Raw genomic sequence first — 57,671 nt, forward strand, 5'->3', positions numbered from 1 at the left:
TTCTACGTCCCCGAAAACAAAGTAAACCCTAGAAAAACAATTCCCCCGACGGGAATGTATGCCGAGCAATACGCGTTGCGCGAGAAACAGGAGAAAACGCCTAACGACGACGGCACCGTGACAAACGGTGCGTACGAATACGCCGACGAGAGAGCCACACACGTGAAATTCAGGGGAAATATTCACTATATAATAGGTTCCGGCAAAGAAGTTTCGGCAGACGTGACGTACACCGTTCATCTCGGGGCTGTAACCGGCGTGAATGACTATAACAGCCTCCGGAATCACTTTTACACCTACAACGTGAAGATCGTGAGCGTGGATGACATTATCGTGGAAGTGGAATCAACGACACAAGAAGAACCATCCCCCGGAAGCGAGGGTGATGTTGTGCTTGCCAAAGAAGTTCTGGAATTCGATGCGCATAACGAAGTCTTCAAGACCGTTTTCCATCAAAGTGACATTGACCAGTCGCTGACGTGGAACATTTCCACCCCTTTTTCCAAAGGAGCAGAAAATGAGAATCCAAAGGACTACGAATGGATATGTTTCCGTATTAACACAAAAACAAGAACCACGTATAATGGAGACTTCGAGAAATACCAAGGGGACGACGAGGTGTACACGGATGCCGAATTAGCAGTAACCGGCAACACGCACCCGTTGGACAAATACATGGCGGACATCAACACGGGAAACGACAAGATGCTAAATATCAAACAACTGATAAACATATTAAAGGAGTGCAAACGCAGGTATACCGATAACGGCACTAACGCGGGCACCCTATTCGACAGTGCGGATGAAATCGTGTTTACCACTTTCCTGAAAGATTTCTATTACGAGGTGAATCCTGAAAACACCACGGAAACCGAGGAAAACGGGTTATGGAAAAAATTTGTCAACACGGAGAAAAGAGTACTCAATATCCTGTCTAACCTTAAATACAGCGCGGACCACATGAGTACCAAAACCACCGCCCTGTACTCCATCAGGCAGGCATCCATTCAAACCATGTACAACAAGAAAGCCACCGAAAACTTCACGGCATGGGGTACCGAAATGATACAAGACGAAAACCGCTACCAGTTCGAAACACAAAGAATAAGAACCAATCGCACGTACGATGACAAAGATAACGGTCGTGCGAACACGATCAATATGTGGATGGCAAGTTCGGGTTCAGAAGAGTGGGATACCTATATAAATTCCGCCAAGTGGGAAATGCAAGCCGCCTATAATGCCGCCAAATACAAATGTATGCGCCTTAACCGGGATATGGACGGGAACGGACGAATCGACGAGAATGAAGTGCAATGGTATCTTGCTAGTATCAACCAACTCACGGACTTGTGGATCGGAGAAAACTCCTTTGACCCTCAAGCCAGATTGTATAAACGGAGCACATGGGAGGAAAGCCTGCAATGGTATGCGAGCAGTACGGTACTTGACAAAGATGAAGAAGGTATATGGAATAAAACTTACAGGGATAATCCGGACATATTATGGTCTTCCGAGGGGTCTTCCATCGGAAAACTAACCGGAGCAGGAGCAATAGACGGTGCGATCGTTTATTACAGGTGTGTCAGAAACCTGGGTGTACCGAAAAATGCAGTCAAAGAGGTGCGACCTGACGACTTTGCCACTTACGACGAAGCAACAGGAACCATCACGCTAACCCGCTTGGATGCCAAATCCATCCGGGGATTCAAGACCACTGAGGAGCTGGAGGATCATAACGAACGTGACGTACGCGGCTACAACAAGCCCTGGAAGGCTTTCAATATACACTCGACAACACACGGAAACAATTTGAGTTGGCAAACCGTCATGGCACGCTCGGAGCCCGGAGGAAGAAACCCCGTTTGTCCCATGGGATGGCGAGTACCCAACCAAAGAGAACTGGCTCTGATGTATTCTAGAATGCCTAGAAACAGTACTTCGTGGCCATTAACAGACCATTTCGCCAAGAGCCGTTTCAGTTTCAACCCCGCAGGCGGTGACCGTATAGGCTTCTCTGTCAAAAACAAAGGAGGGGAATTCTATTTACTACATAACAAAACCGACGAGATCGGCGGCGTACGTTGCGTGCGAGATATTGACTAACAAAAGAAACAACAAGAAATGAATAAACGAGAACTTTCATCATTAGTAGCAGACCGTACCGGGCTCTCGAAGGGCGACGCCCTGAAAGCGGTACAAGCCACGATAGATTGCATCGCCGAGGCTCTGCAAACAGGACAACGAATAACGTTAATGGGATTCGGGGCGTTCTTCTCACATGAACTTCCCCCTCGCGTTACGTACAATCTTTATACCAAAGAGCGGGAACAACTAGAATCACGCAAGGTGATCAAATTCAGGCCCACCTTTCCCGACAAATAAATGCAACCAGCGAACACCGCCCCTTACCAAGGCGGTGTTCTTCATTCCCCATGCATCGCACTCTTCATGTATTCACGAGGGAATTAATAAATATCATCGGCTTGTAACTTGTCAACAATAACTTTATCTTTGCATCACCTTAAATCAAACGATATGCAACAAGATATAGAACATCCTGAAAACGAAGCGTGCTATGAAGGATTAGCCGTCAACAAGGGAATAGAACAACCGGACCCGGTGAACCCGGCAATCGCGGAAAGATTGAAACATCTAAAGAAAAAAGTCTTATCCGTGGATGATTACCTTTCCGGTATCCAGAAAGGGGATATCAACATATTAAGCCAAGCGATCACCCTCGTGGAAAGTGCCCGCGTAGATCATCAGGCAATGGCACAAGATGTCATTAACCGCTGCCTCCCGAACACGGGCAAATCCGTGCGTATCGGTATCACGGGGGTTCCCGGCGCGGGGAAAAGTACCTTTATCGAGGCTTTCGGTAAATTCCTCACCAACGAAGGACACAAAATCGCGGTACTTGCCATCGACCCCAGCAGCGAACGTTCGAAAGGAAGTATACTAGGCGACAAAACCCGCATGGAAGAATTGGCATGCGACCCTCGTGCTTATATCCGCCCTTCCCCCTCGGCAGGGTCATTAGGCGGGGTTGCCCGCAAAACCCGAGAAGCCATGCTTCTGTGCGAGGCTGCCGGATTCGATATTATACTGATTGAAACCGTGGGAGTCGGTCAGAGCGAAACAGCCGTTCATTCCATGGTCGATTTCTTTCTTCTGGTACAAATCGCCGGGGCCGGAGATGAATTGCAAGGCATCAAAAGAGGTATCATGGAAATGGCGGACAGCATCATTATCAACAAGGCAGACGGTAACAACATCACCCGTGCCGAGTTGGCAAAAGTGCAATTACAAAACGCCCTACACTTGTTCCCTCCCCACGAATCGGGAGTGGAACCCAAGGTGATGACCTGTTCCGCTTACGAGAAAACCGGAATCAAGGAAATATGGGAAAATATACTTCAATACTGTAGCGCTACCCAGCAAAACAAGTATTTCGACACGCGACGCAGCGAACAAGCCAAATATTGGATGTACGAAACCATAGACGAGCAATTAAGAAACCGTTTCTACCAAAGCCAAAAAGAACAAATCAAACAGGCTGAAGAAAAAGTATTAAGCAATGAAGAAAGTTCTTTCGCCGCTGCCTTCCGATTACTGGACAATTATTTCAAAAACGACACGAAAGAATTAAAGTAGGATATAAAAAACATTTCCTCTTTCCACCTCCCCTCTTATGAAGAGGGGAGGTTATAATCCTACCATATATATAAGATAATCAGTTGCATCGCAGCTATATTCGAATCGTTTCTTTTATAGTTCACTGGGAGATACTTCTATCATACTCCTATCATACTTCCATGAAACTCCTATTGCAGCTGAAAAATCATGATACTTCCACGAGAATTACAAAAGATTTGATATCAACCTAAACACTTGTAGCATCATTAATAATTATTACAAAATAACTGAACACGTGGGGAACTCACTAATAATAGTGTAAGAATAGTTCAAAAATCGCTTTAAACGAACGATTAATAATTATCAATTTGTCGCTTGTTGCTAAAAGATAATAATAATGTTGTAAGTACGCGAGTATTTGATTACCAATATAAAATAATAATAGGCTGTTTTGTAGGATTCTCGCAAAAATTATCTATATTTGACTGTCATTAATCGTTGGTTTAATGACATGGGGATGGCATGCAGCCTTTCTATTGAAAAACAGTAGAGTTCGCCTCCAAGTTGGTTGCAATTTCGTACAAAAAAGGACATGTTACATACTCACGGCATTTCATTTATAATGCCGTGGGCATGTTCTGTCAAAACAATAATTGTCTACACCCCGAAATCAGGAATCTCCGGAACGATCCGAAAGCCGTTTTCCCGGGCAACCTCACCGCAGAAATGCTCACAACCGTTTGTTATAGCGACGAAACGGGCTGCAATAGATAAATTATATTGAAAAGCTTGATCGAAAACGACCTGTGATAATGCCACGGAAGGAGCTTTGCACTCCACGATAAGATAGGGATTGGCTTGACGATCGTAACACACCACGTCAAAGCGGCGCTTCATCCCGCATACTTGTATTTCCTTCTCCACGGCGATCAATTGAGCGGGGTAATGCTTACACGCTACCAGAAAATGAATAAAATGTTGTCTTACCCATTCCTCCGGGGTCAGCACAACGTAACGCTTTCGGATAATATCGAATATCCAAATCTGTCCGTTCTGCTTCTTCACCTTGTAATCGAAAGAAGGAAGGTTCAAACTTTTCATTTTATTCCACGCTTTTAGTTGTCCGTACTTTCAAAAAACTGCTGTCCCCGTAACTCAGGAAACGGAAATCACGCGCTAACGCGTAGTCGTACACTTTCCGCCAATCCTCACCGATAGCCGCCGCAACGAGCAACAACAGGGTACTTTGCGGTTGGTGGAAATTAGTAAACATCGCCGAGATCACCCGATAAGTATAACCGGGCACGATAATAATCGTGGTCTTCGCTTTCAATAATTCCGTGTCGTGCTCGTCAAACCACGTCAACAACGCTCCCATGGCTTCCCGTACACTGTAAGATGCCGGTAAAGAATAGACTTCCCATTGTTCCAAAGAATTGAAATCATCGACTCCCGTCAACCGCTTTACCCCCATCCAGTAAAGGCTTTCCAGTGTCCGCACGGAAGTTGTTCCCACCGCGACAATCTTTTCCGGGTGATGGTACAAACGCGATATGACTTCCCGACGCACGGATATATGTTCCGTGTGCATATCATGCCCACCGATAGTTTCGCTTTTCACCGGGCGGAAAGTCCCGGCCCCCACGTGCAGTGTCAACTCTTCTATCGCGACTCCTTTCTCCCGCAAAGCATCCAGCACAGGGACACTAAAATGTAACCCGGCTGTAGGGGCAGCAACCGAACCCTCGTTCTTGGAATAAACCGTCTGGTAACGGATTTTATCATCCTCCCCGGAGTCCCGGTTCAAATAAGGGGGAATAGGTATACGCCCGCAACACTCCAGCACCTCGCTAAAACTAAGCGAAGCATCCCACGTGAACTCGACAATCACGTCGTTCTCTTCCCGTGATTTTAGCGTGGCAGCCAACCGGTAATCAACCCCGTTCACTTGATAATGGCAATATATCGTCCCCTCTTTCCATTTTTTCAGATTCCCGACCATGCACTTCCACTCGCATCGCCCGTAAGAAGCGAAACTCTGCACGTAATCGGCGGGCGAATGGGGTTCGAGGCAAAAAACCTCGATGACGGCACCCGTCGTTTTTTGAAAAAGCACACGGGCATAAATCACTTTCGTGTTATTGAATACCAGCATCATGTCCGGTTCCAGCATCGCGGGCACATCATAAAAATGCCTTTCGCCAATCTCCCCGTCCTCGTATATCAACAATTTCGAAGCCTCGCGTCGCTCCAAGGGAAACTTGGCGATACGCCCCTCCGGAAGATCATAAGTATAATCTTCAATTCGAATTTCTTTCAAATCCTCTATGCCTGCCCGAGAATTTTCAGCCGGTATTTTCTTTGTCCTTCGGTAATAAAATCTTACATTTAAGGCAACAAAAGTAAAGATAAAAGGTAAAAACTAAAAGGCAAAAACTAAAAGTTTGATGAAAACAAAGAAAGATATTGTAGACGATTGGTTACCACGTTACACGGGACGTCCGTTAAAGGACTTCTCGAAGCACATTCTGCTCACGAATTTCGATTATTACCTTGAACTGTTCGCGGAAAAATACAACGCCCCGATCTTGGGTGAAGACAAAAATATGCCCAACGTATCGTGCGACGGGATTACCATGATCAATTTCGGCATGGGGAGTCCTAACGCCGCCACCGTGTTAGACCTGCTCACGGCTATCGAACCGGAAGCCGTTCTATTCCTCGGGAAATGCGGGGGATTAAAAACCAAACACCACGTGGGAGATTACGTTCTCCCCATCGCGGCGATCAAGGGCGAAGGTACCTCGGATGATTATCTGCCGCGGGAAATACCGTCACTTCCCGCCTTCAGCATCCAGAAAGCCTGCTCGAAAGCGATCACGAGGCACGGCAAGCAATATTACACGGGAGTTATTTACACCACGAACCGACGGGTATGGGAATTTGACGAGCACTTCAAAGAGTATCTCGTGGGAACCAGAGCTCTAGGGATAGACATGGAAACAGCCACGATCTTTACAGTGGGATTTGCCAATCGCATCCCGACGGGAGCATTACTGCTGATTTCGGACAGTCCCATGATTTCGGACGGCATAAAAACCACGGAGTCGGACAAGGCGGTCACGCAAAACTTTGTCCGGGAGCATCTCGATATAGGTATCGAAACGATGAAAAATATCCGGGATAAAAATTATTCGATGAAGCACCTCATTTTTTAAAATTATATCGTACTTTCGTTGGCAAAATGAAAAATATGCTGAAAAGAATATTTTATGTGTTTTCGGGCATCGCGCTCTTGCTCTGCTCCTGCGAGGGGAAAGTAAAAGACAAACAACAAAACGAGAGTCCGGCAAGCACACGAACCGCGGTAAACGACTCTACCGCCACGGCAAAATTTGAAATAAAAGATAAATCTTTCAATTTCGGGGATATGGCGGAAGGTGAGATCGTGACACACACGTTTCATTTCAAGAACACGGGTAAAAAAAGCCTCGTGATCCTGAACGTGGAAAGCAGTTGCGGTTGCACGATTCCGAAGTACGACAAAAAACCAATCCCCCCCGGCGGAGAAGGAAAAATTGAAGTTGAATTCAACTCTTCGGGCAGATATGGTAAACAATACAAAGTAATTAATATCTTTGCAAACGTTCCGGAAAAAGTAGTGGAACTAAAAATAATTGCAAATATCAAAACTCAATAAAAAAGTAGATTTATGAACACAATTTTTATGCTGACATTACAAGAGACAGCTACCCAGGGCGGTGGCGCGAGCATGCAATTCATTTTCCTTATTCTTATCGTGGTTGTTTTCTGGTTCTTCATGATCAGACCGCAGATGAAAAGACAAAAGGAATTGAAAAAATACCGGGATGAACTAAAGAAAGGCGACAAAATCATGACGACCGGGGGAATCTTCGGGAAAATCGTGGAGATCAACGATTTCACCGTGATCATCGAGGTTGAAAGTCAAGCCAGATTAAAAGTAAGCAAGGAAGCTGTCGTGAAAGACATGACAGACGTTCCCGCGGCTAAATAGTTTATAAAGTTCATAAGGTTCATAAAGTCTCTAAAGTAACGAGATTATGAACTTTATGAACTTGTCAATTTTATAAACGATATTCCAGATGAGCGGCATCATAGACAAGATTGTCAATTTCTTTAAATCCCATCACGATCTGCATATAAAACGCAACGTGATCACTTATGGGGTTTGCCTTATTATTGCCACGGTTCTATGGTTTCTCAACACGCTGAATAAAGAGTACACCACGGAACTCACTTACCCGATAAGATACACGGATCTCCCCAAGGGTAAACTACTCGTTTCGGAGCCTCCCAAGAACATGACATTAGAAATCAGGGCGCACGGTTTCACGCTGTTGCGTTACAGCATCGGTACCTCTTTTTTACCCATCGCGATCAACGTGAGTTCGCTCCTTGAGCGCAAAGATATGCTGGAATACACGATCAGCACGGTTGACATTAAAGAGCGAATCAGCGCACAACTCAATTCCGATATCAAATTAATTAATATAAAACCGGAAACCATCACGTTCCAGTTCTCGCAATTCGGAAGCAAGAAAGTCCCTGTCATCCCGCGAGTCGATTACACGCTCAAAAGACAGTACATGTTGAAAAACGACATTTCCGTGACACCCGATCACGTGGATATCAGCGGACCTGCCACGATTCTTGATACCTTGAAAGGAGTGTACACCACGCCATTAAAACTAAAGGACTTATCCAAAGAGGTGACTAAAAGTGTTTCCTTCGAAGAAATTCCCGGAACACAAATCTCGGAGAGCGGCGCAAAAGTGAAAGTAGAAGTGGAGCGTTTCACTGAAGCCAAGAAAAAGGCAACGATAAAAGTGAAAAATTTACCGGATTCGCTATTGATTCGCCTGTTTCCCCAGAATATAGATTTCACGTTTGATATCGGGCTCAGCCGTTACGAATCGGTATCGGATACCAGTTTCTCGTTCTCGGTGGATTACGACCAGATTGCAAGCAACCCGGCAGCCCTCAAAATCAGCGTGGACAAGCAACCCGCGCATATCAAATCTCTCGTGCTCATGCCCGAATCGGTTGAATATTTAATCGAAAAGAAAAAATAAAACCATGCTTAAAATCGGATTGACAGGGGGTATCGGTAGCGGCAAATCCACTATCGCGAAGATAATCGAAATCTTGGGATATCCCGTGTACATCAGCGACCGGAGAGCCTCTTCGCTCATGAACCGGAATCAAGATATCCGGCAAGCCTTGATACAACGTTTCGGGGAGAATATCTATTTGCCCGAGGGCGGATTGAATAAACAACAACTTGCTTCTATCATCTTCAACGACAAGCGTGCCATCACGGAAGTGAACCGCGTTGTTCATCCGGTTGTAACCCAAGATTTCCGCGACTGGTGCTCGGTACAAAAGAGCAAACTGGTATTTTTCGAATCGGCAATCCTCTTCGAATCCAAGCTTGAATCTCTTTTCGATTACATTATTTTGATCTCAACGGATATGGAAACCCGCATCCGGCGAGTTGTCGCGAGGGACTCTACCAGCCGGGAGAAAGTGATGGAACGTATCAACAACCAAATGTCCGACAGCGAGAAATTGCCAAAATCGGATTTTGTCATTTACAACAATGACGACGATCGGATCGTAAAACAAATACACGATATCATTCAACAACTAAACAACCCGAATAAAAAACAATAATATATTATGGCAAAATACGGAAAATGGATAGGAGCGGGATTAGGATTCGCGATGGGAGGCCCCATAGGAGCGTTGTTCGGTTTCTTCATCGGATCGACATTTGATACCGCAACCGTGATCACGAATCAACAGCAATCACAAAACCCCGCGTCCGGTCCGACGGGCAGAGGTGATTTTCTTTTCAGCCTCGTCGTGCTGGCGACAGGCCTCATGAAAGCGGACGGGAAAGTGACAAAAGGCGAACTGGAATACGTCAAACGATTCTTCCGTGATAACTTCGGCGCGGAAGGCGAACGGGAAGCCGTGGCAATCATCAAGGATTTATTAAACAAGGAGATCGCTGTAGATCAAGTCGCCATGCAAATACGCGCGAACATGAATATCTACTCGCGTACACAATTACTGTATTTCCTGTTCGGGCTGGCAAAAGCAGACGGTAATGTATGCAACCGCGAAATAGCCTTACTGGATAGGATATCCGATCTTCTGGGCATAGACACGACCACGTATCAGTCTATCAAAGCCATGTATTACGATGATTCGGATTCGGCTTATCAAGTGCTGGGCATAACACCTTCCGCCACGGATGAAGAGGTGAAAAAAGCCTATCGGCAAATGGCAAGAGAGAACCACCCGGATAAAGTCGGGTACATGGGAGAAGACATCCGCAAAGCAGCCGAGAAAAAATTTATGGCCATCAACGAGGCATACGAGAAAATCAAGAAACAACGGGGAATGTAAAACAATTGAAAATGGAGAATTGAAAGTTGAAAATGAATTTTATTCAATTCTCCTGTAATGGCACACGAGAAGCCTGCCTGCCTCGTCGTGCAGGTGCATCCCGTTTCCCTCGCAATAGCGGAACATGGAACAATCGGCACATTCTCCTTGACGAGCCCATTCCCTGTCACGGAAAGGAACAAAGCGTTCATTCCACACTTGCATGAAATCATCTCGATAAATATTACCTTGATTATAATTTGCCCGGATGCTGGGACATCCGGAAATAGAACCGTCCACTCGGACAGAAGCAACGGAGATACCCGCGTTGCAATGATAGAAATAGTCGCGGGCTTTCATTTCATATCTTCCCAGAAAACCTTCACAAGCGAAATTCAGTTGTATTTTGCCTTCTTGACGGGTAGATACAATAAAATCCAGCAACCCGGTAAATTGCTTGTCGGATAATTGTAATTCAGGAACTTCTGCGGCTCGTCCAACCGGAAATATCGTGAATATACGCCAACGCCTCACCCCTATCCCGATAAGAAAATCACGAAAAGCAGGCAACTGCTCTATATTATTTTGATTCACGCAAGTCACGACATCCCAAATAATCTCCTCCTCCCCGGTAAGCATCCGAATCGCCTCGGTCGCCCGTTGAAAACTTAGCGGGTGACAACGGAGCCAGTTGTGAGCATCTTCAAATCCATCAAGACTGACGGTGATTGAATGCATTCCGGCTTGCAATAAAGAATCCAGACGCTGACGGGAAAGATGCAAACCATTCGTCACAATTCCCCAAGGATACTCCCGCCGATACAATTCACGTCCGCAAATCTCCAGATCTTTTCGCATCAAAGGTTCCCCGCCCGTGAATATAATAAACACACGGTGCGTATCCACGTGTGGAGTAATAGAATCTATCACCCGTAAAAAATCTTCTTTCGGCATATCCGCCTGTTCGACGCATGCACGGCAATCACTCCCGCAATGCCGACAGGCAACATTACAACGCAACGTACATTCCCAAAATAAAGTACGCAGCTCGTGCGATTCCTTCTGCTGTTGCCGCTTAGCCCTAAAAGCCTCTAATCCTAAACGTTGCCGTAAACCCGGTTTATTACTCATCTGCCTTCTCTTTCAAGGTTACGGTAATCTCTTTCACTACATTTCCCCGGTTCCACTCGTTATCATTCTTATCCCGCTGTAACTCGTCACGTGTAAAAGTTACTTTTAACGTATCCGGCTCGCAGGCAGGCACTCCCGCCAGCGGGTTCACATCGTAAAATTGTAATTCATACCGCACTGTATCCGTCGGGAAATCATAAAACCTACGCCCGAAACGCCCTTCCTCGTCGGTATACAAGGTATCACGTCTTTCTTCCGTGATTATCGGGTAGTCCGGGATAAAACTCTCCGTGGCAACCTGATAGAATTCCACCTTAGGAATAACAACCCGGACACCCGGCAATGCATGCCCGGCAGAATTCTGTACTTTACCTTTAATAGAGAAGGAAGCTGTCGGGGTTCCATACATAAGAGGTATATCCTCCGGTGAATCGGCAGAACCTCCACAACCGGAAAATCCTAATACTGCCAATAAAGAAGAGAGCAGCCCACTCCAACTTTTATCTAAATAACTTTTTAAGCGTTTCATTTTCCTTACTTTTAATATTATCATTCATCCCGTTTTTCTTCCAGCACAACGGTTATATTTTTATCGGCACGTCCGAAATACCATGAATTGTCATCATCTTCACCCTTTATCAGTTCATCCCGAGAGAAACTAACCTTTAAAGTATCTGCTTGACACGCATCACAACCTTCCCGCGGGTATATATCGTAAAATCGTAATTCAAAATCCTTCCCTCCCGGGTAATCTACACGTTCCCAAAAAAATTGTCCTCTTTGGTCTGTATATAACGTATCGCCATACTCCTTTTTCACGGGCACACCTTCCACTGTATCACGAACCTCATACAAAGGTATAACAATTTGAACTCTAGGCAAGCCCTGTTTAGCACTATTTTCAACTTTTCCCTTAATAACAAAAGTGGCATGAGGAGAACCATACATAGATGCTTCATATTCTTCTTCACAAGCCGTAAATCCAAATACAACCCACAAAGAGGAAAGCAACCATTTCCAAGCACCTGTCATATAACTTTTTAATCGTTTCATATTCTCGTGTTTAAAAGTTTAACCGCAACCCCAGTTGTCCCGTAAAATTGAATGCATTCTCGGAACGAACGGTTTCAATTGTTCCCCTGTAATTAAAATAATAACACATTCCACCCTCTGCGTAGATCGAAACAAAACGGATCAGCGGATAAGCAATTCCCACGCGTGTATATGTTGTCCACAATATTCCCGGCACACGTATATCTTCATGTCCATACGAGTTTTTAAGTCGCCCTGCGACATTTACCTCTGCCAATACTCCGGCATTGAAATAACAATATGGACGTAACCAATTCGTGAGTCTATAATTTACCGAAACAGGTATCCCGATAAAATGCAGCGATTGTTTTTGAACAACCCAACTACTTGATTCATGTTTCCATTTTGAACGTAAATACGTGTATGTCAATCCGGTTTGAAAACTCCAACGTTCATTTAACGGATAAGACACAGAAAGACCTATGGATACAGGCATTAAATGTTTTACCCGAGTCGACTTTTCCGGTTCATAACGGGGTGTCGATGTTGCCCTAGACAATGGCTGTCTATCGTTATCTTCAGGAGCCGTATTGTTTCCCAAATCTTGCGACGGAGCCATATTATCTACATTATTCAAAGAAACGCCTGCCAATCCTAAATTGCCGCTTCCCACTCCAATTCGCCACTTACGTGCCTTCTTCTTTATCGAAGGAGTAACATCACAATCGGCTAATATCATCGCGGATTCGCCCTCGTGTTGCAAAGCCACCAAGTTTCTATTTATCGGACTACACGCTTGTACAAATTCCCGCGATACACTATTTTCCTTGCAAGACACCGGCTTCAATTCCCTTATTCCAGCAGCCTCCGCGACTAATACAATCTTCTTCTCGCTCGTGATTAACGGTACGGGACTCATTTTCTCGTTTTGTAACACGGTAACGGGAGAAAAATTATCTTCACCCTCGTGCCACAAATATAAAATGCTCCCGCTAACCACAAGCAATAAAACCGCCGCCACGGCAACCACCCGGTACACCCGCTTATGGACAAAACGACGACGTGGAAGACGGGCGGCAATCCCTTCCCAAGCGGCTTCCGTCGGGTTATACTTCAAATCGTATAACCGCTCCCGGAAAATATCGTCAAATCGCTCTCTTTTATCCATAATCAATACATCTTTCTGATCATTTCCTGTAAACACTGTCGGGCTCTGGCATATTGTGACCGGGAAGTACCTTCCGTGATATGAAGCATCTCCCCGATTTCCTTATGCGAGAATCCTTCGATTGCAAATAAATTAAACACCGTACGGTAGCCCTCGGACAATAACCGGATCATTTGCAACATCTCCATTTCCGTCAACGTCTCTAATACCGAAGGTATCGTATCCTCCACATCAATCTCCCCTTCTACTACTCTGGAAAAAATCCTCTCCTTACGAATCCTCTCCAATGCGCAATTGATAAATATTTTCCGCATCCACCCCTCGAAACTACCAACCGCCATATATTCATTCAATCGCGTGAAAACCTTCACGAAGCCATCCTGCAATAAATCTCCTGCCGCATCCCGATTCCCGGCATAACGGATACACACGCCCATCATTCTGGGAGCGAAATATTCATACAGAGACTTTTGTGCTTTCGGATTACCTTTCCGGCATTCCTCTATCACCCACGCTTCGTCCATTAGTCACGTTTATTATCCTTTTTCACAAGCAAGATGCACTTTTTTATCCAAACGTTGCACGAGAGTGCGAAAAAATAAACAATTCATTGTTTTTAGTTTTAAACATTGATTCGTATTTTTGTCCCTCATTTAAACACAAAAAGAAAGCAATATGTTGAAAGAAATTTTATCCATCTCAGGAAAACCGGGATTATACAAATTAATTAGCAATACATCGAATGCTTTAATCGTAGAATCATTACTTGACGGAAAACGCTTTCCTGCTTATTCTAACGCGAAAATTATTTCTCTTGAAGATATTTCCATATACACGGAAGATGAAGACATGCCTTTAAAAGAAGTATTCAAACGAATCTACAAAAAAGAAGAAGGCAAGCCGACAATCAATCACAAGGAAGCCTCCAATGTTATCACGAATTACATTGAATCCGTCGTTCCGGAATATGATGCAGACCGGGTTTACGTGTCAGACATGCGCAAAATGATTCAATGGTACAACTTACTATTGGAGAAAAACATGCTAAACCTCGAAGAAGAAGAGGAGAAGAAAGAAGAAGAAAAATAGTTTATAAAGTTTATAAGGTTCATAAAGTTTATGAACCTTATAAACTTTAAGCCTTGCAAAGGCAACTAATTATGGCAAACGATTACTTCCAATTTAAACAGTTCACGATCCGTCAAGACAGATGCGCGATGAAAGTCGGCACAGACGGTGTTCTTTTAGGAGCGTGGGCAGACTTAACCGACACACACCGTTTGCTGGACATCGGGACCGGGACAGGACTTATAGCTATCATGGCAGCTCAACGAAACCCGGAATTACAAATAGACGCCATAGAAATCGATCCTGCCGCCTGCAAGCAAGCAAAAGAAAACGTGCAAGATTGCCCGTGGAAAGAGAAAATTCAAGTTTTCCAAGGACGGGTACAAGATTTCAAACAGGATTACCTGTATGATATCATCACGTGCAACCCGCCATTCTTTATCAACTCCACCCAAAACCCAGAACGAAGCAAAACAATGGCACGCCATTGCTCGACTCTCTCGCACGAGGACATATTAAATGTTTCCGAAAAACTACTATCCCCGGAAGGAAAAATTTGTATCATCTTACCGATTCCCGAAGCGGAGCATTTTATAACACTAGCGCAATCGCACAAATGGTTTATTAACAAATTTACAACAATTTGCCCAACCCCGAACAAGCCCCCGAAGCGTAAGCTCATGGAAATTTCCAAGCGACAAAAAGATATTGTAAATGAAACAATTACACTAGAAACCGAACGTCACGTTTATCACGAGAGTTACGCTCTATTAACAAAAGATTTCTATTTGAAACTCTAAATTTGATCGTGTTTTTATTGCATTTCGTTTATCAGATTTAAATCTATATACACAAAAGATTAACGAACTATTAACTATTAAATCATAGAATACCCCCTATCTTTGTAATGTAGAAAACAGATAGAAGACACAGTTTTTTTTCATAAGTTTGTATGTTTAGGTTAGTAGTTAGTAATTAAATAAGAGATCGCCCCATCGGTCTCTTATTTTTTTATTACCTTTAACCGCATTAAAAATGCAAATCATGTTGTTGTCAAATTTATATATTATTTATGCAAACTACTGTCTCTTTAGGTATTGACATTGGCGGTACCAACATCGCTTTCGGAATCATTGATAAAAATGGGAATTGTCTGGCAGACGGATCTTTATCCACCACGGCATACAATACTCCACAAGATTTCGTTCTGGACTTACATAAAGCGGTAAAAAAAGAACTCTCCAAACTGGACGTTAAACTGGTCGGTATCGGTGTCGGTGCCCCGAATGGTAATTATTTCAACGGTACGATCGAGAATGCGGCCAATCTATCATGGAAAGGCACGATTCCCATGGTAGAATTACTTGTAAGACAATTCAACGTACCCTCCTTTATCACGAATGACGCGAAAGCCGCGGCTATCGGGGAAATGGTGTACGGCGGGGCGAAAGGCATGAAAGATTTCGTGATTATCACGCTGGGAACCGGACTGGGTAGTGGAATCGTGGTGAACGGAAAACTCGTTTACGGGCACGACGGTCTGGCCGGTGAAGTAGGACATACGCTCGTGTGCGGCGGTGACAGGTACTGTAATTGCGGTCGTCGGGGATGTTTGGAAACCTACGCGTCCGCTACCGGAATCAAACGCACGGCTTGCGAGTTGCTCGCTCTTGAAAATACCCCCAGCACACTCCGGGACATTCCTTACACGGAAATCACGGCAAAGAAAGTATACGATGCCGCTCAAAAAGGAGATCCCATCGCTCTTGAAGCTTTCAAAATCACCGGGGAACAATTGGGCAAAGCATTGGCAAATCTGGTTGCTATAATCAGCCCGGAAGCCATATTCCTGCAAGGCGGCGTGGCAAACGCCGGTGAATGGTTGTTCAAGACCACGCAGGAACAAATGGAAGCCAATATGTTGTATGTATTCAAGCAAAAAGTAAAAATACTTCGATCGTCACTACCCACGAATGCCGCCATTTACGGGGCATCTGCGCTTGTATGGAATGAATTAAACGCCTAGAAACGAATATCATGAAAACACGACTCCTTCTACTCCTGCTTTGTTTTACCGGGTTCTTTACATCCTGTCGAAAAGAAAAAGAAACACGAGTAACGGACTACGTTGATCCATTTATCGGGACTGCCGGACAAGGACATTGCTTCCCCGGTGCGGCAGTACCTTTCGGGGGGATTCAACTGAGCCCGGATAATCCGCGCAGCGGTTGGGAGTGGTGTTCCGGCTATCATTACAGTGATAGTATCATATCCTCGTTCTCACATTCACATTTAAGCGGGACCGGAATCGGCGATTTGCAGGATATCCGACTTCTACCCGTCACAAGACGCCCGCGACCGGGAGAAAAAGCCATCGACTTCATCACTTCCGGATACGCCAAATACTCTCATGCCAACGAGACAGCCGAACCCGGATATTATAGCGTAACTTTCGACAACGGTATAAAAACCGAATTATCGGTCACCAACCGTTGTGGAATGCACGCCTATCAATACCCGTCTAATGCTATCCACGGGCTGACACTGGATTTAACCACGGCAAGAAATTGGGATCGCACGGTAATGACCTCTATCAAGAAAATCAATAACCGCACGATACAAGGCTATCGAAAATCCACCGGTTGGGCACGGGAACACAATGTCTATTTTTTCATGGAATTCTCGCAGGATGTTGACGTCTGGGCGGGTGTTGACACGTTGCAATTATTGAGAAACGGACAAAAAATCGTTTCCGATAAAGGATATGCATGGATTGATTTCGGTACGGTAACCAACAAAATATTGGTCAAAGTCAGCATTTCATCTGCAAACTGCGAGGGAGCTGCGGCAAACCTTGATCAAGAACTCCCGCACTGGAGCTTTGATAAAGTGCGCAGAGAAGCCAAGCAACAATGGAAACGGGCTTTATCGCGTATCAAAGTCGAGGGCGGCACAAAAGAGGAAACACGCACATTCTACACGGCTCTCTATCACGCGTACCTTGCCCCTTATTTGTTCTCTGATGCACACGGGAATTATAAAGGACCGGACGGAGAAATTCATAGCGTGGGGAAAGAAAATCAATACACGGTATTCTCCTTGTGGGATACATTCCGGGCATCACACCCTCTCTTTACCATTACTCAAAAAGATCGGGTGAATGATATGATCAACTCTTTCATCCGGCATTACGAGATTCACGGGTTGTTACCTAACTGGGAACTAATGGGTAACGAGAGCCACTGCATGATAGGCAATCACGCCATTCCGGTTATCACGGAAGCCTATTTAAAAGGAATCCGGGGGTATGACGTGGAAAAAGCATACGAGGCGATGAAAGAAACATCCCTTTCCAAAGGACACGGACTGGGACTTTTCCGGGAATACAATTATATCCCGTGTGATCTGGAAAAAGAATCAGTATCCAAAACCCTTGAATTTGCTTATGACGACTGGTGTATCGCGCAAATGGCAAAAGCCTTGGGGAAAGAAAACGATTATCTCTTTTTCATGGAATCATCTAAAAATTACAAGAACCTCTTCGATCCTTCAACCGGATTGATGCGGGGCAAATTAGCAGACGGCAGTTGGAGAACTCCTTTCTCCCCTTTCTCGTCCACGCATCGCAACGACGATTACACGGAAGGAAATGCTTGGCAATACTCGTGGTTTGTTCCCCATGATATCGACGGCTTTATCTCTTTACACGGCGGCAAAGAAGCTTTCGCCCGAAAATTAGACAGCTTGTTCACCCTGCCTTCCGTCATCGAGGGCAGCAACGCTTCTCCCGACATCAGCGGATTAATCGGACAATACGCCCAAGGAAATGAACCTTCTCACCACGTGACTTATTTGTTCAATTACACGGACAAACCATACAAGACTCAATACTATATAGACAAAATTCGCCGGGAACTTTACACGGATCGTCCCGACGGTCTGTGCGGTAACGAGGATTGTGGTCAAATGTCCGCGTGGTATGTATTCTCTGCCCTAGGATTCTATCCGGTCAATCCTTGTGACACCAAATACCAGTTAGGGACGCCCTTATTTAAGAAAGTAATTATCAAACTCGGGCAAGATCGCCGTTTCGTGATAAAAGCCAATAGGGAAAACGATCAATACATTTACGTGAAAAGAGTTTTATTGAACGGAGACCCCTTGGATCGCACATGGATTACGCATGATGAAATCATAAACGGCGGCGAACTGGAATTCGAATTAACGGATTCTATAATTGCCGATTAAATCTACCTTTGTCAAACCTCTTAAAGATTGAGAAACTCACATTTTCAATTTTCAATTATAATGAAGAGCATTGGAGTAATTCTGGCCGGTGGTTCCGGTCGACGATTAGGCAGCGAACTCCCGAAGCAATTTATCACCATTGCAGGGAAAACAGTATTGGCTCATACACTCGGAGTATTCGAGCAAAACGAACTTATTGACGAAATCATTATTGTTGTCCATAAAGATTACTTGAATGAAACTCAAGAGATTGTTACCAAGGAAAGATTTGGCAAAGTAAGAATGATTATCCCGGGTGGCAAAGAACGTTACCATTCCACTTTAGCCGCCTTAAACGCCTATCAAGACACGAATTGCAAATTCATCATTCACGATGCCGTGCGATTATTAGTCACCCAACAAATGATCAGTGACACGATTGAGGCTCTCGACAATTGTGAAGCCTGCACGACAGCCATTCCTGCCACTGATACCATTTTGCAAAGTGATGCCACGAAACAATTCGTGAACGCCATCCCCGATCGTTCTACCCTATTTCAAGTACAAACGCCACAAGGCTTCCTAGCAAACACGTTGCGAGGAGCTTATAATAAAGCACTTACAGATCCCTGTTTTTTCAGCACGGACGATTGTGGTGTCGTAAAACGCTATTTACCGGAGATTCCTATCAAAATTATCCAAGGCTCGCCTTCTAATGTTAAATTAACCTATAAAGAAGATATTTCTTTGATCGAACGACGCCTTTTAGGCTAGAAAGAGATACATTTGTCGCTGAAGATTAATAATAGACGTGCATAAATCGGCGACATGAGGATTTTTTGGGTATGTATCCTTGTAGTCCTGTTTTCTTTTTCAGGCCAAGGACAAAAACGAGATGTAGTTTATAACGCATCTTTATCGGGATTCGCTTCCACACAGAAGACATTACCCTTTTGGGCTGTCAGCAATCGGTATGGACTTATGCCTAACGGGAACGGAACCTTATTGGAACTGGGACTCTATTCCGATTTCACGAACAAACACAAGATTCAATTCGCCTATGGCGTATCCGCGGGGGGATATCTCTCCAATCCGGGAAATAAAATTATTTTAGACCAACTTTTTGTAAGTGCCCGCTGGCGTAAACTTCGGCTCGATCTGGGCATGATTCAACCGGAAGAAAAATATAACGGTGTTTCTTCCAGCAACGGGGATTTTGTCCGTTCCGGAAATTCCCGAACTTTCCCGGGTTATAACCTTAGAAGTGATTTTATAGATATTCCCGGCACAAAAGGAATCATCGCTTTCCAATTTAATTGGGCTGATTATATGATGATTGACAATAGTTACGTGAAAGACATTCGCTTGCACAACAAATCTCTTTACGTGAAAATCACCCCTCATCACCGATGGGAAATCATTGCCGGATTGGAACACTGGGCACAATGGGCTGGCAAACATCCCACTCTAGGAAAACAACCCGGCTCTTTCAGTGATTACGGCCGCATCATTTTTGCCGATGGCGGCGGTGCGGGAGCCACAACCAGCGATTCTATCAATGCCTTGGGGAATCATTTGGGACGAGAATATCTAAGAATTAATTACTTAGCAGATAATTACATATTATCATTTTACCACGATATCCCTTTCGAAGATGGCTCGGGGACAGATTTTCGCTCCTTCCCGGACGGAACTTATTGTTTCTATTACGGTTCAAAAAATCCGCAACAATGGATATCCGATGTCATATATGAATTCTATTATACCAAATATCAATCCGGCTCTCGCCATGACAGACCTGCAACACCGGAAGAAATAGCGAAACAAGACCCGAACAGTCATTTCTACGGGAGGAAAGTACTCGGGGGATGTGATAACTATTTTAATAACAGTGAATACGCCAACGGATGGACTCTATACGGACAAGTTATCGGCAGCCCGTTCATGACACCCGGTTTAAGCGATAACCTTACTAGAATCATCAATAACCGTATCATTGGACACCACATCGGGATAAAAGGTATGGCATGGCAAACAACTCCTTACAAATTATTACTCTCGTATTCAAAAAACTACGGAACATACGGAAACAAATTCAATAAAGATCAGTTCTCCGGTGCATTGGAAGTGACTCTTCCTTTCCGCAAATTACCGTTTACAATAGAAACAGGCTTATACAGCGACTTGGGCAAACTTTTCAAAGACAATTTCGGCTTCACGATTAAACTCAGCCGCAAAGGAAAGCTAATCAAATAGAAGGCTTTTCTTCTTGGGGAATATCGTTTTCTAATTGGGAGAACATATCCCCGTAGAAATAAAACATGGCAAGAAATATCAACATCAATGCCCGTGAATTTGCCCACGATAAAGTGACACACGAATTACTGACAACAAGAAAGACCAATAATACAGACAGGATTAAGAATGAAAACCTCTTTCTTTTAATCATTCGATAAAGTGGTGCAAAAAACAAAAAGATCATGACAGCTAAACCTACCAATCCTGCCGTAATCCAATATTGAAGGAAAGTATTATTCACATTATTAAAAACCGCAATATTCAAATCCGAAGCTTCATACCATGCCTTTATTCGATGTTTTGTAGTTACACCTAACCCCCACAAGGCAAACTCATCCCAGTGCCTGAAACTCTCCTTTATAAACGCAAGCCGCGGAGCAACTGTTCCACCTACAAACTTCCCTTCACGTACATTTTGCACCTCAATTCCCACTTCATGTATCCGTTCTTCATATTTATTTAAATCCATCAATAAAGTTAAGCTCAACACGAAAACCAAAGCACCGCCAACAAACAAAAATTGTCGCTTGAAAGAAAGTTTTCGAAACAAATAAAAATTCATCACGATAAAACCTAACAAGAAACCCAATATAGCAGATTTAGTGACGGTAAAGGACAAAAACACCACAAGCACCCCAAACATACACAACAAAAGTCCTCTCTTTTTCCACGCTTTTTCTATTATTAGTAAGAAATAAACAACCAATGCAGAAACAGCTAAAAGCATCGCTTGAACTTCTAACCAATATTTACTTCCTAATACATATCTATTTTCTCCGAAACGATTGTTATACAAATATTCCAAGGCCTCACCCGGAGATGTAAATAGTTTGTTTCCAACCACAAGAAATAATATATATATATTTAGCAACAAGCACCCCGAACAGAAATACAAAAGGAATTTTTTAATCAAGCCGGGAGTAATCCATTCTCGCCACGTCGCAACCCACACCGGAATTAACACAAAATTAAGTATTAAAGCCTCAAACGTCCCATAACTAGGCTCCGCTATCAGATTTCCTTTCAATAATACAGCCACGGTGTGTACTATAAAATAAAGCAAAAATACAACATTCACCCCGATATACAATCGTTCCGCCAGTAAACTCTCCCACACTTTGCTTTTCCGCTTCCATAACATGAATATAACCAATATCAACAATAGGAAGTTGAAAACATTACCATACAAGGGTATAATACTTCCCAACAGGAAAGCAACAGAAAGAAAAAAATATTTCTGAAACTTCACCATCCAACTCATATTATACATTCGGCATACAAATATACAAGATATATTCTCTTTATAATATCAGGACGATAAAAAATTGCTTCCTAAATGAATTTACCGGGTAATAGCCTTTTCTATTTGCCGAAAAGTATCTCCATAGTAATAAAACATAGAAAGTAATAACACAATTATAAACCGTGAATTATTCAGATCCAACAGGATAGTTGAACCATTTGTTATAATAATGACAACCATCATTGAAGCAATCAAATATGAGAACCTTCTATTTCTTATCATCATGTAAAATGGAGATCCAAAAAGAAATATCATGATTGCCAAACCAAACACTCCTCCCTGTATCCAATAATGTAAAAATGTATTATGCACATTCCTAAACTCACCAAGTCCTGCATCGGAATTTTTAAACCATTCTTTCACTCTATTTTTAGCATACACACCCAATCCCCCAAAAGCGAATTCATCAACATGTATATACGCCTCTCGAATAAAACCGACCCGAGGCGCTATTGTCCCGCCCAAGTATATGCCATGTTTGATATTCCCCAGTTCTACAATAATTTCACCTGTCCTTTCTTTATACTTTTCCCTAAAGCCATCAAACACGAATACGCCGGAAACAAACAAAAAAACACAAGCTAATAGCGTCAAACGCATTCGCCATGTTCTTTTTTTTAGGATATAAATATTTACGAGTACAAAACCAGCCGCAAATGCTAACAACCCGGCTTTCGTTACAGTAAATGACAGAAAAAAAAATAATAACAACAACATCATCCCGCACAAAATTTTCATTTCCCACCGACGTTCAATAAAAATCATTATATATGAAATTAATGCAGTCAAAGCAATAGTAAACGCCTGTGGTTCCAATAATAAACTTCCTCCTAAAAGCGACATTTTATTATCACCGAAACGACTTGTATACAAAAACTCGATAGTTGATTGCATATCCGTAAACGCTTCTTTTCCCACAAGATAGAACACGATATACAAATTCAACAACACACACCCGGCACAAAATAAAAAAAGGAACTGTTTCAATAATCGAGGAGTCATTATCTCTCTCAATGTTACCACATAAACAGGTACTAAAATAAAATTGAGTGATATAGTTTCAAATATTCCGAAATAAGCCTTATCATTTACCCCGGCATTCAAAAATATGGTTTGCAAAGAGATATACAACAAGTATACAATAAATACCAAAATATAATCCTTCCCGCTCCTCACTTTTTCGATACAAGAATTCCAGTTCGAGAATGCGAAGAAGATAACTACAAAAAGAAGAAAATAATGAAATGTCATCCCATACAATATACCCACGCTCCCTAATAAGCCTCCCATTGCCAGAAAAAATATCTCCTGCACTTTCTTCATATTATATAACTTCAAAGTGGTGATTCCGATACTCGTTCTATAATCGTTGCTTCATAACCATCATTACAGATTCTCTCCCTGTAAGAAGTATTATTTTTAGCTTCATTGACATATTTCCCATTAATATGAATTTTATCTTTCGCCCCACGCAAAAACCATTCATACTCAACGTCCACATGCCCGATATCAATCGCCCAATACCCCAATTTCGCCAGATCATAGCTCAATACAGTTGCCGTTTGTCCCAATGCAACAAGAATTAATTTTTTATCTCCATGCTTGACCGTCATATTCAAAATATCATCGTATTTTTCATACGCATCTTTTGCGGGACACAAAATACGCTGTAACGAACGTACACCTTCAAAAAGATCATTATTTACACCTAAACGACTATATTCTCCCTCAACCAGAAGCACATCCTGATTCGACCAAATCTGTTTGATTTTTTCCAGATATCCTTTACACACGCTTTTGTCTTTATACGCGAAATAAAAACGTGTAAATGAAGCATCATAATACACTTTTTCAGGTTTCAGATTACGGGCAAAAACATCATGTGCCTTGATAAAATAGCCTAACCAAAAAACTTTCGTGCGTAGATTCAAATTCTCCCGTGACACCAGAGCGTAAGGCAAACAAGTAATATGATTGGGAATTTCGGTAATTAATATTTCTTGCAATCTTTCCGCCAAAGAAGAATTATAACGACAAAATCCATTCCCTTTTTCACGTATAAGATTTAATTCCCCGTCACCATACCGACTGACAGAACAATGGTCCCGCAATATTTTATCCAAGGTTTCATCCGTTGATTTTATATCAAGAATAAAACCCAATGCCTTTTGTTTCTTCCGAAAACGTAGTTGATACTTCACAAGTCGGAAACGATGTTCCAAATAATATAAAAAACTTTTCATCACGCTTCTTCTTGTGTATCTTCTTTCAAATATTGGCTTACTCCACATTCACACCAAGTTGCCTTCTCTGCCACTTTGTCAAAATAGTAATTAAAATTCTTTTCTTTATTATCCATGTATTTATCTTCATGCCACAAATGAAATCCAATAGCCGCAAATTTTAACGCTAATTTTTGACGACCAATATTCTGTAAACGTATACTCAAATCATAATCTTCACCACCCCAACCTACATAATATTCATCATACCCATTCACCTGAATTAAATCCTTCTTCCAGAAGGACATATTACACCCCAACCCGGGACGCGTCTTTCGACGAGGAGCAAGATATTTAGCTAGTGACAAGCAACGAATCGAATTCTCTCTTCTCGTCAATCCACGAGAAAAGAATCCCAAAGAAGTGTACGTTCTGTCCTTGCATAATTGCTCCGTTCTAGATTCCATAATATTCACCCGTCCACCTTTTATATAACATCCTTCCTCAGCACATGCAATATGATCTGCAACAAAATAAGGGTTCAAAATAATATCCCCATCGATCTGAATAATATATTCATATTTGGCTTTCGCGATACACTTATTACGACATTGTGCTAAACGAAATCCTTTATCCTCTTGCCATATATGTAACAACGGTACAGGAAAATCTTTCTGGAAGCTCTCGATCAAAATTCTTGTATCATCTCTCGAGCCATCATCACCAACAATAACTTCATCAGGGAGTTGTTTCTGCCTTCTAACACTTTCCAAACACAACGCAAGAGCACATGGTCTATTATAAGTGGATACAATAAGAGATGTTCGTAACATTGATAAATAAAATTAATGTTTCTATTAGTTTACAGCTGATTTTAAACAATCAATAAAGGATCGTTTAATGATATTAACAGATATATCGTTCGCTATTATTCTTGCAAAAGTGTAAACACTTAATTACTAGCGCATAAAAAATATCAACCAAAACGAGGATAGGATACAAAAATGCTGTATATTTGTATCCTATTAAACGATCGTTTATTAACAGCAAAAGTGTATGAAAACCTACGTGATTGGCTTCTATCTCGAAAAATTATACTACTCTCCGCAATTTGAACCCGTTATCAGAGAACTTATCAAACGTGAAGTTCCCTATGTCGTGATTATTCCAAAGACAAGAGATCGTGATGAGATAAACCAAAGGGAAGAATCTATCAATTATTGCAAGCAAAATAACTTCACTTATATACTTGAAGAAGAAGATTGTTTCTGTAACACGCTCGTGTTCGGGAATACTCCTCACCATATACATACACAATTCAATAAATCCGCTTTTATTAATCATGGAGTATGGGGCGGTAAGACTATGAATATCGAACCGGGACTTAATGAAGTCGATGTACGTTTCCTTGATGGCAAATTCTTGGAAGAATACTTGCTCGAACTCTATCCCGAGAAAAAATCAATCTTTTATGTTTCCGGTTATTCCAAACTGGACAACTATTTCAAGTTGACAGACGATGACCGGAAAAAATTTCTTCAAGAACGCCACTTGGATATCAACAAAAAAACAATACTTTACGCCCCGACATTCTATCCCTCTTCCGTGTTGAAAATGGGAAAGAAATTCCCCGAGGACTTTGCCGAATACAACATTATTTTAAAACCGCATTCACATCTTTTCCTGCGTAAAAAATACCGGAAAGATTTACACCTGTTACAAACATGGGCAACCTCACCCAACGTGTATCTGGCAAATTTCAACGAAACCAATATTCTTCCGTTTCTTCATGCCGCAGACTTATTGATTTCCGATATGTCAAGTGCGGTATTTGAATTTTCGGGGGTAGGTAAACCTGCTATCATCAATATGTTTCTACACTATCGCCCGATAGACAGATTATTCCCACACAAGGTGCGCAAACGACTGGATATCTCGAAATTCTACTTGTGGGAAGTCGGGGATACCCCGAAAAACTACAAGGAAATGGTACAATATGTCCGTGAAAACTTAGCAAATCCGGACAAAAATAAAACCAAGCGAGAAGAATTATCCCGTTATGTCGTCGGAGAAGTTGACGGAAAAGTTTCCGAAAGAATAGCGGACAAACTTTTAGAACTGGCTAAAATTTAGATAAAATCGTGTATCTGTCCCGGATAGTTTTTGCCCGGGCAATAATCCGAGCGATCTCATCACTCGAAAAGTGAAGGTCATGCTCCAATTCGTCTGTGATCTTCATTCGGTCAAAGAATAGCCGCAATTTCTCGAAGTCATCATCATCTTGGCGATAATCCCGTTCTAACAACAAATGCCCCCAAGCCACTTGCAACCCGTGTAAAGTCGTTCGCATCGGGTAAAGATCATCAATCGCATGACTGACCAGATGTTCCCCACCACTCGCCGGACGTGAACTATTCGCCAATACCATCGCCAATCCCGAAATCACCAGTCCATTCGCCAGATCCCCGATAAACCGATTCGTTCCGATATCGTCTATCGTGTAAGACATCACGGAATTACCACTGAGAGTTGCCAAAGTCAAAGCGAAATTATTAATATATTCGCCTTTTTCCGCATTCGCCAATCTCCAATCCTTCACGGCACTGGCATTAGACACCAAATCCCCCACCCCTGCCAATAACAATTTTCTAGGCGATCTCCTTATAATCTCAATATCCGCTATAATACCTAACGGAGCCTTTACCCCGAAACTTTGCTTTTTCCCGTTTTGAACAAGCCGAGCGATTGGTGAATAAATGGCATCGTTTGACAACGTGGAAGGTGCTGTAATATAACTTAGATTCAAGTCGTTCGAAATCATTTTCACGGCATCAATAACACTTCCGCCCCCGAAAGCAACCAAAAGTGCATCCTTATTTGTGATATTTCCCATCACCTTGCGGGCTTCTTCATAAGAACCGCCTTGAATAAGCATGATCTCATCAAACGATAATTGCTCTATCTGCTGTTTGTAAAGTTCTTTCAACTCCGGGGAGGTCACTAAAATTTTCTCCTTGAAAAAAATATGATTACGCTGCAATATCTCATCCATATGAATGAAAATATTCTCCCCGATCTCAAGAACTATGGGTACATTTATAATTTTAGAATACATTATTTCGTGCTTCTTATCTTTTCAACCAATTCCGACGTGCTTATTCCTTTCGTGTAAGGTAAATACACCATCTCCACATGATGCTCTTCCAGAAATTCCGGTGTCACCCGAATCTGTTTCAGATACCCCTCTCCATCCCAATCATCACCATGCACGATAACATTAATCCCGTATTTCTTGATATATTCTTTATTATCGTATTCCCGAATGATAAAAGCCTCGTCCACGTAACGACACGCTTTCACGACTTCCAGTCGATCATGCTCGGACAAAAAAGGCCTGCGTTTGTAAGAAGCAACCATATCATCTCCATTAATAGCCACGATCAAACGATCACCTAACGCCCTCGCGCGTCTTAGCAACTCGACATGACCGAAATGAAACAGGTCGAAAACCCCTATCACGTATACATTCTTCATATTATTCATTTTACTTACCACAATTACGGCACCAAAGATAATGAATAATACGGTATCTAAATATCCTTCATCATTTTTCTTAACATGGAATCCAACCGCCCCCACACCTGATCTTCGGTAAGACGATCGAATATCTCTTTATCCGAAAGCATACCCCTTTCCGATTCAGGCATAAAATCCAAAGGACTCACCCCTTGATAGCGTTCGTCACGGGAAGGCAGCCACTTTTGCATGTTCACCCAAGGCGGGTATATAGCCAGACCGGGAACTCCGCAAGCCTGCGCCATATGACGAGGACCGCCTTCATTCCCGAAAAAGAAATCAGATAACGAGATCATGGCTACCAACTTCCGCAATGTATCAGCTTCCACGTTCACGAAGATATGCTTGTCCTGTCCCATTTCATCAAATAAACTTAAAGCATCCGCTTTCTCTTCTTTCGAGTAATTAAAAATCAATTGAGCATCGTATTTCCAGACCAAACGGGACAACACTTCCTTCATCTTCCGGATATCCCACTTTTTATCCACCACGCGGGTAAAAGGGGTACATAATATAACCAAACGGGAAAAATCAATCCCTTGCTCGATCATGTATCTTTTAAATTCTTCCTTTTCTCCTTCCGTTACTTGCAAACGAAAATCCGCATCATACACCAAAGGTGCTTCTTTCTCCAGCGGCTTAACCAACAACAAATTACGGGATACTTCATCCAAACTTTCATCTTGATGATTCCTTATCCGGTAATTATGAAAGAAAAGATTATAATATTTCCGCGTACCGATACGATATTTTGTTCCCGGAGAGAGAATACTAAACCATAATGTTTTCAACGTGGAGCGAGTATCTACGATCACGTCATAATGTTCTTCGCGCATCAACCGGAAGACTTTCTTCACGTACGTGAAAAAATGATCGTTTTCCCGACTGGAAAACGTGATTACCCGGTCAACATCCGGGTGATCTTGAAATAAAGGTTCCAGATAATCATTCACGACATAATGGATCTCCGCCTCAGGAAAACTCTTCCTTATCGTGCTGCATATCACAACAGATAACACGGCATCGCCTATCCGCCGGAAGCGAATCACCAAAACTTTTCTTACACGCATCGTGAAATCTCTTTTCCATATAATACAGGATTCAATTCCGGATCGTTATACATTTTCATCTGCTTGTAAACTTTCATGTATTTTCTCCCGGCTTCAATATCCTCCAGTAACAGATCGATTGCAACAATCAAATCACGTTTCTGTTCCAATAATATATGCATTTTATTCTCACATCTACGCACGTGCCCTTGACTCACGTCTACCCGTTGCGTTTCCTGTTCCATGTGATATATCTTCAAACACAAAATAGATAAACGGTCTAAAGCCCAAGCCGGACTTTCCGTGTTTATCGTGGCATGAGGCAACAAGATCACATTTTCATACTTCTTCCAAAAATATTCATCCAGCAACTCCACCAAATCCGTACGTTTTTGATTCGACTCGTCAATTCGACGCTTGATTTGCAATGCAAATTCAGGCTCAATATCCGGATCGCGTATGATATCCTCCAAGTGCCATTGAATAGCATCAACCCAATTCTTTTGGAACAGATAATACTCTATAGATTCTAACTTGTATGGATTCTTGATGTCGGCATCCGTGCTATCAGCCACATGATAACACAAGGTTGCCCTCTCAAAAATTTGATAACTTAATTCTGCAAATACCATGTCCCGCTCTTTATGGTTTGTTACATTTACAAATATAGCAAAAAGTATTCCAATTTTGAACAATAAAACACACGATTAGATATTTAACAAATCGAATCTTCGGATTTTACTATTCCAAAATTTGTCCGGACATGTTTTAAACACACGGTATCCTTCCGAATCTTTTTATTTTTTCGCAAGGCACTCTCATTCACATAGCCCCGTGCATGATCCAGATGCAAGCAAATAGCCGAATAACGTATTTGCAATCCCCGGATTCCGGCATTTACCAATCTTTCCCCGAACTCCCGATCCTCTCCGCCATACTCCATTCTCTCGTCAAAACCATTCACCCGGATAATATCCTCCCGCCAGCCGGAAGCGTTGCCCCCGTTCCATGTAGCCTTCGTTGTTGTCAAGAAATTCAAGAGAAAGGCTTTAAAAGAAGAACGAGTCAATTTATTATTACGGAAAGAATTTCTCATCCCATGCTGTTTTAGCCAGCGGATATTAAAACAAGCCTGTGACTCGATATCCCGCAAATGTATCTCACGGGAAGTATCCATCGACAACCTGCGACACCCACCTGAAAGGAAGTACCCTTTCTTCCTGAATTTCATGTGCTTCTCGATAAAATCATTCCTCGGGATACAATCTCCATCAGTAAAAACCAAATAATCCGTACTCGCCGCCAAAATCGCTTTATTCAATATTTCACATTTTCGGAATCCTCTATCCTCATGCCACACGTGCTTTAGCGGGTAAGATAGCCGGGGAGTCAACCGTTCCAATACTTCCCGCGTAGCTTTACCGGATCCATCATCCGCGACAATCAACTCAAATTCTTTAAAACTTTGTATATTATATCCCCATAATACTTTTTCTAACCATTCCGGCTGATTATAAGTAGAAACAATAACAGAAACCTGCATTTTCAACACCATATTTTAGTTTAAAAAAATGATCGTTATTTAATTTTCCTCCAAGGCATACGACCACAATTCCATGATATTATGATAGTAACTGATTACTAGCACAAAAAAATAAAAATGGTTTGTAGGAGATACTCCAAAAATTAGTTACTTTTGGCTATCATTAAAGGATCGTTTATTGATATCTATTTATAAACAAACCGGACGAATAAAAAAGTCTAAGATATATTTATTGTATTGATGAAGAAAGAAATAACTTACCTCGACCGTAATGAATACAATTACGGACCGGCACCCGAAATCGGCGAAGTGCTGAAAAACTTTGATCCGAATAAATTATGCTTCTACACCCGCATTTACGACGAGGGTAAAAAAAGCATTCTATCCGATTACATCTCTGAATTGTACGGGATTCCGGAAAAACAAGTAATCCTAGGATACGGGGGTGAAGACATTCTGAAACAAGTGGTACACTGTTTCTTGGCTGGCGGTACGAAACAAAAAACGCTGCTTATTCCTAAGTTCTCGTGGTGGTACTACAAATCCATCGCCGACGAAGTAAACGGAAGAACCATTTTTTACCCGTTGTTCGAGGAAGGCAACACTTTCAAGTACGATATTCAAAGTATTCGCGAATCGGTAGAAAAAGAAAAGCCGGAAATGGTGCTTATGGCATCCCCCAATAACCCGACGGGCAACTCTTTGACAAAGGAAGAATTACATGAGATACTTTCTTTCATTCCCCGTGAAACGGTGATCGTGATTGACGAAGCTTACGCTTCTTTCGCGAACAAGGATACCAGCTATATCAAACCGTTGATTGAAGAATTCCCGAATCTTTTGATAATCCGCACGCTATCCAAATTTTACGGACTGCCGGGTTTACGTCTTGGATTCGCTTTCATGGGCGCAGACTTATCCGTGTTCTTGAACTATAGTACGAAATATCTCGGCTACAACCGAATCACGGAAGAAATTGGAGTTGCCGTGTTCAAGGCAAGTGACTACTATCAACATATAGCAGACTTGATGGCAGAAGACCGGGAATTATACATGAAAGAATTAAACGTGCTCGACGGCTTCAAAGTGTATAAATCAGAAGCCAACTTTATTCTTGTGAAATATCCTATTGCCATGAAAGCTAAACTTCAAGAAGCCTTAAAAGCAAAAGGATTGATTGTCAAATTCATGAACGAGGAAGACATCAATACCCATATGCGTATCACCTTGGGAACTCAAAAACAGAATCGCTTGGTCATAGATACGATCAAAGAAGTTATGCTAAATTCTAAATAATTCCATATACAGAACCACATGACAGACCGGTCATGTGGTTCTGTTTTTTAAAGAAACGTATGAAAGCTGTTATCCTCGCCGCGGGAATTGCTTCCCGATTACGCCCTCTCACGAACGACCGCCCGAAATGTTTGCTAAAAATCGGCAATCGCACCCTACTGCAAAGAGCTATCGACGGTCTGTTAGTCAACGGTATCGATGAAATTGTGATTGTCACGGGCTATTTAAAAGAGATGATCGAAAATTTCGTGCAAACGATCTATCCGAATCTCCCCGTGAGATTCATTTACAATGAAGTCTATGCGTCAACCAACAATATATACTCGTTATGGTTGGCAAAACCGGAAGTTCTGCAAGAAAAAGAAATCATCCTGCTGGACAGTGATATTCTGTACGACCCGCATATGATCAAAACTTTACAGGACGCCCCGTATAATGACTGTCTGGCATTAGACAGCCATAAACTGGGCGAGGAAGAAATCAAAGTCATCGTGAACGAGAAGAATCAAATCACGGAGATCAGCAAAACCTGTTCCATCGAGAAAGCTATCGGCGAATCTATCGGTATCGAAAAAATATCGAACGCTTATCTTTCAGCTCTCTACACGGAATTGGAACAAATGATCGTAAACGAGGGACAGGATAATGTATTCTACGAACTTGCTTTCGAACGCCTGATCACGCGAGGACACTATTTTTATCCCGTGGACACGAGTAACTATTTCTCCATGGAACTCGACACCGTGGAAGATTTTCAAGACGCTATCAATCGAATACCTAAATATCTACAGTAATGCGCATCGTATTATTCTGTGAGCAAAAATACGCCATCAATATTCTGCAACCTATCGAAGCAGAAGCAAACAGAGAAGGGGGACACTCCATTTTGTGGTTTGTTCAAGAAAAAAACATCCCCGAATTTCCGTTAAAGGACGAAGTAAAATGGACAAACAGCATCCAAGAGATTTATGATTTCTCCCCCGAAGCCATCTTTGTCCCCTGCAATATCGTGCCTTATTACCTGCCGGGAGTGAAAATACAAATATTCCACGGTTACGCAACTGAAAAGAAAGACCATTGGGTCATACGCCGCTATTTCGACACGTATTTTACCCAAGGTCCCTTATTCACGAAAGGCTTCACCGCTCTTGCCAAGAAATACAAGGATTTCGAAGTCGTGGAAACAGGCTGGCCTCGTCAAGATTGGATTTACGAAAATCTTCATACTTTCGATGCCGAGAAAAAAGCGTTGCTGGAAAAACACGGTAAAAACAAACTCGTGCTGTATGCCCCGACTTTTTCACCGTCACTGACCTCGCTGCCTTTCATCAAAGAAGGGTTAGTAAAATTGGCAAAAGAGAAAGACGTGCTATTAATCTTGAAATTCCATCCCTTGACAAAAGCCGAGTGGATGCAGGAGTACAAAGAGCTTGCCGCGCAACACGACAATATGCTTTGGGTAGAAGATCACAATATCACGAAATACCAGATCATGTCCGACGTGATGATCAGCGATACCTCTTCCACCGTTTACGAGTTTCTACTACTGGATAAACCGGTTATCACCTACAAGACCATAGCGAAAGACATCTATTGGCTAGACATACAAAACCCGGAAGAACTCCCCGAGGCTTTGGAAAAAGTATTACACGACGAAGAATATATCGCCAAACGCAAATGGATCATTGAAAATTACGATCCCTATCTCGACGGCAAAGTCGGACATCGGATGCTTGAAGCCGCACGGGATTATATCGCTCGCCACGGGGTGCCAGCAAAACGGAAATTAAATCTTTGGCGAAAATACACGAGTATCAAGAAATTCGGGAAAATTAAGAGGGCATAAAACGCACTCTAGTCCATAAAGTCCGTAAAGTCTATAAAGTCAGAAGGTCAAAAATATACCCGGGAACAATCCAAATCATTTTTTTTCGACTTTAGGAACTGGAGGTTCGACCTTATGGACTTTACGGACCTTACAGACTAGAGGGTGCGTTAGAACGCACCTTATTTCTTTTCTCTTTCCGCTTACGCACCCGTTCATCATGAGCATGAGTCCATTCCTTGAGCAAACGAATCATCTCCTTGGAATCCGAATGAGTCAAACGGGCATATTCATCCGCGATAATCTCTATCATATCATCCGTAGCATTCAACCGATAGAAATTCTTTAACCCCACGAATGGAGATATATGCATGAATTTCACCCGATTCAAATCAACCAAGCTAAATTCCATACCATTACTCGTGCGCTTTATTAACGTGTTGCCCGGGGAATGATCCACGAAATAGACTGATTGTGAATGAAAATAATGTGTAAATCGGGTAAACTCTCTCAATATAAATTCCAGATCAGCCGGACGTTTCTCCCGCAAATCCCGAAACAAATAATCATAGTCCACCTGCAAAGAAATATAATAACTCCGGGTAACCCCCCACGCATTCCGTTTCACGATATACGCCACCGGTTCGGGCGTCCCGATACCTTTTTCCCGGAACAAATTGGCATATTCATAAGAACGTTGAGCCTTCCCTTTCCGGATATACGCGTAAGCAAATTGGTTGATTACATTCGGCACCTTGAATGATTTCACGTTCACACGCACCCCTTCCACATCCAGTATTTTGATTACATTCCGGTTATCCTCGATCACCTCCCCCTCCACCTCGAATCGACGGGGAATATCAAGAATGGCTTTCTCCAGTGATTTGTATTTCGGGTTGATCCGGTAATCCATTACTTTATCCGCTCGTAATTAATAAAGGTGTAATCAAACTCGTTCTTCTCGTCCGCCTCGTGAGCTTCCCGGAATACTTCTTTCCATTGATTCGGATCCACAGAAGGAATTAACGTATCCCCCTCGCACTCCTGATGCACGACAGTAAGATACAATCGATCCGCCTTACCCCACAATTCCTTGTAAATAGTACCTCCTCCGGTCACGAAAACCTCATCTTCCCCCTTTGTCAATTCCAAAGCCTCCTCCACACTCCGAACGACCTCACAACCTTCCGCTTTATAATCCGGGTTCCGTGAAATCACGATATTTCTCCGGTTAGGCAATGCCTTCCCCACGGACTCGTAAGTCTTGCGTCCCATCAAAATCGTGTGTCCCGTTGTCAACGCTTTAAAACGTTTCAAATCAGCCGACAACCTCCACACCAACCCATTATCCCTACCGATAACATTATTCTCTGCCGCAGCTACTATAATTGATAAAACCATTCTAATTTTACATTTTAAATTTACGATTTTCTCCCACTAACCCATTTTTAACCGTAAATGATTTCATTTTCAATTTTCCACTTTCAATTTTCAATTAAACAGATATCGCCCCCTTTATATGCGGATGCGGATCATAGCCTTGCAACTCGAAATCCTCGTATTGAAAGTCAAAGATACTTTTCACCTCCGGGTTGATTACCATACGGGGCAAACGACGAGGTTCACGCGATAATTGCAATTTTACCTGTTCAATATGATTCAAATAAATATGAGTATCACCCAACGTATGCACGAACTCACCGGGCTTCAAACCGCAAACCTGTGCGATCATCATGGTCAGCAGGGCATAAGAAGCGATATTAAAAGGTACCCCCAAAAATGTATCCGCACTCCGTTGATAGAGTTGACAGGAAAGCTTACCGTCCGCCACAAAAAATTGAAACAAGGCATGACAAGGCGGCAATGCCATGTTCTCGATATCTCCAGCATTCCATGCACTAACGATCAGCCGCCGCGAATCAGGCGTATTCTTTATTCCTTCCACGACTTGCGTGATCTGATCCAAGAAAGTTCCGTCAGCTTTAGGCCATGAACGCCATTGATAACCGTAGATATGTCCCAAATCTCCGTTCTCGTCAGCCCATTCATTCCAAATCTTCACGCCATGTTCTTGCAAATACTTCACGTTCGTGTCACCTTGCAGGAACCACAGCAATTCGTATATAATAGATTTCAAGTGTAATTTCTTCGTGGTCAACAAGGGGAAACCCTCTTCCAAGTTGAAACGCATCTGGTGTCCGAACACGTTGATAGTCCCCGTACCCGTGCGGTCTTCTTTTACAGTCCCCTCTTTCAAAATTCTATCCAACAAATCTAAGTACTGCTTCATAATAATTGAAAATTGAAAATTGAAAATTGAAAATGCACATTCCAACTTTCAATCGGATGATTGAACAAAGATAGCTTTTAATTTTAGATTTTAGATTTCAGATTTCAGATTTTCTTATCACCATCAACCCATGCCGAATAGGAAGTAATAGATTTTCCACCCGGGGGTCAGCTTGTATCATATCGTTAAAATCCAGAATACCTTTCGTTTGGGCATCCGGTTTCACATTAGGATCGGCGACTTTACCATCCCACAACACGTCATCAGCAATGATTAACCCTCCCACCCGGACTTTATCAAATACCAGACGATAATATTCCGAGTATTCCCTTTTATCCGCGTCAATAAACACCAAATCAAAAGTTTCATTCAGACGGGGAATAATCTCGCAAGCATCTCCCACGTGAAAAACGACACGTTCCTGCAAGCCGCTTTTCTCGATAAACCCTCGTGTGAAATCCTCCAATTCGTCATTCACGTCAATCGTATGCACCACGCCCCCTTCCGCCAAACCGTATGCCATAGAAATCGCCGCATACCCCGTGTAAGTCCCGATCTCCAACACCCTCCGGGCACCGAGCATCTTGCACATCATCTTCAGAAATTGCCCTTGCAGGTTTCCCGACAACATTCTCGGGCGCAACACTTGCAGATGAGTCGCACGGGACAACTCAGCCAACACGTCGCTCTCCGGTTCGCTGTGTGCCAAAATATATTGCTCCAATTCTGCGTTCAGTTCCAACATACAACCTCCTATTTATATAATAAAATCGATTGCTTTTCTATATCAAATATGTCTTTCGCCACTTGCAACAATACTTCCGACGTAATCTCATCCACTTGGGTGTAAATATCTTCCAGACTGTCCACCTTATCATAGATCAGAAAACTCTTTCCGATAGACAACATCAGATTCTCGTAATTCTCGGAAGAAATAGCCAACTGTCCTACCATTTGCGCCTTCGCACGCTTCAATTGCACGGGTCCCAACTTCTCCTCGTACAAAGAGCGCATCTCCTTCTTGCACAAACTCAAGCACCATTCCGCGTGCTCCGGGTCGCACCCGAAATAGATCATAGCGATCCCCGTGTCCGAGTAAGGCGTATAGGAAGCCTCGATATTATAGGCAAGCCCGTGGCGTTCCCGTATATTCAAATTAAGACGAGTGTTCATTCCCGCCCCACCCAACAGATTGATCAGTAAAGACAATGCCAACCGATTATCCTGCGTGTAATCATAAGCGATATTCCCGATAATACAATGACACTGGTGCGTATCCTTGTCCAACTCCACGAACCGGGGAGTATAAATTTCAGGCTTTACCCGTGTCTGCAAGGAAGGACCGCTCTCGTAACCGGCAAAATACTTCTCCACCAAACGCACCAACTTGTCAAAGGCAATATCTCCCACCGAACTGATCACCATGCGATTCGGGAAATAATTCCGTCGCACGAAATCAAGTACCATTTCACGGGATATTTGTTCCACGGAAGCCTCGTCACCCAAGATATTCCGCCCGATCGGGTAACCGGAATAAACCAGCTCCTCGAAATCATCGAAAATCAATTCCCCGGGATTATCCTTGTACGAGTTAATCTCATCCAGCACGACATCTTTCTCCTTCTCGATCTCCTTCTCCGGAAAAACGGAATGAAACACGATATCCGCAAACAACTCCAACGCCCGCTCGTAATCTTTCGCCATAAACGTGGCATACACGCAGGTATCCTCTTTGGTCGTGTACGCGTTCAACTCGCCCCCCACGTCTTCCAGACGGCTCAATATATGATAGGCTTTTCGCTTCTCTGTTCCCTTGAAAATAACGTGCTCGATAAAATGAGCCATCCCGAACTCCCCCGCCTGTTCATCCCGGCTTCCCACGTTAATAATCAGCCCGCAATAGGCGGCTTTATTCGGAACATAATTATGGATCAAGCGCAATCCATTTGGAAATATATGTGTTTGATACATTTTACTGAATAAAAAGACTTCCCCCCGACATATTCAAATTCACTCTTCCCGAAAACTTCTTATCGCCGACAAAACCTGTTTCCAAAACAGCATTTTTATTCGTCGTCGGTTTGGTTTCCAAAACAACACCTTGCGGTAACTCAACTTTCAAATTCTTATTCCTGTTGATTTCAAGCGCATACCCGCACCCCTCCATGAAAGTCAAACCCACCTTTGTTGAAGAACTCTTTACCTCTACCGAAGAGAATGAAAGATTGATATTCCTCACGTTCAATTCTCCCCAACGCGTATCCATCCATAGGCTACCGCCGATATCCTGCACCTCGTATTTCGTGTAAAAAGAATTCCCGCTCAAATTCTCGATCATCCCCAAGTAACAAGTACCCCCGGAAGTCTTCAGCGTGAGATTATTCGCTTCCATCAACTGCAACCCCGTGGAATTACAATCCAATTTCATATCCGTACCCTCACCAATCTTTACCTTACAGGATTTGAATTCACCATTAAACACGGCTACTTTCTCCACTTCAAATTCCCCCTTGGATTGCTTCACAGAAAACTCGCCACCCAACACCGTGTTTGCCTTAAAATTTCCCGACACGATCTCTACACTCAAATCTCCCGTGAAATCGCTCATAGAGATGCCGCCATCCGTACTTAATAAACGCACCTTCTTTCCTTTCGGAACTTTAATATGATAATCCACGCTAACCGTAACGCCGGAGAACGTCTGTTTCAAACTCATATCCTTTTTAAACACGGTTTCCACGTTCAATGCCGCTCCCCGCTCCTTGGCTGTTATCGCGATATACTCAAGTATTTCATCCACCTTGGCTTTATTCTTTGCCTCCACCCACACGCTCGCGGTAATAGCAAACTCCTCTCCTTCCTGACGTATATCGATATTCCCGTAACGATTGGACACGATCAATTCATTAAAGGAAGCCGCCGGAAAACTCTGTTTAAATTCCTTGGTTCCCTCTTCTGCCCGTGCGTTCAGGACAAACAAAACAGCTATCGTGATAAATAATATTCTCTTCATTCTATTGTGATTAATCAAACATCTTTTCTTCATTCTCTTCTATCGCCTTGTATTTCGCCGCCAGATAAGCAATCATCCGGCTAAACGATTCCATAGCCATGGCCGTCTGCGAATTTATCTCTTTTTTTTGTAAACGCAACATCAAATGTCCATAAAGAGCATGAAGTGCCAATTCCACGTCGGACACCTCTTCCGGTAAGTTAGTTTTCCGGCGGTAATCCAACAAATTGTTCGCGGTCATCATGAACAATTGCTTGTATTTCATATCTTGCGATTCATGCAACAGGTAGTAATGCAACTCCGTCAATTCATTCACCATATTCTTGACTACTTGTAGATGCCCTCCTTTTACCACCTCTTCCCTCTTCATCATCTCAATCAAGTTATCATACCACTCCCTGATCTCCTTCCGGGTGTCCTCATCTACTTGAAACTGGCTGACCACATTCCGTTCCACTTGCCGAATATCCATCTGCATCGCTCTCAGCATATCCTCCAACTGCCACATATACAAAATATATTCAGTCACATTACTCTTTCTTTTTTCCCGCGCAATCAACATACTAATTTATGATTTATGATTTATGATTTATGATTCAAAGACATTAATCTTAAATCTAAAATCATAAATCTAAAATTTTAAAGTTCTTTAAGTTTATCAATCAACCTGCGATCCCGTTTTGTCGGGCGTCCCGTTCCTCTATCACGAGCCTCGAATTGCATGTGAGTACCTCGCAGGATATCCAACCTTTCCTGTGGAGTGGTTTCTTCCACGAAATCGACTGCCAATTGTGCAGACATCCGTTTATCCGTTACTTGCTTCACCAGATATTCCCTTTCAATCGGGGGGACCCGCACCTTTACCGTGTCCCCGACTTTCACTTCACGAGAAGCCTTCACGTGCGCATCCCCGATAGACACGTGTCCCTTTCCACAAGCCTCGGCAGCCAATGAACGGGTCTTGAAAATCCGGACTGCCCATAACCATTTATCTATTCTAACCTTCTCCACTGTCTATATCTTTAAATTACAATACTCAAGTTGTAAACTTACGATTTAAAATCGTAAATCTTAAATCTCAAATCGTAAATTATTAAACAGACTCATCGTTTTATCCACCCCGATAAAAACAAAATTTTCAATCACCTCGCCACAATGTTTTAACATGGCAGGCAATCGCTCTTCCTCTCCATCGCTCCATTCCCCCAACACGTAATCCACCTGTCTTCCCTTGGGAAAATTGTCACCGATGCCAAACCGCAAACGGGTATACGCCTGTGTTCCCAACAATTGGTTGATACTCTTCAATCCGTTATGCCCCCCGTCACTACCTTTACTTCTCAGGCGTATTGTTCCGAAAGGCAAGGCCAAATCATCGACAACTACAAAAAGATTCGATAAATCAATCTTCTCCTTCTGCATCCAGTAACTCACGGCTTTCCCGCTAAGGTTCATGTACGTATTCGGCTTCAACAGTATCAGAGTCCGCCCCTTCAACTTCACCGTGGCTACTGCCCCGTAACGCATATCTTCAAAAACAGCATTGGACGCCTTAGCAAAGGCGTCCAACACTCTAAATCCGATGTTATGTCGTGTATTCTGGTATTCGGGACCAATGTTCCCTAATCCCACAATAAGATATTTCATCTTTCTACTTTTTCAAACGACTATTGAGCGCTTTGTGCAGCCCTTGCAGCTCTTGTCAATTTCACTTGAGCGACAACAACACTCTTCGCGTTCACGATATCAATACCTTCGATATGGATATCCTGTACCTTGATAGCTTTACCGACACCCAATGAAGTAACGTCAAGCGTAATTTCATCCGGCACAGCTTTCGGAAGAGCCTTCACTTTCAACTTACGGGTAATCAATGCCAATTTACCTCCGGCTTGAACTCCGGCAGCATGTCCCGTCGTCTTAACAGGCACTTCAATTACCACCGGTTTATCCTCAAACGTCTGGTAAAAATCAATGTGTAATACTTTATCAGATACCGGGTGGAATTGAATATCTCTCATCACAGCATCATAAGACTTACCGTCAAGAACGAGATTCACCAAATACACGTTAGGAGTATAGAGAAGTTTCTTTAAATCCCGCTCTTTTACAGCGAAATGAACGTTAGACTCACCACCGTAAAGAACACACGGAACTTTTTCTTCGTTTCTTACTGCTTTAGTAGCTTTCTTACCTACGTCGCTTCTTACTTCTCCTTTTAATTCAAATACTTGCATATTACTAAAATTGTTGTGCTACTCAAACACGGATTGTTGCCCCGGGGTTCTAAGCCATATCCGCATTCCCATTACACGTTTAAAATTCCCCCGTACTCTAAAATGCGCCGCAAAGGTATAAAATATTTCTCGAAACCACAACTCAAATCAGGGCAAAAGCGTTGAAGCGCTTTTGCCCTCGCCCCCCCCCTATGACCTTATGAACTTTACTGACCTTATAGACCTTATGGACTATTCCATTTTACAATGGGTATAAATAAGGGAAAATAACCCTTTTTATCCTGAAAAAAATTTTTTGTTTCAATTATAGATTATATTTTTGCGGCATTATTAACAAAAAAAAATTTTAGAAATGGCTTACGTAATAACTGATGATTGTATTTCTTGTGGAGCATGTGAACCAGAATGCCCGGTAGGAGCAATCTCTATGGGTGATGACCACTACCAAATCAATGCTGATGAATGTATCTCATGCGGGGCTTGCGCTGGCGTTTGTCCTGTAGGAGCTCCGAAAGAAGCTTAATCATCATAAAAAAGGAAAATCAATGGCTGCGTCAAAATTGATGCAGCCATTTTTGTATCATAGCCTAAAGAGAACCCACCGTAATCCTACCCTATCTCCGGTCTTGCTCCGTTCTTCCCCCGGCGTTCCTATTATCTCCAATATAGAAACACCGGAATTAATACAAAGCAACATCGGCAACATGTACTTATTACCCTAGTTCTTGGGTAGGATTACAGTGGGTTCTCTATAAGATTACACGACATCTACCGACAACCTATCGTATTAGGTTTACCTCCTCTTGCCCTTTACCCGTGTACAACCAAATCCATGCGCACGTCCAACTCATCGACAGGCACTTCCTCCACGAACTGGAAATCGAAACAAATACCGACCTTCTTTGCCGCGCGAGTTTCTTTCAATATCTTGTCATAGTATCCCCGTCCCCGCCCCAAGCGGTTTCCTTGCCGGTCAAAAGCGACACCCGGCACGACAATCATATCAATGGAATCGTAATCCGTGTACAATTCTCCCACGGGTTCCAGTATCCCGAAGGACTCTCCCGCTTTCAAAGATTCCATACCCTCGAACACCCGCAATTCAAGAACATCCCCTTTCACGCAAGGAAGCAAAATTCTCTTCTCGCCCGCCCACTTGACCACGTAATCATGAGTAAACACCTCGTCATCCATCGACCAATACGCCAAAAGGGTATGCGCCTCCTTAAAAAAAACATTTTGTTCCAGTTCATTCCAAATCGGACGGGACATCTCGACCTTCTGTTCCGGGGAATATTGATTTTTTAAAACCTTTATCTGCTTACGCAACTCTTTTTTATCCATTATCAACAAACTTCATGAATAACTTATTTATTATCTTGTGCAAAATTCGTACTTTTGCGACAAATAACAAAGTGAGCTGCCAAAGAGTTATCATTTTAATTTATCAACCATCCCCACGAGGGATATAACGTGCAGGATACAATGAAAATAGCAATACCTCAAATAAACTATCATATCGGCGACATCTCCAAAAACAGGGACCTTATCATTGCCGCCATACAAAAAGCGAAATCAAAAAAAGCAGACCTGGTCGTGTTTCCCGAACACGCGATATGCGGTGCATACCCGCAAGACCTGTTCGAGAAAGAATATTTCGTGAATGAATGTCGCATCAGTATCGAAAAAATTGCCGGACAATGTACAAATATCGCCGCTCTAGTGGGTTGCCCCAATCTCGACTTGGAAGACGGGGTACTTTACAACGCCATGTTCTTCATGTATGACCGTGAAGTACGGGGCGGTGTCAACAAAACCGTGCTAAGCGACTACGATATTTTTGACGAGAGCCGCTATTTTATTGCGGACGAATCGAATTCTCCCTTGCGGTACATGAATCAAAACATCCGTGTCCTTTTCGACGAATACGAATCAAACGTCATCGAAAAGACCGACACGCTAATCCTTCACGTGGGCCCCACACCGTTCACCACAGAAAGCTATGCCTATCGCAAAGAAGTATTCTCTTCCATCGCCCGGGAGCACAAATGCCCCGTGATAGCGTTAAATCACACGGGAGCCAACAGCTCTATCATATTCGACGGGAACACTCTCGTTTTCAACAAAAAAGGCGTACTTGTAACCAAAGGAGCCGCCTTTGATGAAGATTTCATACTCATCGATACCAACGCTTTGGAAAACCTCGCCCCGGTAAAAGAGGCTGCACGGGATTCTATCGCACTGATTCATGACGCTCTCGTGTCGGGCATCAAGGATTTCTTCCGTAAAAACGGGTTCAGCAAAGCCGTTTTAGGTCTTTCCGGCGGAATTGATTCCGCTCTCGTTGCCGCGTTAGCAGTCGAGGCACTCGGGAAAGAAAACGTGTTAGGCATACTGATGCCTTCCCGCTTCTCAACCGACCATTCCGTGAAGGATGCCGTCGATTTGGCGAGGAATCTGGGAATAGCACATGAAACTCTCGCGATAAAAGAGATATACGACGCATTCCTTTCCACCTTGCAACCCGTCTTTAAAGACGCACCGTTCAACGTGGCGGAAGAAAACCTGCAAGCCCGTATCCGGGGAACACTCGTGATGGCAATCTCCAATAAATTCGGGCATATTTTGCTCAACACCTCGAACAAAAGCGAGGCTGCTGTTGGCTACGGCACCTTGTACGGGGATATGTGCGGTTCTCTTTCCGTGTTAGGCGACGTGTATAAAACCGAAGTGTACAAACTGTCCCGATATATCAACCGGGAACGGGAACTCATACCCGAAAACACCATCACAAAAGCCCCCTCGGCAGAACTCCATCCCGCTCAAAAAGATCAAGACTCGCTCCCCGAATATGATATTCTGGACGCGATTCTAAAATTATACATCGAAGACAATCAATCCAAGCAAGATATCATCAAACAAGGATTCGCCCCCGCGCTCGTGGAGAAGACTCTCGCGCTGGTAAATCGCAACGAATACAAGCGGGCACAGTGTCCCCCGATCCTCAAAGTAAGCAAGAAATCCTTCGGAAGCGGGCGTCGGATGCCACTCACAGCTAAATTGTAAACGACAGACAAAGAACAAGCCATGAGAACGATTAAAGACAAAGAATTACATAAAAAATATTGCAACATTTGCATTGACAGTCCCAACTCTCTTTTTGCCAATCTTGACGAAAGCAGTAAAAGTATCATTCGCCAGACCACCATTTGCAAAATGTATCGGAAAGGCGATCTGATATACGAGGAAGGCAATAAACCTTTCGGGTTGCTTTGTCTTATCACCGGAAAAGCCAAGATCATGAAAAAAGGAATCGCCGGCAGGGAACAAATCGTTCGCATGGCAAAGCCCGTGGGTTTCATCGGCTATCGGGCTTTCTTCGCCGAGGAAAACCATATTGCCTCGGCTGAAGCCCTTGAAGATTCTATCGTCTGTATCATGAAAACCGAACTGGTATTCGGTATCGTGCGCAGCAACTCGGATGTTGCCATGAACGTTATCCGGGCACTTGCCACGGACTTGGGATTCTCCAACCGTCGCACGGTAACCCTCACCCAAAAGCACATCCGCGGGCGTTTGGCAGAAGCCCTACTCGTGCTGAAAGATACCTACGGGTTCGAGGATGACAACAGCACGTTAAAAATCTGCCTCTCGCGGGAAGATATCGCCAACTTGTCGAACATGACCACCTCCAATGCCATCCGCACGCTATCCAACTTTGCCTCGGAAGGTATCGTGGAACTCTCCGGCAAGCAAATCAAGATCACGGACATGGACGCCCTAGAGAAAGTGAGCGAGATGGGATAAACACCGGTTAACCGTTTCGTACTCGAAGCCCCGGCTCAGGGCAAAACGAATGAGTTTAGCTTTTCGCTTATAAGGCTCCTCGTCCTTTATACTCTTGTTCTTCTGACGCAATAACTCCATACAGGTGGCATCCGTATCTTCCTCCGGTAACGCGGCAAGCGCTTGCCCAATAACACTATCTGCAACTTGTTTCCGGCGCAGCATTTGCGCGATCTTCAGTTTTCCCCAGCGATTAAAACGGAACTTATCCCGGGCATAGGCCTCGGCAAAACGGGTATCATCCAAAAATCTATTCTTCACCAGAAATGCCATAATCTCTGCGATATCTTTCTCCGGCAACTCCCAACGCCGCAATTTAGCCAACACGTCAGCACTGCAATATTCTTTCTTACTGCATTGCCCCGCCACTATATTTAAAGCCTTCTTCGCGTCCACTTAATCAAATTTAAAATCGTAAATCATTGAATCACTTCGTCCATTTCGCTTTTATCATCCTGTCCCTGTCATGAATATCTTTCCGTAACTCCACTTCCCGGTATCCCATACCCGAAAGTAAATCGAGCATCTCTTTCCCGAAAGCCTCATTGATCTCGAAAAACAGGAGTCCTCCGGATTTCAAACGCGAACGCCCGAATTCCGCTATTACCCGATAAAATACCAACGGGTCTTCATCCGCCACGAAAAGCGCCCGATGCGGCTCATACCCCAACACCCGCTCATGCATCAAAGCTTTCTCCGAAATTCGTACGTAAGGAGGATTACTCACGATGACGTCAAAATCCGGCCAATCCCACATTTCATGCCGCAAAATATCCCTTTCATAGAAATGCACCTCTACCCCGTTTATCCGGGCATTCTCTCTCGCCTGACGGATTGCCTCCGCGGAAATATCCGCACCATGCAACTCCAATCCCTGTATCATTTTACCCAAGGTTATAATAATACATCCGCTTCCGGTTCCCACGTCGAGTACCTTGGCCCCCACGCGTAAACCACTTCCAGCAACCCACATCACCAACTCCTCCGTCTCGGGACGCGGAATCAACGTTTCGTTATTCAACTGAATATCAACACCCAAAAACTCTGTTTCTCCCAACACGTACTGAACCGGTTTGTTTGTCTTCAATTCCGCCACCATCGCCACAAAATTATCAACAAACCTTTTCTCCAATAATTCGTATTTATTAAGATGTATTTCTATATTTGTACAATGCAACATCTTACAAAAAAGATGTGAACACAAATATTTTATTTCATGCTCATTGTAGGTATCTTTTAGTTCCTGTAATGCGTATTGCTGTAAATTAAACATCGTATTCATAAAACAAAGATACGGTTTAATTGAAAATTGAAAATTGAAAATTGAAAATTAATTTGGCGAACTGGGTAAACATAGTGGCGGACGTGGGTGTCGTGTTATATATATTGGCTATTTTGGCTATCATTTACACGATTATACTGGAAAACAGAAATCCGGTACGTACTCTGGCGTGGATACTCGTGCTCGTGCTCGCACCCGGTTTCGGGTTATTGTTCTATATCTATTTCGGCATGAACTATCGCAAGGTCAAGATGTTCTCCATGAAAGGATTAGGTGACTTCAAGTGGTTGCAGTACATGAGCGAAGACCAAAAACAACGCATCCAGAAAGCCGAACTACTAAAGAAAGCCGACATGGAAGCCGTGAAGCCCTTGATGACCTTGCTCCTCAATAACAGCAAAGCACTTCTCTCCCGCAACAACACGGCAGAGATTCTGAACAACGGGGAAGAAACTTTCGGTTCTATTTTCAAAGCCATAGCCAAAGCTAAAAAATACATCCATCTTGAATATTATATCATCGAGAAAGGAGAACTCGGCGACAAATTGAAGAGCCTCTTAATCCAAAAAGCGAAAGAAGGCGTTGAGGTCAGAGTGATTTTCGACGACGTAGGTTCATGGCAATTACCCAAAAGCTATATCCGTGAAATGCGGGAAGCAGGCATACAGGTTTACCCGTTCCTTCCCGTGCGTTTTCCCTTGTTCACCAACAAGGCAAACTACCGCAATCACCGCAAGATCATCGTCATTGACGGTGACACCGGATTCATAGGCGGTCTGAACTTCGCGGACCGTTACCTGTACGGGTTACCCGGCATAGGAATCTGGCGCGACACCCATCTGAAAGTCAAAGGAGAAGCCGTTACCTCGCTTCAAGTCGTGTTCCTTTTCGACTGGTATTTCGTGCGGCAGGAACTTCTACTGAACAAGGCGGAATACCTCCCGAACAAAAAGGCGGACGGCAACGTGGTGATTCAAACCGTGGCTTCCGGACCCGACAGCGACTGGACTTCCATCCAACAGGCTTATTTCACGCTTATCAACATGGCGAAAAAATACGTTTTCATCTCCACGCCTTATTTCATGCCGGGGGAAACCACCATCAACTCGCTAAAAACCGCCGCCATGAGCGGAGTCGATGTCCGTATCATGATACCGTACAAATCGGATTCCCTGCTGACCTACTGGTGCACCCGTTCCTATATCGAAGAACTGCTGGAAGCCGGCGTCCGGGTATTCCAGTATCGCAAAGGATTCAACCATAGCAAAGTAATCGTCATGGACGGGCTCGTGTCCTCCGTCGGTACCGCCAACATGGACATCCGCAGCTTCGAGCAAAATTTCGAGGTCAACCTCATCCTCTACGACCGTAACGTCAGCCGCCAACTCGGGTCCGACTTCCTCAACGACTTGAAAGGAAGCCACGAAGTCAGCCTCCATCAATGGAAATTCCGTCCGAAAAGAGATAAAATCCGCGAATCCCTCGCCCGTCTTTTCGCCCCATTACTCTAATTGAAGCCCATTCATGCACCTACACGAACGCTAGAAATTTTCCCCTCTAAAATCTAAAATCTAAAATCTAAAATAAGTAGCTTTGTTGGTGTATTTTCAATTTTCAATTATGAAAGAGATTGCCGACATCGTACAAGGAGAATTACGACAAGGTATTCCGGTCGAAATCACGGAATACAGCATTGACAGCCGTTCTATAATCACCCCGGAACACACGCTGTTCTTTGCACTAAAAGGGAATAACCACAACGGTCACGATTACATACAAACGCTTTACTCTGACGGAATAAGGGCTTTCGTCATCAGTGAATACCGGACGGAATTCGACCATCTTCCGGAAGCGAATTTCATCATTGTCAAAGATGTCCTGACCGCCCTACAACAATTGGCCGCCTATCATCGCAGACAATCACGGGCGGAGGTTATCGGCATCACGGGAAGCAACGGCAAAACAGTCGTGAAAGAGTGGTTGTATCAATTATTGGCTAACGACCACACCGTGTATCGCAGCCCCCGAAGTTACAACTCGCAAGTCGGCGTACCGCTCTCTTTGCTGGGAATCGACACGAAAGCAGACATCGCCATTATCGAGGCAGGTATATCCCAAAAGGGAGAAATGCAACGACTCCAACATATGATTCGTCCGGATATCGGGATATTCACGCATCTGGGTGATGCCCACGACGAGAATTTCTCTTCCCGGGAAGAGAAACTGGCAGAAAAAGCCCGCCTGTTCACCACGTGCCGGTGGGTGATCGGACAAGCGGGAAATGTCATGCAATTCATCCGCACACAAGTACCAACCACCACTTCATTCTTCACGTGGAGCGAAGAAATTGAAGCCGACGTACAAGTGCAAACCGTGAATATGGCTCCCGACCACCGGGAAGTGAAAGTTACACACGGGCAACAGTCGTTTATTCTTGACATCCCGTTCGCCGACATCGCTTCACTCGAGAACTGCATGAACGCGGTCTGCGTTTTACTGCTGAAAAAATACGCTCCCGAAGTCATCGCTTCCCGGGTAGCACAACTCTCGGCAATAGCCATGCGCCTTGAAATCAAGGAAGGCATCAACAATTGCACGCTCGTGAATGACTACTATAACTCGGATCCTTCCTCGTTTCAGTTAGCCTTAAACATTCTGGCTACACAAGACACCTCGAAAGAACGGGTAGTCATCCTTTCCGATTTCATGGATTCCGGCAAAGAAGCCGACGATTTATATCCTTCCATTGCCGAAACGCTACGACAAGCCAATGTTTCACTATTTATCGGTATCGGGAAACATTTAAGTGACCACCGCCATGACTTCGCCCCCAATTCCCGCTTTTACGAGGACACGGAACATTTCCTGCGCCAAGAAGAACGGGAGAATTTCAAAGATCAGGTCATTCTGATTAAGGGGGCACGGGTATTCCAATTCGAGTTTATCGCCGGATTCCTGCAAAAACAATCCCACGGTACGATACTGGAAGTCGATCTGGACGCCATGGTTCATAACCTGAATCATTTCCGTTCCCTGACCGACGCGCACATCGCCGTCATGGTGAAAGCGTTCTCGTACGGAAGCGGCTCCCGGGAAATTGCCTCTCTATTGCAATACCATCGGGTGGACTATCTCATGGTGGCATTCGCGGACGAGGGCATTGAATTACGTGCCGCGGGAATCACCATTCCTATCGCCGTGATGAATCCCGAACGGGAGGCGTTCGACAATATGATCATGTTCAACCTCGAACCGGAAATATATGCCTTGGATATTCTTGAAGACTTCAACCGTTCACTGGCAAAACACGGCATCAAACGTTTTCCCGTGCATATCAAACTAAACACGGGCATGAACCGCTCCGGTTTTGACGAGAGAGATTTACCCCGGTTGTTGGACTTCTTCCGCTCGGAACGCTCCGTCTATATCCGGTCGATCTTCTCGCACCTCGCCGGAAGTGACGAAACGATACACGACAAATTCACGCTCGGTCAAATCCAGTTATTCGAGCGTATGACGGAACATATACAAGCCCGATTCGATTACAAGATATGGCGTCATATCTTGAACTCCGCAGGTATCGAACGTTTTCCACAATACCATTTTGACATGGTGCGCCTCGGCATCGGACTACACGGGATCAGTGCCACCAATGCCCCCCTCCAACCCGTGAGCAGTTTCAAGACATACATCTCCTCTATCCGGGAAGTACCGGAAGGACAATCCATCGGGTACGGTCGTAAAAGCTTTACCACCCGTCCCTCCCGTATCGCGGTCATTACCGTGGGATACGCCGACGGTCTGAACCGCCACTTGAGCAATCGTGTCGGACACGTCTTCGTGAAAGGAAAACGGGTACCCATCATCGGGAATATCTGTATGGATACCTGCATGATCGACGTCACCGACACGGATGCCACCATCGGTGATGAAGTGGAAATATTCGGGAAACACATCCCTGTCACCGAATTGGCGGAACAATTGGGAACCATCCCTTATGAAATTCTCACGGGTATTTCCCACCGCGTAAAACGGGTATATTACAAGGAATAAAGCAGTAAAACAATCACTATAAAATAACAAGTCTATGAAACAAGGAATAACTCTTATCGCCTGCATAGTATTACTCTTACAAGCGAACTTCTCGTGGGCTCAATTCGACAAGTATTTCCACAACAAAACATTACGCATGGATTATGCCCATTGTGGCGATAGTCAGAATGAAGAAATTTATTTCGAGGAACTTCTCGAAGAACCCTACTGGGGTGGTTCTAAGGTTAATTTAATTGACACCATGTTCTACGGGAATTACTACGTGAACGTGTACGACGCAGCCACTAACCAACTTATCTATTCCCGCGGGTACTGCACCCTTTTCGGCGAATGGCAAACCACCGACGAGGCGAAGATAACACGCCGTTGTTGTCTGGAAACTGTCGTGATGCCCTTCCCGAAAAATGACGTTCGCATCGAGATATGTAGCCGGAACAAGAAAGGCAAACTCGTGAAGAAATTCGAATACGCCGTGGATGTTGACAGCTATTTTATCAAAAAGGATCGTCGCTTACAATACCCCACGTTCGACGTGCTCTACACCGGCAACCCCGCCCATAAAGTAGACATCGTACTTCTTCCCGAAGGATACACCGCGGAAGAAATGGAACAATTCAAAGCAGATTGCCAACGCTTCGTGGAAGGGTTATTCAGTTTCTCCCCTTATAAAGAGAATCGCAACCGCTTTAACGTCCGTGCCGTACTCGCCCCTTCACAAGAATCCGGCGTTGACATCCCCGGTGAATACATCTGGAAAAACACGATATTGAATTCGTCATTCTATACCTTCGATTCCGAACGGTATATCATGACTTACGATCACAAAAGCCTACGGGACCTTGCCGCCAATGTGCCTTACGACTTTATTTATATCATAGCCAATACCCAGAAATACGGCGGAGGCGCTATTTACAATCACTACGGCATCAGCATCAACGGTAACCTGCACGCCGCCAAAGTTTACGTCCACGAGTTCGGACATCTTTTTGCCGGTCTGGGCGACGAATATGTCGAAATCGGCAGTTCTTACAACGACATGTACCCCAAAGGCGTCGAACCTTGGGAACCCAACTTAACCACCCTTGTCAATTTCAACAAAAAATGGAAAGACATGCTCGACAAGGATACCCCGGTCCCGACTCCTATCGATCGCCAAAACCTGAAAAAACTCGGTGTCTATGAAGGCGGAGGTTACGTTGAAAAAGGAGTCTACCGTCCCGTTCCCGACTGCCTGATGAACACCCTGTCCGGCAACGACTTCTGTCCGGTTTGCACCCGTGCGATTAAGAAGCAAATAGATTTTTATACTCGATAACACCGTTATCACATTAAAACTGTACCTTCAAAGGAACAATTTATGCCCAAAAACGTTCTTTTGAAGGTACAATTTTATATATTTGCAAAAAACAAATTTATCATGGAAACACTTGTTCGGAATTACACTCGGTTGGTAGATTCAACACCCGTCAAATATCGTCGGTATCTATACGACGAAATCGACTGGCAAGATCGCTTGATTGGCATCACAGGAGCCCGCGGGACTGGAAAAACGACACTCTTGTTGCAACATATCAAAATGAATTTTCCGGACAGGAACAAAGCGATGTACGTGAGTCTCGACAATATCTGGTTTTCCAAGAATTCTCTCGTCGATCTTGTCGAACAATTCCACGCTTACGGGGGAACTCATCTATTCCTCGACGAAGTACACCGTTACCCGAACTGGTCTATCGAGATAAAAAATATTTATGACAGTTATCCCGAATTACATATCGTGTTCACAGGTTCTTCCATACTGGAAATATACAAATCGAATGCAGACCTCTCCCGAAGAGCCATTCACTATCACCTTCACGGTCTCTCGTTGCGGGAATACCTGAATTTCGAGAAAGACATTAACTATCCGGTTCTTTCCTTACCGGAAATTCTAAACGACCACGTGAACATCGCTTCCAGAATCACGTCAGAAATCAAGATCCTCCCCCTGTTTGACGATTACTTGAAACATGGATACTATCCGTTCTACAAAGAGAATGTCAAAAATTACTCCCTGCGCCTGCAAAACATCGTGAATACTATTTTAGATAACGATCTACCCGCCATCGAGAATATAGAATACACGACTCTATTGAAACTCAAAAAGATGTTGATGATCATTTCGTCCCTCGTTCCATTCTGTCCTAACATGACCTCTCTCAGTTCTGAAATAGAAACGAACAGGGCATCCACGATCAAATATCTTGGCTTCCTAGAAAAAGCGAGGTTAATAAAAATGATCTCGTCTTCCCAAAAAGGGATGAATTCTTTAAACAAACCTGAAAAAATCTATCTCGACAATACAAACCTGTTATATGCCCTAACAAGTTCCAATATCAATGACGGCAACAAACGGGAAACTTTTTTTGCCAATCAAATGAATGTCCTGCACCATTTAAATATCCCTCCCAAGGGAGACTTTATCATTGATGATACCTACACTTTTGAAATAGGGGGTAAAAATAAAACATATAATCAAATCAAAGATATCCCCGATAGCTACATCGCATTTGACAATGCCGAAATCGGCTTCGGGAATAAAATCCCGCTATGGCTATTTGGTATGACATACTGAGTGTTTTCCGAACAAAAAATCTCCCAACCTGTCAAATAAACAGGAGGGAGATTCACACACACTATTAAAATTATTACTTCCCGGTAAACGCCCATTCAGATTTATAAGCCCAACGAGAGGGACAGCGTTCTAATACCATACGCATTCGTAATGCTTGATCTACACTTACGGAATTCTTACGGCTATATGAATCCATCACATTAAATGATGTAAACCAGTCATATATACCTTCAGCATCTTCTCTATACAACCGCGTATTCTTATAAACACTTGAAGAATAATCACTATAGAAATAATAAGTATCCTCGCAAAAATCATTATCTCCATCAACCCAATCATCATTTTGATTCTGATCTGTAAACATCAATCCATAATACCCTCCTAACACTGTCGCTAAAGTAAAAGTATTTGTTCCCTGTACAGAAGGATTCAAAAATGTCATATAATTTATCAACACCCCAATGTCCAAACAACTTACCACATCAGATGCCGTAAATTCATCCTTTGTTGTTAAAGATAGACCGGGAATAGATGTCGCTTCATAATCTGAATATATATCTGTCGGGGCAGCCATTTTATAAGAATATGTACCGTATTCACTTGTATTCGTGGAGAATCTAGTCAACCAGATATTCAGATACCTTTGGGGGTTCCAAATACATGTACTTTTATACCGTACAATAAATTTGTTATAGCCCGTGGACAAATTACTTGAACTTGAACTTTCGTCCTCGATATATTTTATATTTGAAGCGGACAAATTTATTACATTCTTTCCCGCTTCCTGCAATTTCATTCCGGAAGGATTATAAACCGCTAATTTAAATGTCAATTTCACATTCCCGCCGTTCGGATCTGTTGTTATCCGTTTATTAAAAATATTATTTACCTCTTCCAAAACTTTTTCCATATATTCTTGAGAAATGTCATACGTCGGACCGGCCGATGCGGGAGGTAACAACATATGAAATACCACCGGCACAACAATTTCATCGTATGATTCATCCGGCAAATTTCGAACTGTTATTGCCAAACGATTACTTTCAATCGCACCTGCCTTCGCATAAAAATTTAAAACTGTTCCCGGATTTTCTGTTATCGTAGAATAGACATTCTCTTTTATTTCGTTCCCTGCTTGATCATATACCTTAACACATCCCTTTGGTAATTGGTCATCCGGGATCAGATACTCTTCCTCAACCATTTCGGAAATATACTCTCCTTCTTCATTTCTCTCATACTTCATCACGTTCTTTTTACCATAAACAAATGGATAAAATTCCATTTTTGCCTCCCCGTTAGGCAAAAGTGTTTTATGATCTGCTCGTAACTCGATCCTTGAAATATCATCTACAGATGCTTCAAAATCCAAAATTGCAGTTTCCTCTTTTGCACAAGCACAAAAAAGAATCGATATTAATATATATTGTAAAATCTTTTTCATATCACAACAATTTAATCTTCTTTACTTGCCGGCCAACCCGGGTTTTGAGAAATATTATTATACATCAATTCCGCTTCCTCCGGAATAGGTAGTGCATATCGGTAATCATTCGCTTCCAATGTATAGAATTGCGACATATTATCGTCATCCAAAGCCTCTCTAGTTACAGACACCCTCAAACGTTTCATATCCAACCACCGCATTTGTTCCTCTAAAGCAAACTCTTTACGCCGTTCCCGCAAAATCTCATCCAATACATTACTTCCTTGGAATCCCGCATACCCCGGAATCTTACTACTCTTAAATTCATTCAGCAGTAAAAGAGCCTCCGGAGCGTTTTGACGAGCCTTAGCCTCGGCTTCAATCAAAAGTAAATCCGAATACCTAAACAAAGGATGGGTTTCACTACATACATCTACACTTCCGCGACTCTGCAATTTCACCCAATAAGGAGTGTTATTTATAATTTTGAAAAAAACTGAAACACGAATATCTTCTGCATCATACATCGCAAACAATTCCGGGTTTACCCTTTGTTGCGGATCAGAGGGTGTACCCCAAGGAGCGTAATTATTTCCCCCGTCTCCCGGGTGAGCGATTCTTAACAAGGCAAATTGGTGAGGTTTATCCAACGTATAATAAGCTTGATCTGCCGGAGCGTAATTTAACTCTTTTTGTTCATCTACTGTATTTTCAATCCGTGCCCCATCACGAGCTTCTCGTGCATAAGTTTCCGCCTTACTCCAATCATCGGGTTCTCCGGCACATGATTCTGCTTTATATTGATAAATTTGCGCCAAAATTGCTTTAATAATTCGCTCATTATAGAATATATTCCACGAAATCTTAGGCACAGTTTCATATTCCAATACTTCCGTCAATTCATGAATCAAAGTCTTGTAAATATCTGTTTGCTTCCATCTGGCACTACCGCTAGTCACTTCGGCATCAAACGTCATCGGAATACCATAATTATTATTGTCATAAGGAGCAAAAAGAGCATTTAGTCTAAAAAGATAATATGCCCGAATCACTCTCGCTTCCCCGGAAATCCTTTCGTGTTCTGTTTTGTCATAATCCGGAACTTTACTCAAATCATTCAGCACATTATTCAAATATCCCACCGCCAGAAAAGTAGCCTTCCATGTCTGATTCGCAAACCGATAACTCTCCCAATTTCTAATTTCACTAAACTCATTCCTGTAAGTATATCCTCCACGGGCTGGACTATCCGTATTTTGGTTTACAAACCCCAACATCTCAACATCATCCGATGCCATTGCCGCACAGATATTCACGTATCTGGAAAAAGGATAAATAATTCTTCCTCCCGCATAATAAACAAGGTTATAACTTACCATTTGATTATAGCCACCTGCATTTGAATTTGCCGTTGCATACAAGAACAAACTCATAGCCTCTTTCACGTCTTCTGTCGTATAAATAACTTTTACATTTTTTGGCGGCATATCCAAAAAATCTTTACATCCGGTCATACAAAGACCTATTGTCAATATAAATAATAATATTCTCTTCATAATCATTTTGATTTTATATACCAATAGAAATTGACAGATTATATTTTCTTGCACTAGGATACCCGAATGCACCATTATTTTCCGGATCTATTCCCCTGTATTTAGTTAATGTAAAGGCATTAGACACGTTAAAATTCAAACGCATTCGCGTCAAACGCAACAAAGAACAAAGACGAGGGGAAAGATTATAACCCAAAGAAATATTCGTGCATTTCAGATAATTCCCTTTTTCAAATCTAAAATCGTAGATATCATATAAATAAGAAGAATTACTCTCCTGATATTTAGGCTTATCTGTAACATCTCCCGGTTTTCTCCATCGGTTAGCTTCCAGCGCTAACACATTCTGTGAAGTAGCATAAATATCTCCGCCACTTGTCATACTTTGGAATGATTGAATAAGATGACCTGCCATAAAGGAAAAATTAGCAGAAAGGCTGAGGCTTTTATAAGTAAATGAAGTACTGAAACCACCCGTATAAGGCGGATAACTTTCACCCAAAAATACTCTGGATAACATTTTCTCCTGCCCCGTCGGATTTGCATCCATATTCACCACGTAGCGTCCGTCCTTGTACAAACTCCCCAACTGGTTCCCTTCTTCATCCAAACGATCAATATACGCTAAAGCTCCTCCTGTTGCCGGATCCACTCCAGCGTATTTAAAACCATAATACGCAGATACCGATTCTCCCTCTATATATAAACTATACAAATAGCTCATATTGGAATGTACGCTCACGGGCAATTCATCCACACTCTTGTAATAAGTTTCTGTCACAACATTTTTGTTCGTTGCGAAATTAAAAGAAGTCGTCCAGCTAAAATCATCCGTTCGGATATTCAATGTTTTAAGCGAAAACTCCCAACCCGTGTTTCTCAACGATGCCACGTTTGCCTTGATACTCTTTTTCCCGGACGAATACCCCAGCATCTTGTCATCCAATAAATTCCTTGTATCATTATTATAATAATTCACGCTTACATTGATCCGGTTATTTACCAGCGAAGCATCGAATCCGAAATTACGATCTTCTTTCCGTTGCCACTTGATCGAAGGATTACCCGGTATGTATTCATCCATTAGCTCCATCCCATCATAATAATAAGCCGAATAATTTCTACTCATAAGTGAAAATGGCAATGCATTCCGGTCAATGCTTCCGGTAAATCCATAAGAAGCCCTCAGGGACAATTGATTCACAAACCACACGTCCTCCATGAAAGATTCGTTATGCAAATTCCATTTTCCACTCACGTTCCATAGCGGAGAGAAACGATTTTTTGTCCCGATAATATCCGCACCATCCAAACGTGCCGAACCGGCAACAATATAACGATCTTCATAACTATAAGATCCCGTGGCGAAGAAAGAAACGCTTCTGTCCTGTGATTCGCGATGGCTCCCTAAACTCGTGAAAGACACTTTCGAACTAATTTCTACACCTGTCAAATCCGGATATGTAGCAATACCGTATGTCGGATTCCACTCCGGAATCATGCTGGCAAAACTATAACCTTTCTGGGAAGACACTTCATGCCCGA

General features: G+C 43.1%; 58 protein-coding genes (1 of these 58 running past the window's edge). 26 read left to right on the forward strand and 32 right to left on the reverse strand.

Annotation, left to right across the window (positions count from 1 at the left end):
* From Q5866_RS07230 to meaB, 3 genes are all read left to right on the forward strand, one after another.
* Positions 1–2,106: hypothetical protein (locus Q5866_RS07230; RefSeq protein WP_303179723.1), on the forward strand; the 2,106-nt coding region annotated here is incomplete at its 5' end.
* Positions 2,107–2,124: 18 nt separating this feature from the next.
* Positions 2,125–2,385 (forward strand): HU family DNA-binding protein, encoded by a 261-nt coding sequence (locus Q5866_RS07235; RefSeq protein WP_186978138.1) that lies wholly within the window; start codon positions 2,125–2,127, stop codon positions 2,383–2,385.
* A 165-nt stretch (positions 2,386–2,550) separates the two neighbouring features.
* Positions 2,551–3,657 carry a methylmalonyl Co-A mutase-associated GTPase MeaB gene (gene meaB, locus Q5866_RS07240; RefSeq protein WP_186978366.1) on the forward strand — a complete coding sequence of 369 codons (1,107 nt, stop codon included), beginning with the start codon at positions 2,551–2,553 and terminating at the stop codon, positions 3,655–3,657.
* 639 nt (positions 3,658–4,296) lie between these two features.
* Here the strand turns inward: meaB and Q5866_RS07245 are convergent.
* Positions 4,297–4,740: a type I restriction enzyme HsdR N-terminal domain-containing protein gene (locus Q5866_RS07245; protein WP_186978140.1), complete on the reverse strand. Its 444-nt coding sequence runs from the start codon at positions 4,738–4,740 to the stop codon at positions 4,297–4,299.
* A gap of 1 nt (position 4,741) precedes the next feature.
* The gene (locus Q5866_RS07250; protein ID WP_303179760.1) at positions 4,742–5,968 is read right to left on the reverse strand and encodes an S-adenosylmethionine:tRNA ribosyltransferase-isomerase; all 1,227 of its coding nucleotides are present in this window, start codon (positions 5,966–5,968) and stop codon (positions 4,742–4,744) included.
* A 118-nt stretch (positions 5,969–6,086) separates the two neighbouring features.
* On the opposite strand from Q5866_RS07250, the gene Q5866_RS07255 reads away from it, so the two are divergent.
* The 6 genes from Q5866_RS07255 (at position 6,087) to Q5866_RS07280 (ending at position 10,095) form a co-directional block, all read left to right on the forward strand.
* Positions 6,087–6,857, forward strand: coding sequence for an AMP nucleosidase (locus Q5866_RS07255; RefSeq protein WP_099294142.1), 771 nt, complete (start codon positions 6,087–6,089; stop codon positions 6,855–6,857).
* A gap of 35 nt (positions 6,858–6,892) precedes the next feature.
* The gene (locus tag Q5866_RS07260; RefSeq protein WP_099294761.1) at positions 6,893–7,339 is read left to right on the forward strand and encodes a DUF1573 domain-containing protein; all 447 of its coding nucleotides are present in this window, start codon (positions 6,893–6,895) and stop codon (positions 7,337–7,339) included.
* 12 nt (positions 7,340–7,351) lie between these two features.
* Positions 7,352–7,675, forward strand: a complete 324-nt coding sequence (gene yajC, locus Q5866_RS07265; RefSeq protein WP_099294143.1) for a preprotein translocase subunit YajC — start codon at positions 7,352–7,354, stop codon at positions 7,673–7,675.
* 88 nt (positions 7,676–7,763) lie between these two features.
* Positions 7,764–8,753: a CdaR family protein gene (locus tag Q5866_RS07270; protein WP_099294144.1), complete on the forward strand. Its 990-nt coding sequence runs from the start codon at positions 7,764–7,766 to the stop codon at positions 8,751–8,753.
* A 4-nt stretch (positions 8,754–8,757) separates the two neighbouring features.
* On the forward strand, positions 8,758–9,354 hold the full coding sequence (coaE, locus tag Q5866_RS07275) for a dephospho-CoA kinase (protein ID WP_186978144.1): 597 nt from the start codon (positions 8,758–8,760) through the stop codon (positions 9,352–9,354).
* 6 nt (positions 9,355–9,360) lie between these two features.
* Complete coding sequence (locus Q5866_RS07280; protein ID WP_186978147.1) at positions 9,361–10,095, forward strand: TerB family tellurite resistance protein; 735 nt, start codon at positions 9,361–9,363, stop codon at positions 10,093–10,095.
* Positions 10,096–10,134: 39 nt separating this feature from the next.
* Here Q5866_RS07280 and Q5866_RS07285 read toward each other — a convergent pair whose 3' ends face one another.
* From Q5866_RS07285 to Q5866_RS07305, 5 genes are read right to left on the reverse strand one after another with little or no spacing between them, the layout of a single operon-like run.
* Positions 10,135–11,205, reverse strand: coding sequence for a TIGR04133 family radical SAM/SPASM protein (locus Q5866_RS07285; protein ID WP_099294150.1), 1,071 nt, complete (start codon positions 11,203–11,205; stop codon positions 10,135–10,137).
* Positions 11,198–11,734 carry a radical SAM-associated putative lipoprotein gene (locus Q5866_RS07290; RefSeq protein WP_176555154.1) on the reverse strand — a complete coding sequence of 179 codons (537 nt, stop codon included), beginning with the start codon at positions 11,732–11,734 and terminating at the stop codon, positions 11,198–11,200. Before Q5866_RS07290 ends, Q5866_RS07285 begins: the two co-directional genes overlap by 8 nt.
* 20 nt (positions 11,735–11,754) lie before the next feature.
* Complete coding sequence (locus Q5866_RS07295; RefSeq protein ID WP_099294154.1) at positions 11,755–12,258, reverse strand: radical SAM-associated putative lipoprotein; 504 nt, start codon at positions 12,256–12,258, stop codon at positions 11,755–11,757.
* A gap of 10 nt (positions 12,259–12,268) precedes the next feature.
* Positions 12,269–13,405 (reverse strand): porin family protein, encoded by a 1,137-nt coding sequence (locus Q5866_RS07300; RefSeq protein WP_303179724.1) that lies wholly within the window; start codon positions 13,403–13,405, stop codon positions 12,269–12,271.
* Between the two features lie 2 nt (positions 13,406–13,407).
* Complete coding sequence (locus Q5866_RS07305; protein ID WP_303179725.1) at positions 13,408–13,929, reverse strand: RNA polymerase sigma factor; 522 nt, start codon at positions 13,927–13,929, stop codon at positions 13,408–13,410.
* A gap of 151 nt (positions 13,930–14,080) precedes the next feature.
* Between Q5866_RS07305 and Q5866_RS07310 the strand changes: the two genes are divergently transcribed.
* The 6 genes from Q5866_RS07310 (at position 14,081) to Q5866_RS07335 (ending at position 20,956) form a co-directional block, all read left to right on the forward strand.
* Positions 14,081–14,494, forward strand: a complete 414-nt coding sequence (locus Q5866_RS07310; protein WP_186978153.1) for a DUF5606 domain-containing protein — start codon at positions 14,081–14,083, stop codon at positions 14,492–14,494.
* 71 nt (positions 14,495–14,565) lie between these two features.
* On the forward strand, positions 14,566–15,273 hold the full coding sequence (locus Q5866_RS07315; protein WP_303179726.1) for a tRNA1(Val) (adenine(37)-N6)-methyltransferase: 708 nt from the start codon (positions 14,566–14,568) through the stop codon (positions 15,271–15,273).
* A gap of 272 nt (positions 15,274–15,545) precedes the next feature.
* Positions 15,546–16,499 (forward strand): ROK family protein, encoded by a 954-nt coding sequence (locus tag Q5866_RS07320; RefSeq protein WP_099294164.1) that lies wholly within the window; start codon positions 15,546–15,548, stop codon positions 16,497–16,499.
* A gap of 11 nt (positions 16,500–16,510) precedes the next feature.
* Entirely contained in the window at positions 16,511–18,721 is a 2,211-nt protein-coding gene (locus Q5866_RS07325) for a GH92 family glycosyl hydrolase (protein ID WP_303179727.1), read from the forward strand.
* A gap of 60 nt (positions 18,722–18,781) precedes the next feature.
* Entirely contained in the window at positions 18,782–19,474 is a 693-nt protein-coding gene (gene ispD, locus Q5866_RS07330; RefSeq protein WP_099294169.1) for a 2-C-methyl-D-erythritol 4-phosphate cytidylyltransferase, read from the forward strand.
* 54 nt (positions 19,475–19,528) lie between these two features.
* Entirely contained in the window at positions 19,529–20,956 is a 1,428-nt protein-coding gene (locus Q5866_RS07335; RefSeq protein WP_303179728.1) for a capsule assembly Wzi family protein, read from the forward strand.
* Here Q5866_RS07335 and Q5866_RS07340 read toward each other — a convergent pair.
* The 4 genes from Q5866_RS07340 to Q5866_RS07355 form a co-directional block, all read right to left on the reverse strand.
* On the reverse strand, positions 20,949–21,842 hold the full coding sequence (locus tag Q5866_RS07340; protein WP_303179729.1) for an O-antigen ligase: 894 nt from the start codon (positions 21,840–21,842) through the stop codon (positions 20,949–20,951). The genes Q5866_RS07335 and Q5866_RS07340 overlap by 8 nt on opposite strands.
* Positions 21,843–22,340: 498 nt before the next feature.
* The gene (locus Q5866_RS07345; RefSeq protein WP_303179730.1) at positions 22,341–23,219 is read right to left on the reverse strand and encodes an O-antigen ligase; all 879 of its coding nucleotides are present in this window, start codon (positions 23,217–23,219) and stop codon (positions 22,341–22,343) included.
* A gap of 416 nt (positions 23,220–23,635) precedes the next feature.
* Entirely contained in the window at positions 23,636–24,544 is a 909-nt protein-coding gene (locus Q5866_RS07350; protein ID WP_227216728.1) for an SP_1767 family glycosyltransferase, read from the reverse strand.
* Complete coding sequence (locus Q5866_RS07355; RefSeq protein ID WP_099294179.1) at positions 24,544–25,356, reverse strand: glycosyltransferase family 2 protein; 813 nt, start codon at positions 25,354–25,356, stop codon at positions 24,544–24,546. The genes Q5866_RS07350 and Q5866_RS07355 overlap by 1 nt, the downstream gene beginning before the upstream one ends.
* Positions 25,357–25,579: 223 nt before the next feature.
* Here Q5866_RS07355 and Q5866_RS07360 point away from each other — a divergent pair, with 223 nt between their 5' ends.
* The gene (locus Q5866_RS07360) at positions 25,580–26,656 is read left to right on the forward strand and encodes a CDP-glycerol glycerophosphotransferase family protein (RefSeq protein WP_303179731.1); all 1,077 of its coding nucleotides are present in this window, start codon (positions 25,580–25,582) and stop codon (positions 26,654–26,656) included.
* On the opposite strand, the gene Q5866_RS07365 is transcribed toward Q5866_RS07360, so the two are convergent.
* From Q5866_RS07365 to Q5866_RS07385, 5 genes are all read right to left on the reverse strand, one after another.
* The gene (locus tag Q5866_RS07365; RefSeq protein WP_186978171.1) at positions 26,646–27,638 is read right to left on the reverse strand and encodes an iron-containing alcohol dehydrogenase; all 993 of its coding nucleotides are present in this window, start codon (positions 27,636–27,638) and stop codon (positions 26,646–26,648) included. The two genes, Q5866_RS07360 and Q5866_RS07365, sit on opposite strands and share 11 nt — an antisense overlap.
* Positions 27,638–28,057 carry an adenylyltransferase/cytidyltransferase family protein gene (locus Q5866_RS07370; RefSeq protein ID WP_099294185.1) on the reverse strand — a complete coding sequence of 140 codons (420 nt, stop codon included), beginning with the start codon at positions 28,055–28,057 and terminating at the stop codon, positions 27,638–27,640. Before Q5866_RS07370 ends, Q5866_RS07365 begins: the two co-directional genes overlap by 1 nt.
* Positions 28,058–28,113: 56 nt before the next feature.
* Positions 28,114–29,169: a glycosyltransferase family 9 protein gene (locus Q5866_RS07375; RefSeq protein WP_186978173.1), complete on the reverse strand. Its 1,056-nt coding sequence runs from the start codon at positions 29,167–29,169 to the stop codon at positions 28,114–28,116.
* Positions 29,160–29,780 (reverse strand): DUF4254 domain-containing protein, encoded by a 621-nt coding sequence (locus Q5866_RS07380; protein ID WP_186978175.1) that lies wholly within the window; start codon positions 29,778–29,780, stop codon positions 29,160–29,162. The genes Q5866_RS07375 and Q5866_RS07380 overlap by 10 nt, the downstream gene beginning before the upstream one ends.
* 83 nt (positions 29,781–29,863) lie before the next feature.
* Positions 29,864–30,703 (reverse strand): glycosyltransferase family 2 protein, encoded by an 840-nt coding sequence (locus Q5866_RS07385; RefSeq protein ID WP_222621213.1) that lies wholly within the window; start codon positions 30,701–30,703, stop codon positions 29,864–29,866.
* A gap of 228 nt (positions 30,704–30,931) precedes the next feature.
* Here Q5866_RS07385 and Q5866_RS07390 point away from each other — a divergent pair, with 228 nt between their 5' ends.
* The 3 genes from Q5866_RS07390 to Q5866_RS07400 are packed head-to-tail and all read left to right on the forward strand — an operon-like array spanning position 30,932 to position 33,833.
* Positions 30,932–31,987, forward strand: coding sequence for a histidinol-phosphate transaminase (locus tag Q5866_RS07390; protein WP_186978177.1), 1,056 nt, complete (start codon positions 30,932–30,934; stop codon positions 31,985–31,987).
* A gap of 59 nt (positions 31,988–32,046) precedes the next feature.
* Entirely contained in the window at positions 32,047–32,781 is a 735-nt protein-coding gene (locus tag Q5866_RS07395; protein ID WP_303179732.1) for a phosphocholine cytidylyltransferase family protein, read from the forward strand.
* On the forward strand, positions 32,781–33,833 hold the full coding sequence (locus Q5866_RS07400; RefSeq protein ID WP_099294191.1) for a CDP-glycerol glycerophosphotransferase family protein: 1,053 nt from the start codon (positions 32,781–32,783) through the stop codon (positions 33,831–33,833). Before Q5866_RS07395 ends, Q5866_RS07400 begins: the two co-directional genes overlap by 1 nt.
* Positions 33,834–33,963: 130 nt before the next feature.
* Here the strand turns inward: Q5866_RS07400 and Q5866_RS07405 are convergent, their stop codons facing one another.
* The 10 genes from Q5866_RS07405 to Q5866_RS07450 all read right to left on the reverse strand — a co-directional run bounded on the left by Q5866_RS07405 (position 33,964) and on the right by Q5866_RS07450 (position 41,352).
* The gene (locus tag Q5866_RS07405; RefSeq protein WP_186978182.1) at positions 33,964–34,725 is read right to left on the reverse strand and encodes a Kdo domain containing protein; all 762 of its coding nucleotides are present in this window, start codon (positions 34,723–34,725) and stop codon (positions 33,964–33,966) included.
* Positions 34,725–35,213 carry a dihydrofolate reductase gene (locus Q5866_RS07410; protein ID WP_186978184.1) on the reverse strand — a complete coding sequence of 163 codons (489 nt, stop codon included), beginning with the start codon at positions 35,211–35,213 and terminating at the stop codon, positions 34,725–34,727. The genes Q5866_RS07405 and Q5866_RS07410 overlap by 1 nt, the downstream gene beginning before the upstream one ends.
* A gap of 94 nt (positions 35,214–35,307) precedes the next feature.
* Positions 35,308–36,102, reverse strand: a complete 795-nt coding sequence (locus Q5866_RS07415) for a thymidylate synthase (protein ID WP_186978186.1) — start codon at positions 36,100–36,102, stop codon at positions 35,308–35,310.
* 97 nt (positions 36,103–36,199) lie between these two features.
* The gene (locus Q5866_RS07420) at positions 36,200–36,847 is read right to left on the reverse strand and encodes an O-methyltransferase (RefSeq protein ID WP_186978188.1); all 648 of its coding nucleotides are present in this window, start codon (positions 36,845–36,847) and stop codon (positions 36,200–36,202) included.
* Between the two features lie 8 nt (positions 36,848–36,855).
* A complete protein-coding gene (locus tag Q5866_RS07425) occupies positions 36,856–38,037 on the reverse strand; it encodes a pitrilysin family protein (RefSeq protein WP_255469615.1) in 1,182 nt (393 codons plus the stop codon).
* Positions 38,038–38,074: 37 nt separating this feature from the next.
* The gene (locus Q5866_RS07430; RefSeq protein ID WP_186978192.1) at positions 38,075–39,115 is read right to left on the reverse strand and encodes a hypothetical protein; all 1,041 of its coding nucleotides are present in this window, start codon (positions 39,113–39,115) and stop codon (positions 38,075–38,077) included.
* Between the two features lie 10 nt (positions 39,116–39,125).
* On the reverse strand, positions 39,126–39,677 hold the full coding sequence (locus Q5866_RS07435; RefSeq protein WP_303179733.1) for a DUF4924 family protein: 552 nt from the start codon (positions 39,675–39,677) through the stop codon (positions 39,126–39,128).
* Between the two features lie 77 nt (positions 39,678–39,754).
* On the reverse strand, positions 39,755–40,126 hold the full coding sequence (locus Q5866_RS07440) for an RNA-binding S4 domain-containing protein (protein WP_303179734.1): 372 nt from the start codon (positions 40,124–40,126) through the stop codon (positions 39,755–39,757).
* 60 nt (positions 40,127–40,186) lie between these two features.
* The gene (pth, locus tag Q5866_RS07445) at positions 40,187–40,762 is read right to left on the reverse strand and encodes an aminoacyl-tRNA hydrolase (protein WP_186978198.1); all 576 of its coding nucleotides are present in this window, start codon (positions 40,760–40,762) and stop codon (positions 40,187–40,189) included.
* Positions 40,763–40,782: 20 nt separating this feature from the next.
* On the reverse strand, positions 40,783–41,352 hold the full coding sequence (locus Q5866_RS07450) for a 50S ribosomal protein L25/general stress protein Ctc (RefSeq protein ID WP_186978200.1): 570 nt from the start codon (positions 41,350–41,352) through the stop codon (positions 40,783–40,785).
* A gap of 352 nt (positions 41,353–41,704) precedes the next feature.
* Here Q5866_RS07450 and Q5866_RS07455 point away from each other — a divergent pair, with 352 nt between their 5' ends.
* A complete protein-coding gene (locus Q5866_RS07455; RefSeq protein ID WP_186978203.1) occupies positions 41,705–41,875 on the forward strand; it encodes a DUF362 domain-containing protein in 171 nt (56 codons plus the stop codon).
* Between the two features lie 287 nt (positions 41,876–42,162).
* Here Q5866_RS07455 and Q5866_RS07460 read toward each other — a convergent pair whose 3' ends face one another.
* Positions 42,163–42,696 (reverse strand): 5-formyltetrahydrofolate cyclo-ligase, encoded by a 534-nt coding sequence (locus Q5866_RS07460; protein ID WP_186978205.1) that lies wholly within the window; start codon positions 42,694–42,696, stop codon positions 42,163–42,165.
* 141 nt (positions 42,697–42,837) lie between these two features.
* Here Q5866_RS07460 and Q5866_RS07465 point away from each other — a divergent pair, with 141 nt between their 5' ends.
* Together Q5866_RS07465 and Q5866_RS07470 are read left to right on the forward strand one after the other, a co-directional pair.
* Positions 42,838–44,418 (forward strand): NAD+ synthase, encoded by a 1,581-nt coding sequence (locus Q5866_RS07465; protein WP_303179735.1) that lies wholly within the window; start codon positions 42,838–42,840, stop codon positions 44,416–44,418.
* Positions 44,419–44,439: 21 nt separating this feature from the next.
* A complete protein-coding gene (locus Q5866_RS07470) occupies positions 44,440–45,159 on the forward strand; it encodes a Crp/Fnr family transcriptional regulator (RefSeq protein ID WP_186978209.1) in 720 nt (239 codons plus the stop codon).
* On the opposite strand, the gene Q5866_RS07475 is transcribed toward Q5866_RS07470, so the two are convergent.
* Positions 45,133–45,594: a regulatory protein RecX gene (locus Q5866_RS07475; RefSeq protein WP_303179736.1), complete on the reverse strand. Its 462-nt coding sequence runs from the start codon at positions 45,592–45,594 to the stop codon at positions 45,133–45,135. The genes Q5866_RS07470 and Q5866_RS07475 overlap by 27 nt on opposite strands.
* A gap of 31 nt (positions 45,595–45,625) precedes the next feature.
* Positions 45,626–46,480 (reverse strand): peptide chain release factor N(5)-glutamine methyltransferase, encoded by an 855-nt coding sequence (prmC, locus tag Q5866_RS07480; RefSeq protein ID WP_303179737.1) that lies wholly within the window; start codon positions 46,478–46,480, stop codon positions 45,626–45,628.
* Positions 46,481–46,521: 41 nt separating this feature from the next.
* Here prmC and cls point away from each other — a divergent pair, with 41 nt between their 5' ends.
* The 4 genes from cls to Q5866_RS07500 all read left to right on the forward strand — a co-directional run bounded on the left by cls (position 46,522) and on the right by Q5866_RS07500 (position 53,144).
* The gene (cls, locus tag Q5866_RS07485) at positions 46,522–47,991 is read left to right on the forward strand and encodes a cardiolipin synthase (RefSeq protein ID WP_303179738.1); all 1,470 of its coding nucleotides are present in this window, start codon (positions 46,522–46,524) and stop codon (positions 47,989–47,991) included.
* 109 nt (positions 47,992–48,100) lie between these two features.
* Positions 48,101–50,533 carry a bifunctional UDP-N-acetylmuramoyl-tripeptide:D-alanyl-D-alanine ligase/alanine racemase gene (locus Q5866_RS07490; RefSeq protein WP_303179739.1) on the forward strand — a complete coding sequence of 811 codons (2,433 nt, stop codon included), beginning with the start codon at positions 48,101–48,103 and terminating at the stop codon, positions 50,531–50,533.
* Positions 50,534–50,567: 34 nt separating this feature from the next.
* Positions 50,568–51,848 carry a M64 family metallopeptidase gene (locus Q5866_RS07495; protein ID WP_186978234.1) on the forward strand — a complete coding sequence of 427 codons (1,281 nt, stop codon included), beginning with the start codon at positions 50,568–50,570 and terminating at the stop codon, positions 51,846–51,848.
* 102 nt (positions 51,849–51,950) lie between these two features.
* Positions 51,951–53,144 carry an ATP-binding protein gene (locus tag Q5866_RS07500; RefSeq protein WP_186978236.1) on the forward strand — a complete coding sequence of 398 codons (1,194 nt, stop codon included), beginning with the start codon at positions 51,951–51,953 and terminating at the stop codon, positions 53,142–53,144.
* A gap of 73 nt (positions 53,145–53,217) precedes the next feature.
* Here Q5866_RS07500 and Q5866_RS07505 read toward each other — a convergent pair whose 3' ends face one another.
* The 3 genes in view from Q5866_RS07505 to Q5866_RS07515 are tightly spaced (at most 13 nt apart) and all read right to left on the reverse strand, a layout consistent with a single transcriptional unit that may run on beyond the window.
* Positions 53,218–54,588, reverse strand: coding sequence for a hypothetical protein (locus tag Q5866_RS07505; RefSeq protein WP_303179740.1), 1,371 nt, complete (start codon positions 54,586–54,588; stop codon positions 53,218–53,220).
* Positions 54,589–54,599: 11 nt separating this feature from the next.
* Positions 54,600–56,126: a RagB/SusD family nutrient uptake outer membrane protein gene (locus tag Q5866_RS07510; protein WP_186978240.1), complete on the reverse strand. Its 1,527-nt coding sequence runs from the start codon at positions 56,124–56,126 to the stop codon at positions 54,600–54,602.
* Between the two features lie 13 nt (positions 56,127–56,139).
* Positions 56,140–57,671 carry the 3' end of a SusC/RagA family TonB-linked outer membrane protein gene (locus Q5866_RS07515; protein WP_303179741.1) on the reverse strand. It continues 1,966 nt past the right edge of the window, so the window shows 1,532 of its 3,498 coding nt (coding positions 1,967–3,498); its start codon lies beyond the right edge, outside the window; its stop codon occupies positions 56,140–56,142.

Source organism: uncultured Butyricimonas sp., assembly GCF_959596855.1.
Classification (GTDB): domain Bacteria; phylum Bacteroidota; class Bacteroidia; order Bacteroidales; family Marinifilaceae; genus Butyricimonas; species Butyricimonas muris.

Coding starts and splice junctions, on each gene's coding strand:
- Q5866_RS07370 (WP_099294185.1), bottom strand. CDS start 28,057: ATGAAGAATGTATACGTGATAGGGGTTTTCGACCTGTTTCATTTCGGT.
- Q5866_RS07435 (WP_303179733.1), bottom strand. CDS start 39,677: ATGTTGATTGCGCGGGAAAAAAGAAAGAGTAATGTGACTGAATATATT.
- prmC (WP_303179737.1), bottom strand. CDS start 46,480: ATGAATACGATGTTTAATTTACAGCAATACGCATTACAGGAACTAAAA.
- Q5866_RS07450 (WP_186978200.1), bottom strand. CDS start 41,352: ATGCAAGTATTTGAATTAAAAGGAGAAGTAAGAAGCGACGTAGGTAAG.
- Q5866_RS07235 (WP_186978138.1), top strand. CDS start 2,125: ATGAATAAACGAGAACTTTCATCATTAGTAGCAGACCGTACCGGGCTC.
- pth (WP_186978198.1), bottom strand. CDS start 40,762: ATGAAATATCTTATTGTGGGATTAGGGAACATTGGTCCCGAATACCAG.
- Q5866_RS07300 (WP_303179724.1), bottom strand. CDS start 13,405: ATGGATAAAAGAGAGCGATTTGACGATATTTTCCGGGAGCGGTTATAC.
- Q5866_RS07385 (WP_222621213.1), bottom strand. CDS start 30,703: ATGGTGTTGAAAATGCAGGTTTCTGTTATTGTTTCTACTTATAATCAG.
- Q5866_RS07420 (WP_186978188.1), bottom strand. CDS start 36,847: ATGTTGGAACTGAACGCAGAATTGGAGCAATATATTTTGGCACACAGC.
- Q5866_RS07430 (WP_186978192.1), bottom strand. CDS start 39,115: ATGAAGAGAATATTATTTATCACGATAGCTGTTTTGTTTGTCCTGAAC.
- Q5866_RS07500 (WP_186978236.1), top strand. CDS start 51,951: ATGGAAACACTTGTTCGGAATTACACTCGGTTGGTAGATTCAACACCC.
- Q5866_RS07245 (WP_186978140.1), bottom strand. CDS start 4,740: ATGAAAAGTTTGAACCTTCCTTCTTTCGATTACAAGGTGAAGAAGCAG.
- ispD (WP_099294169.1), top strand. CDS start 18,782: ATGAAGAGCATTGGAGTAATTCTGGCCGGTGGTTCCGGTCGACGATTA.
- Q5866_RS07495 (WP_186978234.1), top strand. CDS start 50,568: ATGAAACAAGGAATAACTCTTATCGCCTGCATAGTATTACTCTTACAA.
- Q5866_RS07355 (WP_099294179.1), bottom strand. CDS start 25,356: ATGTTACGAACATCTCTTATTGTATCCACTTATAATAGACCATGTGCT.
- Q5866_RS07415 (WP_186978186.1), bottom strand. CDS start 36,102: ATGAAGCAGTACTTAGATTTGTTGGATAGAATTTTGAAAGAGGGGACT.
- Q5866_RS07270 (WP_099294144.1), top strand. CDS start 7,764: ATGAGCGGCATCATAGACAAGATTGTCAATTTCTTTAAATCCCATCAC.
- Q5866_RS07465 (WP_303179735.1), top strand. CDS start 42,838: ATGAAAATAGCAATACCTCAAATAAACTATCATATCGGCGACATCTCC.
- Q5866_RS07280 (WP_186978147.1), top strand. CDS start 9,361: ATGGCAAAATACGGAAAATGGATAGGAGCGGGATTAGGATTCGCGATG.
- Q5866_RS07260 (WP_099294761.1), top strand. CDS start 6,893: ATGCTGAAAAGAATATTTTATGTGTTTTCGGGCATCGCGCTCTTGCTC.
- Q5866_RS07295 (WP_099294154.1), bottom strand. CDS start 12,258: ATGAAACGATTAAAAAGTTATATGACAGGTGCTTGGAAATGGTTGCTT.
- Q5866_RS07380 (WP_186978175.1), bottom strand. CDS start 29,780: ATGGTATTTGCAGAATTAAGTTATCAAATTTTTGAGAGGGCAACCTTG.
- Q5866_RS07375 (WP_186978173.1), bottom strand. CDS start 29,169: ATGCGTGTAAGAAAAGTTTTGGTGATTCGCTTCCGGCGGATAGGCGAT.
- Q5866_RS07360 (WP_303179731.1), top strand. CDS start 25,580: ATGAAAACCTACGTGATTGGCTTCTATCTCGAAAAATTATACTACTCT.
- Q5866_RS07510 (WP_186978240.1), bottom strand. CDS start 56,126: ATGAAGAGAATATTATTATTTATATTGACAATAGGTCTTTGTATGACC.
- yajC (WP_099294143.1), top strand. CDS start 7,352: ATGAACACAATTTTTATGCTGACATTACAAGAGACAGCTACCCAGGGC.
- Q5866_RS07305 (WP_303179725.1), bottom strand. CDS start 13,929: ATGGACGAAGCGTGGGTGATAGAGGAATGCCGGAAAGGTAATCCGAAA.
- Q5866_RS07395 (WP_303179732.1), top strand. CDS start 32,047: ATGAAAGCTGTTATCCTCGCCGCGGGAATTGCTTCCCGATTACGCCCT.
- Q5866_RS07315 (WP_303179726.1), top strand. CDS start 14,566: ATGGCAAACGATTACTTCCAATTTAAACAGTTCACGATCCGTCAAGAC.
- Q5866_RS07410 (WP_186978184.1), bottom strand. CDS start 35,213: ATGGTTTTATCAATTATAGTAGCTGCGGCAGAGAATAATGTTATCGGT.
- Q5866_RS07460 (WP_186978205.1), bottom strand. CDS start 42,696: ATGGATAAAAAAGAGTTGCGTAAGCAGATAAAGGTTTTAAAAAATCAA.
- Q5866_RS07325 (WP_303179727.1), top strand. CDS start 16,511: ATGAAAACACGACTCCTTCTACTCCTGCTTTGTTTTACCGGGTTCTTT.
- Q5866_RS07255 (WP_099294142.1), top strand. CDS start 6,087: ATGAAAACAAAGAAAGATATTGTAGACGATTGGTTACCACGTTACACG.
- Q5866_RS07335 (WP_303179728.1), top strand. CDS start 19,529: ATGAGGATTTTTTGGGTATGTATCCTTGTAGTCCTGTTTTCTTTTTCA.
- Q5866_RS07470 (WP_186978209.1), top strand. CDS start 44,440: ATGAGAACGATTAAAGACAAAGAATTACATAAAAAATATTGCAACATT.
- Q5866_RS07320 (WP_099294164.1), top strand. CDS start 15,546: ATGCAAACTACTGTCTCTTTAGGTATTGACATTGGCGGTACCAACATC.
- Q5866_RS07490 (WP_303179739.1), top strand. CDS start 48,101: ATGAAAGAGATTGCCGACATCGTACAAGGAGAATTACGACAAGGTATT.
- Q5866_RS07505 (WP_303179740.1), bottom strand. CDS start 54,588: ATGAAAAAGATTTTACAATATATATTAATATCGATTCTTTTTTGTGCT.
- Q5866_RS07290 (WP_176555154.1), bottom strand. CDS start 11,734: ATGAAACGCTTAAAAAGTTATTTAGATAAAAGTTGGAGTGGGCTGCTC.
- Q5866_RS07365 (WP_186978171.1), bottom strand. CDS start 27,638: ATGTATTCTAAAATTATAAATGTACCCATAGTTCTTGAGATCGGGGAG.
- Q5866_RS07310 (WP_186978153.1), top strand. CDS start 14,081: ATGTTGAAAGAAATTTTATCCATCTCAGGAAAACCGGGATTATACAAA.
- Q5866_RS07390 (WP_186978177.1), top strand. CDS start 30,932: ATGAAGAAAGAAATAACTTACCTCGACCGTAATGAATACAATTACGGA.
- Q5866_RS07285 (WP_099294150.1), bottom strand. CDS start 11,205: ATGAGTAATAAACCGGGTTTACGGCAACGTTTAGGATTAGAGGCTTTT.
- Q5866_RS07350 (WP_227216728.1), bottom strand. CDS start 24,544: ATGAAAAGTTTTTTATATTATTTGGAACATCGTTTCCGACTTGTGAAG.
- coaE (WP_186978144.1), top strand. CDS start 8,758: ATGCTTAAAATCGGATTGACAGGGGGTATCGGTAGCGGCAAATCCACT.
- Q5866_RS07455 (WP_186978203.1), top strand. CDS start 41,705: ATGGCTTACGTAATAACTGATGATTGTATTTCTTGTGGAGCATGTGAA.
- Q5866_RS07405 (WP_186978182.1), bottom strand. CDS start 34,725: ATGGATTACCGGATCAACCCGAAATACAAATCACTGGAGAAAGCCATT.
- Q5866_RS07400 (WP_099294191.1), top strand. CDS start 32,781: ATGCGCATCGTATTATTCTGTGAGCAAAAATACGCCATCAATATTCTG.